Origin of the sequence: Peribacillus sp. NPDC096540 (assembly GCF_050278525.1) — a bacterium.
In the GTDB taxonomy this organism is placed as follows: domain Bacteria; phylum Bacillota; class Bacilli; order Bacillales; family DSM-1321; genus Peribacillus.
Map to the genome: position 1 here is coordinate 57,672 of NZ_JBNNTG010000022.1, position 41,680 is coordinate 99,351.

The window sequence follows — 41,680 nt, forward strand, 5'->3', positions numbered from 1 at the left end:
ATATTAGCCATTATGACGACCATGAAAGCCGTTGCCGCTGCACCTCCAGTTACCGGACTTTCAATCCAGGTCCATACCTCTCTTCCTTGGGCCACAGCTTGATCGGAAAGAGTAAAATACATCCAGCCTGAAATCAAGATGATGATGGGTGCTGCTAAGTCAGCAAAACGTTCAATCGACTTGATTCCCATTGCCGTGTTAACTAATTGTAAAACGGCAAAAATGAGAAAACAGATAAACCAATTATCAAAGTTAAAAAGGGTTGCAAAGATTGCATTCATTGCAGTTGCACCGAAGTAGGTGTTAAGACCAAACCAGCATGAGGCAACAAACCCCCTTACAACCGATGGAATATGGGTACCAATTGTACCAAATGGCGCCCTCATATAGACTGGGAAAGAGATGCCATGCTCAACACCGATATCTCCTGTCATTGTCATCAAAAAGCCAAGAACTACACAAGCAATGACCGTTGCCAGCACGACCCAGCCAAGCGCTAAGCTTTGTACACCGTTGCCGCCAATTGCAAAGGCGGCCAAAACTACAGCCATTCCTACCCAAATAAATCCAAAACCGGCTGCACTTATGTTCTTCTCACTATGAGGTATAGGCAGCAAATCGGGAGACTTTAAATAATCTTTCTTCTCACTCATATAAAATCCCCCAATATTAATTTGCTTATTTTTCCTTACAGACGTTTTAGACAGGAAGCTTTTGCTCTGAATCCGACTCCAGCGACGTGTTATATTTAGCCCGTTTCAAGAATTGCCCTTTTCCAGCCTCACCTACAAATTGTTTTTCTCTAATGACAAATTGACCGCGTGATAAAACAGAAACCGGTTCACCTGTAATCTCCATACCTTCAAACGCATTATAATCTACAGCCATATGATGAGTATCTGCTGAAATGGTCCGCTCCACCTTCGGATCAAAGATGACAATATCCGCATCCGACCCTACTGCAATCGTCCCTTTTTTAGGGAATAATCCAAATAATTTGGCTGCCCGTGTAGAAGTCATGTCGACAAATTGATTCAAGGTAATACGCTCTTTCTTGACGCCTTCAGAAAAAAGGATACTCATTCGGTCCTCAATCGTGGGACCGCCGTTCGGTATTTTCGTGAAGTCTTCACGCCCGAGATCTTTTTGACCTTTAAAATCAAAAGAGCATTGGTCGGAGCCTACCGTTTGCAACTGGCCTGTTTTTAAAGCATTCCATAGTACTTCCTGATTCCTCTTCTCCCTTAATGGTGGAGACCATACATATTTAGATCCTTCGAAATTAGGCTTTTCAAGGTAGGATTGGTCAAGGACCAAGTATTGCGGGCAAGTCTCACCCCAAATATCAACCCCTTTATTTCTTGCCTCGGTAATCTTTTCAACTGCATCTTCACATGTGACATGAACGACATAAAGCTGACCGTTTGCCATCTCCGTCAACTTGGCTGCTCGTCCCGTTGCTTCTCCTTCAAGTTCCGGAGGCCTTGTTAACGCATGATAAATCGGATCAGTATGTCCTTCAGCAAGCGCCTGCTTTGTTAAATAATCAATCACATCACCATTTTCCGCATGGACCATGACAAGTGCGCCAAGTTCTTTCGCTTGAAGCAGCGTCCGGTAAAGCGTCGCATCATCGGCTTGAAAAACATTCTTGTAAGCCATAAACACTTTAAAAGAAGAAATCCCTTCATTCTCGATGATACTTGGCAACTCAGACAGAACCTTATCATTAATTTCACTAATCATTAAATGAAAACTATAATCTATAGCTGCTTTTTCATTTGCCTTTTCGTGCCACGTTTCAATAGCTTTCTTTAATGGCACCCCTTTTTCAGTCAAACAAAAGTCGATGACCGTAGTCGTACCTCCATATGCAGCAGCTATCGTACCTGTTTCATAATCATCCTTTGTTGTAGTCCCACCGAACGGCATATCAAGATGGGTATGCGGGTCAATACCTCCTGGAAAAATATAAGCACCCTTTGCATCAATGATTTCCGCTCCCTCTGCTGAAAGGTCTTTCCCAATCATTGTAATGATTTCATTTTCAATTAAAATATCCGCCTGATACGTATCTGCAGCCGTTGCAATTATTCCATTTTTAATGATTTTCTTCATAGTCTTCTTCATATAATCTCCTCCATTATTTTACGAAATCAACACTTTCATTACCGATGTTCCCAAGGAGTTCCTGACGTTCATTCCAAGTCATTGGAGGTAAATCACTTGTCAGTTCAATCATGTCGATTGCCCCATCAACCGGGCATACAATCGAACAAAGATTACATCCGACACAATCTTCTTCACGGACTCGTAAGAAGGAGTTGCCTGACGTGTCTTTTAACATATCTATACATTGATGTGAAGTATCTTCACATGCAATATGACATTTATTGCAGTTAATACACACATCATTATTAATGCGCGCCACTACCTTATAATTAAGATCTAAATTCCCCCAATCGGAATAACGGGGTACGGACCTACCAATAATATCCATTACAGAGGATATCCCTTTTTCATCTAGGTAATTAGACAGACCATCAATCATGTCCTCGACAATTCGAAAACCGTGATGCATGGCAGCGGTACAAATTTGCACTCCCGTTGAACCCATCAATAAAAATTCAACCGTATCCTGCCAATTAGATATTCCACCGATTCCCGATATCGGAACATTAATCAATGGATTCCTTGCACATTCTGCCACCATATTTAAAGCAATCGGCTTCACAGCAGGACCACAATACCCTCCATGAGCACCCTTACCGCCTACATGGGGAATCGTATTCCATGAATGAATATCCACTCCCGCCAGGCTATTAATCGTATTTATCATGCTAATTGCATCCGCTCCACCGCGTACAGCGGCTTCCGCCGTAACCGTGACGTCGGTTATATTCGGAGTAAGTTTGACAATGACCGGTTTCGATGCAGCTTCCTTTGCCCAATATGTTTGCTTTTCCACAAGCTCAGGAACCTGTCCAGAAGCAGCGCCCATACCCCGCTCAGCCATACCGTGCGGGCAGCCAAAGTTCAACTCATAACCATCAACCCCCACGTCTTCTATGCGTTTGATAATTTCATGCCACTTTTCTTGCTGCGGTTCTACCATTACCGATGCAATGATTGCATGGTCAGGGAACCGTTTTTTCGTTTCATATATTTCTTTTAAGTTCACCTCAAGTGGTCGATCCGTAATCAATTCAATATTGTTGAAACCAGCTACTCGCTGGCCATTAAAACCCACAGCAGCAAAACGTGATGAGACATTCAGAATAGGCTCTCCCAACGTCTTCCAAACGGCTCCTCCCCAGCCAGCCTCAAATGCCCGCTGCACTTGATACCCCGAATTAGTAGGTGGCGCCGACGCCAGCCAAAAAGGATTGGGAGATTTAATACCTGCAAGATCTATTGATAAATCAGCCATGTTAAGCCTCCTAATTTTCATTTTTATTAAGCAATATCTACCGCTTCACTCATTAAAATTCGGTCAATTTCATAGGCTGTCTTCTTCCCTTGCTGGGCAGCGGAAACAACCATTGCCTCACCTTGGCCTTTTCCAAAAATTACGTCACCACAGGCAAATACTTTTTCATTCGACGTTTTATATGAGTCTCCATCTAATGTTACGACGCCTCCATCATGCTCAACGCCGAACTGTTCAATCAGTCCTACATATCTAGATTGGCCGATAGCACGAATAACGCCATCGACTGGTATAATAAATTCTGATCCAGAAATCGGCACTGGACGACGGCGACCATCTTCTCCTGCCTCGCTAAGCACCATTTTTACACACTCGATGCCCGTTACCTGACCATTGCTATCTGAAATAATCCTAGAAGGGTTCGTCAGCCAGTGAAACCCGACACCTTCCTGTTTAGCAAACTCATATTCAAAATCGTAAGCTGTCATTTCCTTCTGGGTACGACGATAGATAATTCCAACTTGTTCAGCACCAAGACGAACAGAACAGGTTGCTGCATCAATCGCTGTATTCCCAGCTCCAATGACCGCTATCTTCTTCCCAACGAATTTATCAGTAATGGCCTCTGTTTTCGTAGCCTTGACGAAGTCGATTGCATCATATACTTCAGCCAAGTCTTCTCCTTCAATTCCAAGTTTTGGAACATCAGACATACCGATTGCTAAAATAACGGCATCGTAGTCGGTAGTTAACTGGGTAGCAGAAACATCAACGCCAACCCTTGTATTCGTTTTAATTTCAACATCTAAACTCTTTACTTGCTCAACTTCCCAATAAGAAATGCTCTGTGGCAAACGGAAAGATACGATACCGTACGTATTTAATCCACCTGGATTTTTTTCAGCTTCGAAAATGGTTACACTGTAGCCAAGCAAGGCTAATTCCCTTGCTGCAGATAAGCCCGCAGGTCCGCTTCCGACAATGGCAACCTTTTTGCCATTCTTCTTCCCGGCCTTAAATAAGGCTTGTTTATTTTGGATGGCCCAATCTGTGGAATAACGCTGGAGATTGCCAATCATGATTGGCTTTGTAGAGTGGTTTAGGACACATGCCCCCTCACATAATTCTTCTGTCGGACATACCCGCGCGCAGCTGGCACCGACTGGATTGGCTGTCATGATCGTCTTGGCCGATCCTTTAAAATTCCCTGATGCTATTTTCTTAATAAAGCTTGGAATATCTATTCCTGTCGGACAGGCTTGGATACATGGGGCATCATAGCAGTATAAACATCGATTCGATTCTTCCAAAGCTTCACGTGGGGTTAACCCCCTCTCCGCTTCCTGAAAGTTCATCGCCAGACCATCTTTTAACGGACTCGTCATACTCATCTACTATTCTCCTTCCAAAAATTTATTTGTGAAAAATAAAAAGGGAGGAATTGCATGTATTCATCTAAAATTGCATTTCCTATCCTTGCAATAAGAGAAATTTATGGCAGTAACTCGCTGTCGTTCTTCATCGTTCTATTTAGGAAGACAGTCACGACGAAGTAAATTGCCAATAATCTCTTATACCGTTTATTACTTTCTATTATTTTCTTGATAACCACGCCTTCGTCTCTGCTTCCTTCGGCCATTAGCCCCCCCAACCGTTCTAAAAAACTCACAATCTGGTAGTAACCGGATAATTGAGTATTCTTTATTTTATAATGATAAAAAGCAAGTTACATTATACAAAGTGTAAAATATTATTAACTGTTTAATGTGCACTATGTAATAACCATGTGATATTTTCTAACAACAAATGATAAACATCGTCATTTTTCTACAAACCCTACTTAATATTCATCATACTGACTGAAATTTTTTTATAAAACGCCTTAAAACTAACTTATCAACACTTTGTCCACAAATTAAAAAAAAACCTAGAAAACTTCGAATGAAATTTTCTAGGTTTTTTTTTAATTTTATTCACAAGTTATCCACATAAAGTTAATATGTGGATAACCTAAAGTATCGAGATATTTCGCCGTTTTCCAGTAAATATTGTATTATTTATGAAAAACTATACACAGGTTTAATAGTAAATTTTCAGTCATTAACAACTTGCCAACAACTTATACACATATTATCAACAGAATAATTACTTAGAATTAATAACGTATTGATGGTATTTTTCATAATCTGTTTTCTTGCACTCAAGTTTTATTTTGGACCCATTCTCATCATATTCTGTTTCCGTTATATGACCATGCTCATTGAAATAGGATATCAACTGTCCCTGGTCATACGGAATAAGCATCTCACAGTGAATATAGTCTACAAAAATATGTCCTCGGATTAAATCAATCAATTCCTGTATGCCGACTTTGTTTTTCACTGACATATAAACAGAATCACGATTCACCTGCGGGATATCTATTTCAGTCAGATCTGCTTTATTATAAGCAAAAATAGTTGGAATTTCTTTAATGCCTATATCATTCAAAGTTTGATCTGTAATCTCTATTTGCTGCTCATAATTGGGATTGGAAAAATCAACAACATGAATCAATAAGTCAGCTTCCACCACTTCTTCTAAGGTTGAACGGAACGCTTTCACCAGATGATGCGGTAGTTTTGAAACAAAACCAACCGTGTCCGTCAGTAAAAATTCCTTATTATCCGGCAACGGAATGTTTCGCACGGAAGTCTCAAGAGTAGCAAACAGCATATCCTTTTCCAAAACCTGTTTTTCGGTTGTTGGGTGAAACATATCAATCAAAGCATTCATGATCGAGGATTTCCCTGCATTCGTATAACCGACTAAAGAAACGACAGGGATGGCATTCTTTTTCCGCTGCTTCCTCTGCGTTTGACGGTGTGCTACAAGCTCTTCCAGTTCTTTATTCAAAACACTTATATTTTCCTCTATTCTCCTACGGTCAAGTTCTAACTGCTTTTCCCCAGCACCTTTGTTTGTACCAACTCCACCACTCTGACGGCCTAATGACTCCCTTAATCCAACAAGACGCGGGAGCATATATTGAAGTTTTGCCACTTCTACCTGAAGCTGGGCTTCCTTTGTTTTCGCTCGGTGTGCAAAAATGTCTAGGATCAAAATTGTCCGATCAATTACCTTACAATCCATGTCCCTCTCCAGATTCCGAAGTTGCGAAGGCGACAACTGATCATTAAAAATGACGACATTTGCTTCCTTATACTCCACAAGATTTTTTACTTCCTCAATCTTTCCAGTTCCGATAAAATGTGATGAGTTCACACGATGTAAATTCTGTGTGATCGTCCCGGCAACCTCTACCTCACAAGCCTCCGTTAAATTTGCTAATTCCTCCATTGAATAATCAAAATCCTTTTGGCTATTGAGGTTTACCCCAACTAAAATTGCCCTTTGCTGTAATTCCATCCTTTCAAATCCCTTCCTGTAACTGCCATACTCAATTTAACAATCACACAGGACCATCCTATGCTTCATTAAAAGTCAGCCACATTGTAGCACACTACACAGAACATGCATAACGATTGCTTAGCCTTGCATTCTAAAATGTTCTTATTAGGATTCCTTTTACTTAAAAGAAAATTCAACATATTAAAAAACAGATCTAATTCAGACCTGTTTTTTTTGATATTCTACTGGTTTCTTTTATTTTCTTAAAATTGAATTCAAGCGTTTATAAATCGTCCCGCTCTACTTTACCCTCTTTTACCTCGCCATTTTCCTAAAGCGACTTGAGCCATAGTTGAAATTCAGATACAGCTATATATCCGCCTTTTTTATACGATTGTATATGGATATCAAGTTTCACATGAAACATTGTTGAAACAGTACAAGAAAAGGCTTCTTGGCACCTATAAAAGACACCAGGAAGCCCATATCTATTATTCTTTTATTCTCAGCAATCTAAGACTGTTCAAAGTGACCAATAACGTTGCTCCCATGTCTGCAAAAATTGCCATCCACAGTGTCAACCAGCCTGGTGCTATCAATAATAAAGCCAGAATCTTAATCACTAACGAAAACGTGATGTTCTGCTTAATGATTTTTAACGTTTTACGACTTAAGCGTATTGTGTAAGGCAGCTTTGATAAGTCATCACCCATTAAGGCAATATCTGCGGTTTCAAGGGCAGTGTCCGTACCCGCTCCCCCCATAGCAATCCCAACCGTGGAAGCTGCTAGGGCTGGTGCATCATTGACACCATCGCCAATCATAGCCACGCGATTATATTTCTGTTTCCATTGTTTGATAAAGGCCAGTTTATCTTGCGGCAATAGCTCCGCTTGAATCTCATGAACGCCAGCTGCTGTTCCAATCGCTTTTGCTGTCCCTATATTATCCCCGGTCAGCATTATCGTTTTTTCAATCCCGAGAGCATGCAGTTTCCGGATTGCTTCCTTACTGCTTTCCCTTATTTCGTCCGCAACTGCAATAAGTGCAAGGAGTTTTATTTGATTGCCAAGCACCATCACGGTTTTCCCTTCATTTTGATAGTCATTTATTTGGATACGAACATCTTCAGAAAAAGCTAAACCTCCCTCTTCTTCAAAAAGATGTGGTTTCCCAATGTAATAGACTTCTCGATTTATTGTTCCTTTTATACCTTTACCCGTGATTGCGGTGAAATCCTCAACCACAATAGAATGATAGTCCATGTTTTGGCTATCTGCTTTTTGGAGAATGGCCGTGGCAAGAGGATGATGTGAACGGCTTTCTAAAGCTGCTGCAATCCTTAGAACATCCTGTTCACTCACCTCGTCAACCATGACTGTGAAATCAGTCACTTCAGGTATGCCCTTTGTCAAAGTACCTGTTTTATCAAACGCAATCGCCTTTAAGGCTCCAGCTTCCTCCAAATGGACTCCGCCTTTTATCAGTACGCCATTTTTCGCAGCATTTCCTATTGCTGTTACAATTGCAATTGGTGTAGAGATAACTAAAGCACAAGGACAGCCAACAACCAGCACGGCCAATCCCCGGTAAATCCATTCACTCCATTCCGCGTTTATGACAAGCGGTGGAATAACGGCAATGGCCAACGCTATCAGCATAATGGCGGGTGTATAGAATTTTGCAAATCTATCAACAAATGCCTGGGAAGGGGCTTTTTCGGCCTGAGCTTCTTCAACAAGATGTATGATTTTTGCAATCGTCGTATCCTCTACTCGTTTTGTGACCTCCACTTCCAGCAGTCCTTCACCATTTAAGGTTCCAGCAAATACTTCACCCTCAACCGTTTTAAATATTGGCTCTGATTCCCCTGTAATGGCTGCCTGATTCAGTGTCGAAGCCCCTTTCGTGATCCTGCCGTCCATAGCAAGCTTCTGACCGGGTTTGACAATCATGGTGTCGCCCACCTCAATCTCATCAACAGCAACCATCATTTCGTGATGTCCCCTACGAATCAAGGCCTCTTTAGGAGCTATATTCATTAATGATTCTATAGAATTCCGGGCTTTATCCATCGAATATTTTTCCAGAGCTTCACTGATTGCAAACAGAATAACGACTGTTGCTCCCTCGCCCCATTCACCAAGCACAGCTGCTCCAATAATCGCAACCGTCATTAGGGTGTGCATATCAAAGCGAAGTCTTACAAGATTTTTCAGTCCATTGATAAATAGTGAATATCCGCCAACTAAAATTGCAGCCGCATAGCCAATCACTGGCATATTACTTCCATCGCTATATTGTTTATCCAATATCCAACTGATTAAAAGAAGGAAAGCAGAAATTACTACTTTAATATTTTCTTTTTGCTTCCAAAATGGTTCCTTTTCTATAACCTGTTCTTGTTCATCCCGGATTTTAAGATTATCAAAGGCTCCGGCTTTTTCAATTTCTTCTATTGTCGTATTTCCTTGAATCGAAATCTTCGAAGCCCCGAAATTGATTTTGGCAACTTTCACTCCCTCAAGGTCACGGACATTGTTTTCAAACTTAGCCGCACAATTCGTGCAGGATAGACCTTGAATCCGATACGTTTTTAATTGAGATTCAGACATCGACTCTCACCTCCTGCTGATGTTCTAATGCAATTAGAATTAATTGTTTTATATGATGATCATCTAATGAATAAAATGCTAACTTACCTTCTTTTCGAAATTTTACGATTGCATGTTTATATAGGGTACGAAGATGATGTGAGGTTGTTGCCATTGAGGCACCAATGATATTTGCCAAATCACACACACACAACTCCTCATCCGTACATAGCGCATAAGCAATTTTCGCTCTGTTTTCATCACCGATAACTTTAAACAGCTTCGATATACTAGAAATATTCACCTGACTCATTTCATCTTGAATGCGGTTCACTTTTACTTCATCATGCAGGTGAACATCACACATATCCTTCATTTCCGCCATCTTCTCACCCCCTTCATTCAAATATACGTTTGATTATAATATACCACATAATTTCCTGGATATTCAAATCTGTATTTGAATGTAAAAGAAACTTACTCCCTCCCCAAAGCAGACTTGATAAAAGCTGTATATATGACTATATATGAAAACCACTGGCTTTTGTCTCTGAACCGTATCAATTTTTCGTTTATTATCTTCTTATAACAAAAAAAATTGAAGGGACATGAGCTTCCCACATGTCCCTTCAATCTAATGATCTTCGTACTTTCTTATCCCAATGCCTTAATAGAATAAAATAATTAATTTAGTATTTTTTTGAAAAACTATGATATACTTAGTCAAACCTTATAAGCGTTTTACTTTACTTGTACCGTTTACCCTGCTCAATCTTTGAGCAGGTTTTTTTGACTTTCTTTTTACAAAACAAAAAGACAGACCCTATAACTAGGATCTGTCTTAATTTGTTTTGAAATTATGCTTTTTGAACGTTAGAAGCTTGAGGTCCACGTTGACCTTGTTCTACTTCAAAAGTAACTTCTTGACCTTCGTCTAAAGATTTGAAACCTTCGCTTTGGATAGCTGAGAAATGTACGAATACGTCGTCTCCGTTTTCGCGTTCGATGAATCCAAAACCTTTTTCTGCGTTAAACCATTTTACTTTACCTTGTTCCATTGTTGTTGCCTCCTAGTGCATTTAAGCACATTGTATTACTATCCTTGCTCTAAGTCATCATCGAAAACGAAAAGTAGTACTTTTAGTATCCTTAGTACCGAACAAAAATAATTAAGACTAAGCATAACATTAAATGGTAGCGATTGCAAATAATTTAAGTGAACTTTTTTCAAGCAATTTTTAATACTCTTTAAATTCGACAGAAAAGATTAATCAAGAACTTCAATCTACTTCTTTATAATAAAGTGGTCAGACCACATAAGCGCTTTTTTACTTTTTAGGAACTGTTACTCCTATCGGCCGATAATGTATGATTTTAACAAGTTGCTCAGCCATATAATCAGGTGTATTTTTAAATTCATCCTGTACCCATTGTATTATCATACCCAATATAGAATATGCATGATAACTAGCAAGCAAGTCTTTATTAATGGCCCCGTCATCATTTCTTACTAATAAGTCCTCTAGAGATAATTGTTTTATGACAGTCCCCAATCTGTGCTGAAAACCAGTCAAGGCCGTTGGCTTCAATATCATCTGGTAAAATGTCCTATGATTTTCTACATGATGAAAAATACGTATAGTAGAAGACTGCAAACTTTCTATATCCAAAACCTCGATAGTCTTGTAAGGTGCCTGATATGATTCAATTAAGTCATTCATCACGTCATCAATCACATCATTAAACAAGTCTTCTTTGTACTGAAAATGCTTATAAAAAGTGCCACGATTAAGATCCGCTCGTTGTACGATTTCTAAAATTGTTATTTCTTTAAATTCTTTTTCAGCCATTAAAGATATAAGGGATTCTTTTAATGCAGCTATAGATTTTTTTACCCGTCTATCCATTTCATAACCTCCAACGCATTTTAATGTACATACTTTCTTCTTTTGTTTATTAATAAACAAATTATGGTTTTTTTGCTGATTGTACCTCTTTATATAGGGGATTATAATATAGATAATGAAAGTTAACAAACAAGTGTTCATTAATTATCCAGTAATAAAACACTAAGAATCTGGGGGAACAAATATGAAATTACAAGGGAAAGTAGCCGTAGTTACAGGCGCTGCATCTGGTATGGGGAAAGAAATCGCGGTTCTTTACGCAAAAGAAGGAGCAAAAGTAATCGTCTCAGATATTAATCTGGAAGCGGCACAAGCAGTCGTTTCTGTTATCGAAGCAAACGGTGGAACAGCTGCTTCCATCTTAGCTAACGTTGCAAAAGAAGAGGACGTACAAGCCATGATCGACCTTGCTGTTGAAAAATATGGGACTCTGGACATTTTAGTAAATAATGCAGGCATTATGGATAACTTCATTCCTGCTGCTGAAATTACAGATGAACACTGGGAACGGCAATTTGCAATTAACACAACGAGTGTAATGCGCTCAACAAGAAAAGCCCTTCCAATCTTTCTTGAAAAAGAAGCAGGAGTAATAGTGAACATTGCCTCTGCTGGCGGATTATTCGGTTCAAGAGCAGGCGCTGCCTACACAGCTGCTAAACATGCTGTAATTGGTTTTACTAAAAACGTTGGCTTTCAATATGCAACAAAAGGTATTCGTTGTAATGCCGTTGCACCAGGAGCCGTAGCCACAAATATCAGTACAACCATTAATCAGCCAAATGAATTTGGTATTGAGAGGGCAATGGTTGGGATTAACGTCAACCCTCGTACGGGCGAAGCTACAGAGATTGCTAAAGTAGCTTTATTCCTGGCTTCTGATGACTCGAGCTTCGTGAATGGTACAGTTGTTACAGCTGATGCCGGCTGGACTGCCTATTAATTTATAAAAAAACTCACTGACGCCTGTCTCAGTGAGTTTTTTTTACTGATCATCATACCTTTTTTTATTTTTCGGTAATAAACTTTTCGACCATTTCCTCTAATATGGCTGATTCGTTTGCCAAGTCTTTGTTCTGTGCCTTTAATCCGGCCATAATGTTACTTTGTTGAATAGCAGCAGCAGAAATTTGTTCAGTTGTTGCTACTCCCTCTTCTGAGATAGCAGCAATTTCCTGAATAGATGCTAAACTTTCATCTGAGGATACATTAATTCTTTGCGAATGGTGCGCTAATTGTTCTGTGCCTTTCAATAGTTTTTCTACAGATTCAAAAATCTTATTGAAAATCTCACCATTGTTCTCCACTAAGGAAACTCCATTTAATATATCTTGGAAGCTCTCATCATTATTTTGGATAACCTTTGCGGTTTGTTCATTAATTCGCATGATAGATTCAGAAATAACATCAATGGATTCATCTGTTTGTACAGCCAGTTTTTGCACTTCTTGGGCAACTACGGCAAAACCTCTGCCTGCATCTCCTGCTCGTGCAGCTTCAATGGAAGCATTCAAGGATAGCAGGTTCGTTTGAGATGCAATGATTCGTATTAAACCAATCACTTCATTTATCTTAACTACATCCTCTTCCAAGCTAACCAAATTGGCTTTACTCGCTTGGCCATTCTCCATGATTTTGTCCATTTGACTCGTTACATCCTGTACTTGTTTACTCCCCTGTTCGGCAAGTTTGTTCGTATGTAGTGTAAATTCATTCATTTTATTCGTTTGGTCGCTCATTAAACGAATTGTATCCGTTAAATCACTGATCATATTAGAAATTCGGTCAATATGATGGGCCCGTTCTTCTGAAGCTTTTGCTTCTTCTGTTGTCCCTGTTACAATCTGATCATAGGATTCTACCATCTCTTCAAAAGATTGATGAATGGACACTGTGGTTTGAGTCATCGTTTGAGCATGTTCACGGACATTTTGAATAATATGGGACAAATTCACTCGCATATCTTCAAACCCGTGTGATAGATCCCCAATTTCATCTTGTCGAACACTAGTGATAGGTTTACTTAAATTTCCTACTGCCATATCACTCGTGAAACCAACTAGTTCATTAACAGGACGGGAAATTTGTCTCCCTATAACATAAGCGCTTATTGCACCCAATAATACTGCACTTATAAAAAATAGAATATTAAAGACAATCATTTTGCTTTTCATCTCAGGAATAAACGACGCATCCATATCAATACCTACAATAGCATCCGTTCCTTTGATAGGTGTAAAGTAAGACTTGTGTGTGCCCCATTTATCTTTATAGATTTCACTTAAGACTTCTTCTTTTCCATTTATCGATTTTGCCTGTTCTGGTGTAAATGGGGATTCCACCATGAAATCCTTGCTGCCATTCAATGCCACAATGACATCTGAATCATTCTCCCGCTTCAGGACATAAACATATTCAATGCCTTTTCTCTTTTCCACAAAGGCATCTAATTTTCCCAAGATAGTTTCTCCCTGATCTGAAGCATTTTCTATCAAATCCGGATCAATGCTTGCAGCCAAACTGCGGGCATTTTCAGATAGCCGCTCGTCAAATTGCGGAAGGACATTTTCATTAATCATATTATTAGTAATATATGAAAAACAAAAATCCATAGCACCTGCAAATAGTACGAACGGGATTATGTAGAATACGAATAATTTAGCTAGTAAAGATCGTTTTGGATTTAACTGTGAAATTTTCAACCTTACATCCTCCTTAGATTAAAGCCAGCTCTTTTATAGTTAGAAAAGGAAATAAATCTAAATGAAGTAATTGTAGATTTTTGTTCAAATCCTCACTTCTATAAAAGATGATTGCCATACTTCGATCATGTTGAAAAGGAAGCTGCCTATATTCCAAAATATGTTCAAACTCATTTTGAAGTCCTATATGATTAATCCGTTCAACATCTTCTAAATTTATTTCCAATGGAACCTCGGCAAAGAAAAAGCTATAAATATTATCGTCCATCTCATCCAATATTCGATTCCAATCAGGTTTCGTTCCTAAAAAATAGTGTTCATACATATTCATCCCATAGGCATGATACCCTAGATCTGTTGTGCCCGCTCCCGCAAAACGCAAGGGATTAATTTCAATGGGAATAACTCTGTCTCCTTTTTTACGAATTTCAAAGTGTACAGGGTAATTCCTTAGGGGTAGAACAGTTTGGACTTTCCTCATAAACTGTAGAGCATCATGATAGATTTCATTTATAGCTATCTTCGACGTATAATAGATTCGATCGGATGTATCATAATCATCCTTAAATAAACGTTTAAACACGTTCAATATAATTGGTTCACCATCCTGATTAAAATAACCATCAATGGCATATTCCTCTCCCTGAATCCACCCTTCTACCAAAACAGTCTGAGAACCTACTACTGTTGAATCATACAATCCATCGGAATGCTGTAAATCTTCCTTCAAATGGCTCACGGCTATATCCCAATCCTGTTCATTCTTAACTTTGTGTACCCCTACGCTTGAATAGCCAATATTGGGTTTGATAACAACAGGAAACGGAATTTGTTTTTTATCCATATCACTTATTATGGATAGATCAATTTCTTGGAAATAGAAATCAGGATATAATGATTTCGTTAGATTACGAACCTGACTTTTATCTTTTAATAACTTAGACCATATGTATTCATTGCTATTTGGTTGAAAATGACCTAATAATGTAATGCCATTCTCAGAGTTTGTAAGAATCCTCTTGCCCATTTCCATAGACTTAAAAAATTCCGTATTTTTTTGAATGTTTAGCTTTTCTGATGATAGTGTGTTTCCCCATCGCCCATGTTCCAACACTGGAATCTGCTGATTCTCTAATACCTTTAGAAGAATTGGTGAAACAGTGGGCTCATTCAAAATAATCATGTTTTCCACCTAACTTATACTGTTTTATGTATCCCAATATTTAATCGGTTAAAAGCGGTAAGTATTTAGCTTATATAGGTAATTATTATTATTAACATCATGAAAAACCGAATCATTAGTGAACCTTTTTACCTATCCCCCTAACTTAAAACTTATTTGAGTACTAAGGAAAAGCTCAGGTCATTAGCCCTGAGCTCCTATTTCCCTATTGTTCATGCATCTAGATTCTAAAAAATGATTTTTCAATTGATGTCGACTTGAAAAAGAAATAACCTAACATTCCGCCAAACGTATTTAATAGAAGATCATCCACGTCAAAGGTACCGATGGAAAAGACAACCTGAGAGACTTCGAAACATAAACTTACTAAAATGGAAATACAGCACACACTCTTTAGAGACATATACTCCTTTCCAATTACGAGGGGGAGAAATATACCAAGGGGGATGAATAATGCTATGTTTCCAAGCAAATTGATTACATTGTGACTTGTCCTGTTTTGAACATTATTCACTATTTCATTAAATGGTATGTAATTACCGAACAATAATAATCTATCTTTCATACTTGCTGGGTTTTGTAAATTACTTTGAAGCTGATCAAGAAGAAAAGTTATATCAATATGGCCAAACTTAAATAAAATGACCTTGGTCAGCAAAAATACATAGATTGCAAACAATGCTGGGATAATGATATCCTGTTTAATTATCACTTTCTTCATTTATCTTGCCTGTCACTTGCATACTCATCAGAAAAAGCCGTCACGATGACTCCACCCATATTATCTCCAGATATTTCATACTCATTGCCCTGCACCTCAACCGTTTTTTTTGAGGATACAGGATAATAAGAGACTTCATATACCACACCAGCTATAGTTTCCCCAATCTTCTTTTTCTCTTTTATATAAGTAAGGTATTCTTCCAAAGTAAAATCCTTCTTCTGCATGATCATACTATGAGGCAGACCAACATAGCGGAAATGCCATGGCTCATATTCAATACCTGTGATATCTTTTTTATCTGCTGGATAACGTAGAATAAATCCATATTTCCAGGCATTCTTTTGTAACCACTTTCCTTCTGGGGCTTCATTCATACTCGATAGAGTGGAACCTATATCAAGGGATAATCCTAAGTTATGCTCACTATAACCAGCAGGTAATGCATATGCAGAACCCTTTTCTTGATAAAGCTGACTTTGCTCCCCTTCATCCCGATAGCCGCTGCTAATCAGGAAATGACGGACATTATCTTTTTCAGCCGCCTGAACCATTTTTAAGAATTTCTGTGCCACATCCTTTGACAGACGAATCCTTTCGTCCAACAAACTATATCCGTCTACCAGTTCTTCATGTTGAAATAGATTAACCACATCGGATTTAATTCCTTCCTTAAGCACGGGGTGTTCCTTATTGACCAGTAATAAATTTCCTTGATATACCTGATCCTTAGCCATGTCTAAGGTGACACTCTCCTGTAGAGCCCTTAGTCCTTGTTCTTCATCAATAATTTGAAAATCACCTTCCGATTTGTATTGGCTTACTTCACGTGCCAAAAGCAAAAATAAAACAAACAAAAAAACCCACTTCTTCATAAAACAGTCCTCCTTACCTTTTCTTTATAGGTTAGGGAAAATAGTTTAAAAAAAAGTGGGGAAATTATAAAGTTTTTCTTAAATCATTGCGGTAATCGCACTTCAAAAAGCGTCTGTATCAAATCGCTTTTAACGGATATCGTTCCGTTATGCTGCTCAACAATATTTTTGGCGATGAATAAACCTAGCCCTGTGCTTCCATCCTTATGTGATCGCGCCCTATCACTTGTGTAGAACATATCAAAAACATAAGGTAGCTCTTCTTCAGGTATACAAGTTCCATAGTTGATAACCTGCACCACAGCCTCCCCTTGATCAGTGAAACCAAGGATATCTACGAACTGTCCATCATTTCCGTAACGTACGGCATTGGTCAATAGATTTTCGAATACTCGTGCCAATAGATCCCCATCACCTAATATATTTAAATGCGATGTAAGATTCAATCTGGCACTCAAATGGTTTTTTTCGAAGTGGGGATATAATTCTTCACTTAATTGAATGAGCAATTCACTTAAATTGATGGACTTTTTCTCTAATGAAAGCATGCCATAGTTCATTCTGGTTATTTCAAAAAGTTCATCAATAAGTTTCTCTAATCGTTGGGATTTCGTATAAGCAATCGTCGTATAATGCCTGATTCGTTCTGCAGGTAAATCTTCTTCTTGAAGGATAAAGTCTAAATATCCCAAGACGGAAGTTAGAGGGGTACGCAAATCATGTGCCAAGTTGAGGACCAATTGATCCTTACTGCTTTCTGCAAAACCCCCTCTTTCTACGGCTTCTTGCAATTTCTCACTTGCCCGGTTAATATCTTCTGCTATATCCTGGAACTCATCTTTTGATAAGACATCTACTCTGCTTTTAAAGTCACCATTTGCGAGATCATTGATTCCATTGGAAATCTTATAAAAGTATGTCGCATAAGGTTTTGTAAGGAAAAAGAAGAATAGTATCGAGAGTGGGATAAAAATGATTAAAAAGAAGTTAAGATCTCCAAAGTTATTCATGATGACACGCAAACGGAACAATGGATCTTCAACCTTTACATTCGTATGATAGTAAAGTTGAAGGCCTTTATATACAAGGAAGGTAATGGTTCCAGCTATCAACATGCTCAATGCAAGCAATATTATCATTTTAGCCCTGAAGCTTCGTAACATGTCAGCCATTGAATTTATATCCCACTCCCCACACAGTCGTAATGAACTTGTTTTTATTTTTATCCTCGCCTAGCTTTTTCCTTAGCGTACGAATATGTACCATGACAGTATTGTTGCCAATTTCATAATACGCTTCGCCCCATACATTCTGAAAAATGCTTTCCGCACTAAATACTTTTTTGGAATGACTGGCTAAGAGAACCAAAATATCAAATTCCTTCGGTGTTAGCTCGATGGGTTCATCATATAGTATCACTTTGCGCTGATCAGGATAAATGGTCAAACCGCCGACTTCCAAGCTAGATTCATATTCGTTTACGGCTTGATTCAACTGCATAGCCCGTCGTAATTGCGCATTCACACGTGCGACCAATTCCATTGGGTTGAATGGCTTGGTCATATAATCGTCCGCCCCCATCACTAATCCAGAGATTTTATCCAGGTCGGAACTTTTTGCACTCAGAAAAATGATAGGCATTTGATAATGCTCTCTGATCTGTCGGGTAACTTCATAGCCATTCAGCTCCGGCATCATGATATCCAAGATGGCCAAATCTATCTTCTGATTTCGAATAACACGAATAGCCTCTTTACCATCCGATACCTTTATATAGTTATATCCCTCTTTCTCCAAATGCAAAGCAACCAAGTCAGCAATTTCCGCCTCATCATCAGCTATCAATATGGTAATCCGCTTCATCTGTATCTTACTCCTTTAAAAAATGTTGCCCATTACTGCAATTGTACTCCATTCCCATCCGATTTTACTTCTTATGGGACTAATATTGGTGGAAAATATATAATAAAATGGAACGCTGATGAATATTTCGGATCCAACTTCACTTCTTGAACCCTTATTCGTCCTCCTCAAATTGCTCAAATATATGATTTCATTAAACTTATTAAACTAGATTATAAGTTCTTGTTTATCTTTCTGATTTATAGAAAAAGAGAGGATATTCGCACATATTTTGAACGAACTATCCTCTCTTATAAGATACTGTAATTAACGTATAATATCCGCGTTTTGTCGGCAGGACCCCCACATTGGGATAAACAATTTATAATTCACTTTTCTTCCACAAATTTGGCAAACAAATTTTGTGGAAGAAACCTTTTCGATATGTGGTACTTGAATTAATTGCATTCCTTTAAACAAATGTTCCTTACAAACATAAATCATTACAATCTCCACCTTTCCATTGTGAAAACATGTAATTCTATGAAAATGTAATGTTACACAGATTCAATGATCATTGAAATCCCTTGCCCTCCACCGATACACAAGGTCGCTAAGCCATACTTCTTTCCTTGATTTCTCAATTCAATCGCTAAAGAATTCAATATTCTCGCACCACTCGCTCCAACCGGGTGACCTAATGCGATTGCTCCACCATTTACATTCACTTTCTCTCTATTTAGGCCGAGTTCTTTTTCAACGGCAAGATACTGAGCAGCGAACGCTTCATTAGCTTCAATCAAATCGATATCATTAATATTTAAACCAGCTTTTTTTAATGCTATTTTGCTTGCTGATACAGGGCCGATTCCCATGATACTTGGGTCGACTCCAGCGATTCCCCACGAAACAATTCTGGCCATAGGAGCTATGCTTGGGTTCTTTGTCAAGTATGATTCGCTGGCCAAAATCACAGCTGCAGCTCCATCATTGATACCACTTGCATTTCCAGCAGTAACCGTTCCGTCCTTCTTAAAGGCTGGCTTTAAATCTGCTAGCCTTTCTTTAGTAGCATCATGACGAATATATTCATCCTCGGCGATAGTAATCCGTCTTCCTTTATTCTCAATAATAACAGGCGTAATTTCCTGTTTAAACCGACCTTCCTGCTGTGCCCTAGCTGCTTTATTTTGCGATTCTAATGCAAATTGATCTTGCGCTTCACGCCCGATTTTATATTGATTAGCCAAGTTTTCAGCCGTCATTCCCATTCCACAACCAACGTATTCATCAGTTAACGTCGCCCAAAGCATGTCATCCATTTCTGGAGATTTTAAACCCGTTCCAAAACGAACATTCCTTAAAACATGGGGAGACTGACTCATATTTTCTGTACCTAGAGCTAGAACGACCTGTGCTTCATCCAATGAAATCGTTTGAGCTGCAGAAACGATGGCTTGCAAGCCAGAACCACACAAGCGGTTAAGCGTCAAAGAAGGGCTCTCAATCGGTATCCCCGCCTTCAAAGCTACATGTCTAGCTAGGTAAGATGCATTTTTTGACGTATGAATGACATTACCAGCAAACACATGCTCAATTTCTTCAGCTTCCACCTTACTCTTTTCGATAGCTCCCCTACTAGCAATCTCTCCAAGCTCCACAGCCGAAACATCCTTTAAACTTCCCCCAAAACTGCCAAAAGGAGTTCTCGCTCCCCCTAAAAGATACACAGTATCCATTTGTCATTCCCCCTAAATAATTTTTCTACATGTTTTATATGGTGTCGATGTTAAATAGAAAGTTTGTTTTCTTAATGTTCCTTATCTACAACTCTGCTATATTAATCGCTTTACTGAAATACTGGAGGATGATGATAAAAACAGCGATTGTTCATAAAGATTTAGGATCTATTCCGTTCAATACAAGGGCATTTTTATCTCCTTAACCATAAGGAGGTATTTACCATTCGAAAAATGGGAGCGTTTTATTTTTTGATTATTCTGACTATATTTATATTGATTATACTAATAAGTTATAGTAAAGTAAAATTTAATATTTTAATTTGTAAGTAAGTATTACTAATATCAAAAAGTCCAATGATTATTCAAACAGACATAAAGCATTGAAAAATGAAAAGAGTATAAAAAAACAGTATATCTAATACATTTCGTATTTTTACTAGTTTTTATTCTCAATCTAAAACAAAGCAGCTGGACAAATGAAAGGATGTGAATGAATAATATTAAGTATTCAAATAATAGGATCATCTCGCTAGCTTTTGTAGATACTAGGCGGGTGTGTCCAACCTTACAAATCGTTTTTTCCTTCCTTCACAGAGCAAATTCATCGAGACTATCTCAGCGATGACTTCCAGGCTTCAGCTCTTTCATCACAACTAATCTTGCAGCTCAAAAAAAAACGGATTACCCTATCTCAGCCCATCTAGAAATCTCAAAAGAACTAATTAATGAAATACAGTTCAACTAACCTTCTGCATCCTCGGCAATCAAAGAAAGGGATGCCCGTAACGAACCAAACCTCATTCTTTTATGGCGGCACAACTTTAAGGTTAGGCTTTTATAATGAACTATCCATAGAAAGTGGAACAATATATTTTGTAATCATTATGAAATAATTACCTTTGGCTTATCCATTGAATACTAATAACACAATTCATTTCTTTTAATAGGAATGCCAAAAGATTACTCAAATTAATATCCTATAGCATCTAGTGTAATTTCGGAGAGGATACGAATCATCTGGAAGTTCTTCTAGAAAGAATTCTTATTACTAATCTATAAGGAGAAAAGCCATGAACTTTGAACAATTATTATATATTGTTGAAGTCGCAAAACACAATTCTCTATCTATAGCAGCACAGAATCTTCATGTGACTCAATCCGGTATCAGCCAGTCCATTACTAGTTTAGAAAAGGAATTAGGGATAAAAGTTTTACATCGGTCACGGGGACACGGTGCTGTACCAACCGATGAAGGTAAAATCATTCTGAAACAAGCCTACGAAGTACTAAGAAAGGTTGAAGAGATAAAAAACAAGGCCAACTCCTTCAATTCCATGGAAATAGGAGAACTCAAATTATCGACTATACCAGGATTAACTACGGTTCTGGTAAAAGCTTTAGCTGTTTTTAGAAATGATTATCCACATGTAAATGTGGAAATAAACGAAAAAAGCGTCTCTTCTGTGATTGAAGATGTTCGACAACATAGGACCGATATCGGACTAATTGCATATTCAACAGATTGGAACATAAATATGGAAGGAATAGCTTTTGAATCACTATTTGAAGGTAAGCAAAAAGTCTATGTATCTAAACATTCTCCCTTAGCGTTCACTGGTTCCATATCTCCACATGAGATACTTGATGAAACGCTCGTCACATATTACGGTGAATTTATGCAATATTTTGTTCAAGATTTCTTTAACAAATACAAGCCCTTGAAAGTCCTATTTACATCAAATAATTTGGACGGAATTTTCCAAGCCATCATCGAAAGTTTGGCTATTACATTTGCTCCTGATTTTATAATGAAAAACCATCCTCCTGTCATAAATGGTGATATCATTCCGATTGATTTAGTGAATCATAGAGGTGTAAATATTTCTTTCGGGTTGATTCTATCAGAAGATAAACATTTATCCATTTTTCCCACCAAGTATATTCATTATCTAAAATCTGAAATTATGAAGATTTAAGAAAGAAACAAGAGTCCACTTTGCACATAACCTGTCAAGTAGACAATGAAAAAAGAGAATATTAAGTTTCGGCCTTTTCTCGATATCCAATCAGGGAAAGGCCTTTAAGTTTCTCTTGAAAGCGTTCATGATGATGTTGACATTTATAAACTGACTACATTAGCAACATATCAACCTTATAAGTAACACGAGATATGTCATAAAAAGAGCTTTAAAACTTTTAATTAGTCATTGGTTAGGGGAATTTTTTGATTTGTCTTCACCGTCATTCCCTATGACACCGTTGAGTAATCATATGATTGATCAGATGACTTTGATACATTACCTTCTGAAAAGGATTTTGAGAAGCTGACTGTTCAGTTTTCTTGCATTTTCGCTTGCCCATTGAACAGAACGACTCGAACAATACTCATGTATACGATCTGCCAGTTCGTCTTTATCTGCAGCTAGACCTTTTCTGAAGTTGGAAATTCTCTCAATAATGATAAAGACACTCTTGAAAAATATATCCCCCAAAATTTTTCCGGGAAAACCATGCCCTGTTGATTCCAATTCATCTAACTCTTCACGATTCTTTTCAGTAAGAACAAAATTGAACAAGAAGTTGCAGAAAACTGGCCTGATGTACTACATAAAACATTGACAAAGAATTGAAACAAAGGTGGGGCATTGTACCCCCACCCAAATTTTTGATAAAGGACCATTTTACTTAGCTCCTAGTCCTCCATCAACAACCAATATTTGTCCTGTGCAATAATCAGAAGCTGCAGAAGCAAAGTAAAGGACAGCTCCTACTAAATCATTGTCTCTACCTAATCTCCTTACTGGAACTTGTGAGGAAATTAGTTGTCCAGCTTTTTGTACAAGCGTTCCCGGTATTTCTGGATCATTCATTCCCGTTTGGAAAACTCCAGGAGCAATGGAATTTACATTCAATCCATGACGTCCCCACTTAACAGCAAGATCCTTCGTTAAAGTCATAACAGCACCCTTACTTGTTGTATATCCTATAGAATCTACAGCTTCTGGGTCTGTGCCTTTAAATCCAATGCTAGAAGAAATGTTAATGATTTTTCCATATTCGTGTTCAATCATGTGTCTTCCTACAGCTTGACACATCAAGAATGTTCCAGTCACATTGGTATCAATCATTGATTGCCATTGATGTAAAGGCATTTCGGTAGCAGGCGTTTCAAAAACCGTTCCACTGCTATTGATTAAAATTTCAATCTTTCCAAAATGAGAAATAGCTTTATCTACACCTTGACGAACCGATTCTGGATCTGTTACATCTAATGCAAGAGCAAGAGCTTGTCTTCCTAGACCTTCGATTTCTTGTACAACTTTCTCGCAAACCTCTAAACGACGTGAACATACTATTACATTTGCTCCAGCTTCTGCCAGCGTCAGTGCCATGACACGTCCTAACCCACTACCGCCTCCCGTAACGATTGCTGTTTTTCCTGTTAAATCAAACAATTTTTCAGTCGACATTCAAGATCTCCTCCTAAATTTCCTCACATGGAAACGCTTTTAATAGCAACTACATTTATTTTTAATATTCAGAAATTAAAATATCACTCATTCTAGGGACTTATAAAATACAATTAAAGATTTTTATTTGAAACTAATTCATACTTTTCAAAAGATGAACATCGAATTCTTTCGCTATTATAAACAAGGAAAAAATCCCCTCTACTCACTTACCTCCCTAAAAGTAAGGTCTGAAAAAAAGAGAAGCATATTCGTCACATAGGACAATGGACTTCTCTTCACTGCGAATCTCACTGTAAATATTCTGTCACATTTACAGGTTCAATTTCTTCAACCGCACAAGTGAATACTCTCAACTCTCTGCTTCAAATTTCCCTTGGTTTTTTTACGAATCTATCTTTTAAAATTTTGTTACATCTATAGGCTGAATTCCTTCAGCTGCACAATGATCATGGTATTTCTGCAAGAATGACTCCCAATTATCTCTAGCAATAATTTCTCCATCCTCATTCAAATAGTCTAATGTTGCCTCAACAACATTTAACGTAATAACCTCTTCATCCCCTACAGATTCAGGTGTATGTTTGGATCCAGCAGGTTCATAAACGACATCCCCCGCTTTAGAAACCCAATCATTCTCCATATACCTCCAAGCGCCTTTAACAGTATACACAATAACTGTTCCAGGATGGAAATGGGTAGGAAGCTGTGTACCCGCAGGAACTCTTAATAGGGTAATTGTTTGTCCTGTTACTGGATTAGCCTTCAATAACTTAAAATGAGCCACTCCAAAATAAGGAATCCAAGGTAAATCATCTGGACAGATATTACTTGCATCATATACTTCTACAGCTTTTGCATTCCTCATTAAAATCCCCTCTTCTACTTTAAGTTTTTAAATTCGTATATTGATAGCGCTTACACAGGTGAGATCATTAGCTATTACGAATTTAATTAATTTTTAGTATACTTATAATTATTTATTTAATAAAATTATGATTTTTAATATTCAGTTTAGTTAGATTAATATACACTAGCAATTTCCCTTCCTATTAGGATTATGATTTTTAAATCTAAACTAGCTTCCTCCTCCCTTTTATCGTAGTGTTTACTCGTTTTGTTGGACGTACGCCGATCCAAAACAATACTCCGATAATAATCATCCCAAAAGCAGAGGCTTGAAAGGCATAATGATAGCCTAATGCCTCAGTCGCTGCATATTGGATAAAATAACCGAATACGATAGGAGCAATCATACTTCCTACATTTGAAAGAGCAATGTACGCCCCTTGTGCCTTTCCGATGTTTTGGGGAGAAAATAAATCCATCAATATGGAGGGTGCGAGTGAAAGAATGACCATCCCAAAACCTGGAGCAAGGGTGAAGCACAGAATAGAGATCGCACTCGAACTCACAACACTTCCAAGATATAAGCACATAGCAGAGAGCACCATCATAAAACTAGCAAGATTGACACGTGCTTTCCGAATATCTCCTGTTTTGCGATAAAGCCTATCTGATAACATGGCAAATCCAATTTGGCTAAAGGCAGCAAATAGAAATGGTAAAGCTACGGCTAGTTTTAAAGTTTGATCATGAAACTGATGCACGGTGGAAAAATATGCTGGATACCACACCGATTGAACGGACACTAACCAATAGGCACAACCTCCAGCCAAAACGGTCAACATATAATTTTTAGAAAAAAGATGCGGAAGAAAATGACGCCAAGAAACCTTCGAGAGGGTGGATGAATGCTGTTCCACTTGATCAAATGAAGCAAATCCGATTTCTTGTGGATTCGCTTTACCGTAAAGCAACCAAAAACCTAACCAAATCAGTCCGACAATACCCATCGCTACAAAAGCAGATCTCCATCCATATTGGTCGATCAAGGAAATTAATAATGGGGAAGCAATCGCAGGTCCCATCATCGTTCCAAACAGAACCGTAGCATAGCTTATACCATGCCTGTGTTTCGGAAACCATTTTCCTAGCATAGTCGTGACTACAGGAGAAGCTGGACCTTCACCTGCTCCCAAAATGATCCTTGTTAATATAAGAAGAGAAAAACTGGAAACAAAAGGGGTGGCAAATTGAACCGTCACCCAGATCAATGACATCCAAATAAACATTTTTTTCGGATTTTTAGAATCCGCCATACCACCGAGTAAAATGGATGTTATGGTAAAAAACCAATAAAAAGAACTTCCCACAAGTCCCCATTGAGAAGCACTTAAATCTAGCTCCTTCATTAGAGGGACCGATACCAAACCAATGAGAATTTTATCAATTTGGTTGATCATAGCAATAAGAACGGCAAATAATAAGATAATCCAAGAATACTTTGGAGTACTTGGCATATAATTCCCCCTAATTTTCATCATTCAAATAAGCTCTTTTCCTCGTCCATATACCTTCCCATCCCAAAAGTAAGCGGTTTCATCAAAAAGATTAAGAATCAGGAAACCCTTTGTTAAAACCAATGGCTTTTAAATCCTTTTTTTGAGCTTGAAATAACGCAGTTTGAAGCAATAAAATCTCACTATAAAAAAGTCTCAATAAATGAAAAGGTTTCCATAAGTACCATTGAAGAACCCCTCCTTTTCTGGCGTTAGGAATATTATCAATATTCTGAATATTATTATATCCATTACAACCCTCATGAATAAAATTAAATAATTTAAACTGCAAGTAACTTTCACTTATATTCAGCAGATGAACAACGATGAATAGTGAAAAACTACTACAAAATTCACCCAATCCTCTATCATACTCCATCGCCCTATCAGAAAATAGCCGTATCTCTTTTTACATTAGTCACACTTAAGTACAAGTTAAAATATCTAATTTTATATAACTGTCATGAAAAGGTAGAATTAAAGAGAAAGAATATTTAAATATTCAAAGTATATTTTGAGTTTGCTCATAAGGGTGTTGAATCAAAATAGGAGGTTGAATCTATGGACTTACAATTATCAGGAAAAAAAGCACTCATCATAGGAGGAAGCCGAGGAATTGGTAAAGCTATTGCCCGCCAGTTGGCTCTAGAAGGTGTAGATTGTACGATTTGTTCAAGAAATGAATCCTCACTACAGAAAGCTGCAGAAGAATTAGCCCAAGAAACAAAACGAAATATCTATCCAATCGTGGCAGATACCTCAAATCCTAACTCTATCCTCAATTTAGTTGAAAACGCAGCAGCAGCGATGGGGAGTATTGATATTCTAATCAACAGTGGCGCCCGTGTTGGCGGTACAGAGCCAGAGAATTTTCACGAAATTAAAGAGGAACTTATTTTGAAAGATTTTGAAGAAAAATATATGGGCTATTTTCGTTCTATGCGAGCTGTTGCTCCTTATATGATCAAAAATAAGTGGGGTCGTATAATCAATATAAGTGGTCTCGCTGCTAGAATAGGTGGCAATTATTTTAGTTCTGGTCCACGAAATGCATCCGTTGTTCATTTAACGAAATCAGCATCATTAGAATTAGGAAAACACGGCATTAACGTCAATGCTATTTATCCAGGGATTGTAGATACGGAAACGAATAGAAAACAATTCAATACGGAGAAAGCTGTAAGCCAAGCAGCAGCTATGAGTCCTCTTAATCGCTTGATTACACCGGAGGAAATTGCTTATGTCGTTACCTTCCTAGCTTCACCGTTATCAACATCGATTACTGGCGATGTCATTTCCGTAACTGGCGGCATTGGTAATACCGTTCATTACTAAAAACACGCAGTCAACATCTTCTTTTTAACGTTTTTCCCTCAATTCAATCAGTAGCACAGACCAAGGACATAGTTTGTGCTACTCTTTTTTATATTAATCAATTTCATAATGCATTATTTTAAAATGTCACAGACGAACAGAAAAAATTCTTTCAAATAGGAATTCACACGTTCAACGGCAGTTCGGTATTTTAGTGTTTCGTATTTCGAGTCATAACTATCATATCGATAGGAATTTTCGCGTACACAGTTGGAACAAAGTTCTTATCAAAACCAATTGGATCGGATTCGTTCTTCTTGTTATAAGCAATGACATATTGAGCACCCATCCGATATATCTGTTTGTATATCGCCATATAATCGTAGCCTGCATCCATTGTTCCATATCGAATAGAAAGGGATGGAAAACGTTCCTAAGAAGACAAATAGAAAGACACCTTTATGGATTCATAAAGGTGTCTCTTTCGTTACCCTATAAGAGCACTATTAAGTATACGATCAATTCCTATTAGTTATAACATCCGTAGTACGTAAAAACTCGTTGATTCGGGAGATAGTCCATTCAATGTTCTTTGAAAAAACATCCATGTTTGCAAAATAACCATGAATCATGCCTGCTTCACATGCATATGCAACTTTGACACCCGATGTTTTCAAACGCTCAGCATATGCCCTTCCTTCATCCCGAAGCACATCATTTTCCGCCGTAACCACAAAGGCTGGTGGGAGATTACTTACATCTTCCGCTATTAAGGGAGAAGAGTACCCATTATGCTTGTCCTCTTCATTTCGTAAATAATGATCACGGAACCAAAACAAAAGCTCGCGGTCCAAACCAAATCCTTTTGCGAATGCTTGATGAGATTCCGTATTGAACTCAAGGTTTGTCGCAGGATAAATCAGAACCTGTGCAAAAATGTCGGGACCTTTTCTATCTCTCGCCATCATCGTCACGACAGTCGCGAGATTCCCCCCCACGCTATCTCCTCCTACTATTAATCTCGACACATCTCCGTTAAAAAAAGAGCCTTTTTCATAAACCCATTCCAATGCAGCATAAGCGTCTTCGATCGGGGTCGGAAACTTATGCTCTGGAGCAAGACGATAGTTAACAGATACCACAATACTGCCCGTTCTATGTGCCAGCAATCGGCAAATTGGATCTGTCGATTCGAGGTCTCCCAGAACCCATCCTCCACCATGGTAGTAAATAAACAAAGGGAAGGGACCTTGCCCTTCCGGTATATATACCCTGCATTTGATTTCAGCATCTTTGCTTACTGGAATCATCCAATCTTCTACCTTTGAAAGCACATCTGATTCGATAGGAGGCTGAGGTGCTTTGGAAAGCATCTCTCTTACAGTCTTATGATCCATCGTATGAATAGGAGGCATCTGATTAAATGCTTGTAAATACTTTTCTGCTTGCGGATCTAAATTTGCCAAGAAACATCATCCTCACTTTACTTTCTATAAAATTAACTCTGCTTTTCTACTAAATTCTCTTTCCGTACACGATTATCAGCTGTTTATTATTTATTGACAGCCATTCCTTCTCTATAAACCTCGAAATCAGGGGCAATTTTTCGACCATTGGACATGTTCAGCCACAATCTTAATAAATGACGTTTGCACTCATCTTCTTCATAATCTTCAAATGTAGTTCGTGAATGAAAAATCGTATAGTTATTAACAAATTGCATATCACCTGGTTCCATCATCATATCAATATGCATGTTTGTATCATGCGTAAGGGAATCTATATAGTTAAATACTTCAATTTCCTCTTTCGTCAAAGAGATACCTGTTTTCGATTGTGCGGATTCAACGTATTGACGTAGATATCTGCAGCTCAATTTACCATCGTAATAACTAAAGATAGGTGATGTGAATATTGGAGACTGACCTGGTGCTTCTTCCCCACGAAGATCATGATTGAATGGACGGTAGAGGGTTTCAAGATACTCTGGGTGCTTCTCTAAAATTTCATTATAAACAGCGATTGCACTTGCGATACTACTTAAACCACCCGATTTCGCTTTGCGAAGACATAATAATCCGACTACATCAGCGAGGTCTGTATGATAGTCAAGATGTACATTCGTTTGGTAACCACGTACTTTTTTATTATCCTTAAAGTCAAGACCTTGGTTTTTTATATGCCCTAAGAGGGTTCCATTTGCATCTTGCGTGATTGGTTTACCCATGTGAAGTCCAAGACCCCAATAAATGATGCTCGCTTCCTCATCCGTATACTTATCCATCGGTAATCCACGAATTAATAGAAACCCTTTCCCATTCTCCAGTTTGTCTACAAAATAAGCGACTTCATCAGTAAGATTAGGAATCAGGAAATCTTCCTTTGTAAAATTAGGCGCTTTCAACCCCTTTTGTTGCACATGAATGACAGCCTTTTCAAGCTCTGCGATCGTTTTCTCGGACAAATGATCAATCCATGAATCATCCTTAGCTAAATCCATTCCTTTCCACGCTGATGGCCCTTGAATTTTTTCATTTATAATAGACGTCATGCATAATCCTCCTTCAATATAGTTCGTTTTTTACATAACTCTTTGCGCTAAATTTCCCCTGTTCTGTTTCTATGAATCTATTTTTTAACATTTAGTCCCCTCTACCAAATCAATTCCTTCCGTTGCACCATGATTATGGTATTTACCTAAATTTGATTCCCCTTTCTCATTCCATTCATCTTTCAAGTATTGAAATCCGTATCTACTTCATTACCGAGTAAATAAACTAAATATTCAATTTATTAACATTAAAATCTTTCATCACCCCCCTCTTACACTCTAACCCTTTCAAAATAATGAATTCAATTTGCTATCTAAGATTGAATATAATCAGATTTGGTTGTTGTGTGGCTTTGCTTGGCGGGACGTACACCAACCCAAAACAATAGACCGATAACGAGCATTCCAATGGAAGAGGCTAGAAACGCATAACCATACCCCATGGCTGCAGTCGCTGAATGTTGAATAAGATAACCGAATACAAGTGGAGCAATAATGCTGGTTACGCTTGCTAGAGCAATGAATGTCCCTTGCGCCTTGCCGATATTTTGAGGAGAAAAGAACTCCATCAATATAGCAGGTGCGAGTGAAAGAATCACATAGGCAAATCCGGGAGCAAGAGTGAAGAAAAGGATAGCCATTGCTGTTGAATCCGCGGCATTCCCTAAATACATACATAGAGCAGATAGCACCATCATGAAACCAGCAAGATTGATACGTGCTTTTCGAATATCTCCTGTTTTGCGATACAGCCAATCAGAGAACAACGCAAAACCAATTTGGCAAAAGGCAGCGAAAAGAAAAGGTAAAGACACGGCTAGTTGTAACGCTTGACCGTTAAACTGTTGAATGTTCGTAAAGTAGGCTGGAAACCATACCGATTGAACAGCCAATAACCAATAGGCACATCCTCCACACAAAACAACTAAAATGAAATTTTTCGAAATAAGATGTGGAAGAAACTCGCGCCAAGAAACCTTTGAAAGGCTCGATGACTGTTCATTCTCTTGATGAAAGGAAGGATGCCCGATTTCTTGTGGACTTTCTTTCCCAAAAATCAGCCATAGCACTAACACGATTAGTCCAATAACACCCATCGCAATAAATGCAGATCTCCATCCATACTGATCGATTAAGGAGATTAATAATGGCGAAGCAATCGCAGATCCGCCTGTTGTTCCTAATAATACAGCGCCAAACCCTATACCATGCCTATGTTTCGGGAACCATTTTCCCATGACTACCGTAGATAGAGCCGGAGCTGGACCTTCACCTGCTCCCAAGATGATCCTCGTTAACACGAGCAGAGACAAGCTAGAAACAAAAGGAGTAGCCAATTGAATCAGCAACCAAATCAAAGACATCAACGATAACATTTTTTTCGTATTTTTAGAATCCGCCATGCCACCTAGAATAAGAGAGGAAAAGGTAAAAGCCCAAAAGAAGGAACTTCCCACCATTCCCCATTGAGTTGGGCTTAACTCTAGCTCTTTCATGACAGGAACGGAAACCAAACCAATGATAATTTTATCGACTTGGTTGATCATACCGGAAAGAACTAGAAACAGTAAGATAATCCAAGAATATTTTGGCGTACTTGTCATATACCTCCCCCTAAATTTCACATAGTGAGTACCTTTTCCTTAAAATCGGAAAAGGAACCCTCCTTCACATATGTCAATTGGTGTTTCAATAAACGGTTTATCAAGTAATCTTCCAGATGGAAGTCCCATTACTTCAAGTTTTCTATAATACCGCCAGATGTTCGTTTACGTGCAGGTATACCGCCTCGACCTGGTTTCCCTGTATTCTCATCAATAAACATTGCAAAGTCTGGGGAAATTTCTCGGCCATTTGGCATCGTGAGCCATAATCGTAATAAATGACGTTTGCGTTCCAGTTCTGCATAATCTTCGTATTGAGTACGTGAGTGAAGAACTACATAATTATTGACGAACTGCATATCACCTGGTTCTAGCATCATATTAAAATGCAGTTTTTCATCATGAAGAAGGGAATCCAGTATGTCTAAGGCTTCAATTTCTACTTTCGACAACTGGACGCCTGTTTTCTCTTGGGCTGATTCGATGAATAAGCGAACATATCTACAGCTCAATTTCCCATCATAATAACTAAAGATAGGTGATGTGAATACAGGAGATTCACCTGGTCCTTCCTCCCCGCGACGGTCGAAGATAAATGGACGAGAGAGAATGCCAAGATACTCTGGGTATTTCTCTAAAAATTCATTATAAACAGCCATTGAACTTACGATGCTACTGTATCCGCCCGTTTTCCCCTTTCGAAGACTTAATAATCCGACAACATCCGATCCATCTGCATGAAAAGGAAGATGCAATTTCGTTTGATATCCACGTACATTTGAATTTTCTAAACTAAGACCTTGATCAATGACGTGCCCTAAGAGATCACCATTTGCGTTTTGCGACACCGGAGTACCTATATGAAGTCCAAGACCCCAGTAAATGATGCTTGCTTCCCCGTCTGTATATCTTTCCATTGGCAATCCACGAATTAATAGGAACCCTCTCCCCTTCTCCAATTCGTCTACAAAGTAATCGATTACATTCGAAAGTTCAGGAATCGGAAAGTCCTCCTTATTGAAATCAGGGGCTTTTAGGCCCTTTTGTTGCACATGAGATAAAGCATTCTCAAGAGATGCAATCTCTTTTTCGGACAAATAATAAATCCATGAATCATCTTTCGCTAAATCAGTCCCTTTCCAAGCTACTGACCCTTGAATTTTATCCTTTAAAATAATCGACATATAGAATCCTCCTTAAATCATATAAATAGTGTCTTATTATACTTCCGTCAGTTGTCTTAACTTTCTTCGTAAAGTTTTCCCTGTAGAGTTCTTAGGTAGCTCCTTGAGAAATTCAACTTGTCTAGGAAGCTTGTACTTTACCAGCTTATCCTGACAAAAATGGATAATGTCCTCTATCGTGATCTGCTCATCCCTGACTACGACATACGCTTTTACGATTTCTCCGTATCCTTCATCTGGAACTCCGACTACAGATGCCTCTACTATAAAAGGATGCTGATACAGCACTTCCTCTACTTCACGAGGATACACATTGTATCCACCAACGATAATGATGTCTTTCTTACGATCCACAATGTAGATGTATCCTTCTTCATCCATTCGTGCCAAATCACCCGTGTAAAACCATCCATCTATGAGGGCTGCTATTGTAGCTTCCGGCATCTTCAAGTATCCCTTCATTACATTTGGTCCTTGAACAACTAATTCGCCAACTTCTCCTCTCGGCAATTCCTTTCTCTCCTCATTGACTACCTTGCTTTTGACACCTGGAATATTTAAACCAATAGAGCCTGTCTTGCGTGTTCCCTTTAAAGGATTAATAGCAACGAGAGGAGACGTTTCAGAAAGTCCATACCCCTCTAAGATCATAACGTTAAACTTATTTTGGAAATTTTGAAGTAACTCGATTGGAATAGAAGCCCCTCCAGAAATACACAAGCGAATGGATGAAAAATCTTCCGCAGTGGCTTCAGATAATTGATAGATAAAGTTGTACATGGTAGGAACGCCAACAAACACCGTTCCCTGCTTTTCTCGAATAGTACGAACAACATCGAGAGGGCTAAATCTAGGTATGATAATGACAGTTGCCCCACAAGCAATAGGAGCATTCAGAGAAACGGTCATACAGAAAACATGAAACATCGGCAGAACAGCTACTACACGATCCTCATCATGCAGTTCCACTAATGTTGAAATAGATTCTGCATTGGAAGCCAAGTTTCGATGAGATAACATCGCACCCTTTGGTTTACCAGTTGTTCCTGAGGTGTATAGAATAACGGCAAGATCGTCTTGATCGATGAAAGGGCTTTCAAAATCTAGATTACTAGTTTCCATTAGACGCTCCCATGCCCATTCCTGATTCTTGCCATCTACATAAATGACACATGTTATATCTCTTGATTTTTCTTTTAATTCTGATAATTTAGATTCTACGGATGCGTGTGCAATAACCGCCTTGGCTTGACTATTGTCTAAAATGTAGCTGATTTCTCCTTTGGTAAACATCGGATTGATTGGAACAGCAAATGCACCCAGGCGTAAAATACCATAGTACGCAATGATAAATTCAGGGCTATTATCTAATATAAGAGCAACACCATCCCCTTTCCTTACTCCTTGCGCAAACAAACCGGCAGCTAATTGATCTATCTGCTGATTTAATTCCTGATAAGTAACACTTTTATCTTTATAGATATAAGCGTACTTATCAGGGAAATTACTTGCGCTCCTTCTCAAATTATCATCTAGATTATAAATCATTAAAAGAGACCCCCTTGTTAAAAATGGTGGTAATTATTGCTGCTCTTCTTACTGCGATTATACTGTTAAGTAATAATAAAATAAAATTAAAGATTTTAATTTGAAAGTAAGTATTACTAATATTCGGAAAGAGTAAATAGCGATTAGCAGTGAACAATTAATTTACTTTCTAATTGGCTATACAAATGGATTACTATATAAAAAAATCCGCAAAACGCTTTTGTATTACTTGCAATCGGCTTAATCTAGGAAGTGATTGGGATTCACGGTAAGTATCTTGTAAGTCATTAATTGCCCTTACTAAATCGATATGTTCAATGTTTTTTCGTCTTTTTTTGATGGCAGCTCACCCACACATTCAAACGGTATATCCCTTTTCTGCTTTTTCTTCACATAATAAGCACTATTGATGAGTATTCTTATTAGCCATGTTATGGATTCTTTCTTTGTATTCTGGTATTCAGTTTTTATAATAAAGTTTGATACTTTTCACATTGAAATCTTCAAGTTTCCATCTATCAATCGAAAAAAATGTATTATTTTTCAAATATTACCCCACTGGGCTTATAGTGTAATTAAAATAGTGTTCCTTACCTATTTTCCTCCCTCACTCCCCTCATTCAGTCAGATGGTAAAACATTTTCTTTCTAGCATAAAAGAAAAATCCTATTTGTATGCATTGGTAGAATCCTGCAACGATGAAGAGGTGCAATAGTATCTCGGGATTTTTTGTGACTCCACCAATATCCTTTGCCATAGCAACGATGTAAAGGAAAGCTAAGGTGGTTCCAACTATGGTTGGTACAAAGAATAGGGTTGTTATCTCCCTTGAAATAATTCGCTTTACTTCCTTTGTCCTCGACCTTCTTTTATCCATTTTTCAACGTCAGATGTTCTTTTCCTTTTAACCATAAAAACACCCCTTTAGACAAGCATATCTAAAGGGGTAAAACGGTTCATCTTTTTTCAAAACGGCACGACTTTCTTTCAAATCCACAACAGATGTTGCTTTAAAATAAAGTTTGATCAAATTAATACTAATAACCTTGATAAACGATCATAGAAAAGAGCGTGTTTTGAAAAAAAGATTGATCAAAACACGCTCTTAATATTTTCAATTGACTCATTTTTTATAAAAAAGTTTGATCATTTCCTATCTATGTTGCTCCACAATCGCGCCCGATTCTTGAAGAACGATATTAAAAATAACGTTCAATTACTCTGCCATTAATTTATATTGCTTTAAAATGTCCATTGTTATGTTTTTAGCGTCTGTACTTGTTCCAGCAATATTCGTGGCAAAACTATACGCCCGTTTGTCTGTTTCTATAAAACCGACATACCAGCCTATGCCTGACCCTTGCCCTGTTTTTCCGTAAAGGGTATAGTTATCCCCTTCCTTCTGGATCATCATACGCTTAACGGTTTTCATTACATCCTTATCAAAAGGAAGGTTCTCTTTATACAATGTTTCCATAAAATCTGCTTGTTCTATTGGAGAAATTTTGAGTGAACTACTTAACCAAAACTGATCAATTCCTCCACTAATATCTTGGTTGCCATAAGAAATGTTTTGAACCCATTCCTCCATTCGATTTTCTCCAATGTCACGAGCCATAGCTTGATAATACCAAACGACAGAGTATCTCATAGCAGACCCAAGCGTGTGATCTTGGTTCCAGACCTCGATTTCTCGCTCAACACCATCCCAATATTTAATGTCGTATTCATCTTCTACAGCTCCTACCTGTAACCCGATCAGGGAATTAGGCACTTTAAAAGTCGATTGCGGTGCAAATCGTTGATTCGCGCGTTCATTGTTATAGACGAATGTTTTTTCTTTTTTCATATCACGTAATATGAATGTTCCGACATGGTTCGTAAAGAATTCATCGACTTCGAGCTTCTTAAGATTCAGGTTACCCTTGGCAGCGTTCGCTTCACTTGGTGGTTGCACACTTGTAATTAATAGAACAACTGCACTAATAAGTACTAAAAAAAATGCCAAATTCTTTCGTTTTCTCATATTCGATTCCCCTCACTAAATTTAATCACAGCCCCAATATATCAATTTAATCATCTCATAAACATGGAAAAACGCTGAAATGTTCTTGATATTTACATATCATTATTTTGAATATAGTGTTTTATAGCATTCTTATATGATCTTACCTTACATTATAAAAACTATAATGACTAAGTTTGCGGAATAGTTTCTCGCCTTCCATTCTTCCTGTAGCTTTGAAACAAAGTTTGATCAAATTAATACAAGAATCCTTGATAAATGAATAAATAGAAAGAGCATGTTTTGAAAAAAGATTGATCAAAACATGCCCTTATAATATTTTTATTGGATTATTCATTTATAAAAAAGATTGATCATTTTTGTGTTCCTTAATCAACTAAAGCAGGCGTTAGTTGCATTAGAAAATTAGTATTTCATACTAATCTCAATAATTACTTTTACAGTTGATTTAAAATCAATTTCAATACATTCCTCTGTGACATATCATTAATAATATTGTTTCTCCATCCACGCATCCATATAGGCCTGATCCCAGCGTAGATGAGACAGACCGCAATGGCCGGATTCCTCCACTTGCGCTTTTGCTTACTTTAGTATTCTCCTTTAATTACAAAAAACGAGCCCCTAATTGTTCCAGCTAGTTTAGACTTCTGCCTAGCAAACTTAAACTTCCCTTCTAACTCCTTTGGTACCTCCATCCCCTCAGAAAGCTTAAAACCAACGGCCCGCTTCTTAGGGTCATCAACCGTATACATGACATTGACCTCAAGACCATCCTCATATAAGACGTAGGCAAATTTGATATTTTCCAATTGAAAACGCGACGTTTCTAAAGGTTTGGCCGCAAACTCAATATCACGTTCTTCTTTCAAAATTCGGTTCACATAATCAAGGCTCTCCTGACTTTCGCTAGCTGCTACAACCGTAAATTCATGCTTGTATTTGTTCATAAAATAACGGGCTTCATTAGCACGTAAACCAGCAAGCGCTTCTACTACAGGTGAAGACTCTAAACCAACCGTAGACACATTTTTAAAATCAACGATATAGGACATTTACATCTCTCCTTTTCTCTCTTTATTTCCTGACAACAGGAATCCACATTTCACCAAAAACTAAGCCATTCTTCAAATTGTTTCTTTTGACGATACAAATTTTGGTCAAAGAAACAGGCATATAGCCAAACTTCAAATTATTCATCTCATCTACCAAATATTATACCAAAAATGATTCAAGAGAAAATATTGTTACATTTCAATCTGCATGCCTCCGAATGACATTTCACGATATAAGTATGCACAAGTTTCTTCATCAACTAACGCACCCGTTAGTTTAAGTGCGTTTATTCACAAACTTATCCTTTTTACAGTTCATTTATTACAGGAATGCTGTCTTGTTTGTAAAAAAACGACAGCTCTTATTTGCAATCGCCCTCGTTAGCTCTATTTTGACTAACTACTTCACCAAATGTTCCCTATTAAGCGAATTATCATTCTTGGTATAAACATTAAGATGTTCCAAACCACTTCAAATATAAACTCAATTAGGGTATCTTTAAAAAAGCCGTCTCTATTTCTTTTTTTATGTTTCATCTTCTAACTCCCAATTAATTAATCGTTGTTTAACTATTCTGACTCGGAATAACAATTTCAATCCTTTAAATAAATTCTACTTTTATTTTCTATTTCCTTCTTCCGCTAACCTGCCCCTTTAGTTCATTAAGGGGTACCGCCACATGTCCATCAACCCAACAAACATAAACCACCCCAAAACGATAAAATTGATTAATTTACACAAAATCTTTGTTTTGGGGTAATTCTAAATTCTTAACTTGATGGGGATGTGGTAGGACCCCTATAGGCAAATGTATTTTTTCCCATTCCCCATAAAAAAAAAGACCTTAGAAAGGTCTCTTCAAACTTATCTAATTGGATTGCTTAACTTTTTCCTCCAAATTTTTATAGTAGTCAATTTTTTCATTAATCTTTATTAAACTATTTTCTACTTGTTTAATTTGGTTAAGAACATTCTCTTGATGAGTTTCTAATAGTTCTCGTCTTTCCGTCACGGTAGATTCACCTTGACGTCTTAGGTCTGCAAATTCTTTCATATCTCTTATTGGCATTTCTGTATTACGTAACATAATGAGAAAATCTATACATAAAATATCGTTCTCTGAGTATTTACGATATCCATTTTCATCTCTTTCAATCTCACATAAAAGACCAATATTTTCATAGTAGCGTAGCGTGTAAGGACTAAGACCAGTGATTGAGGATATATCCTGAATAGTTAATAATTTTTCCATATTTTTATTATAACACACTTGCTTTATAGTGCACTCTAAGGAGTATGTTTTATTCTAGATTCATTTTTTAATAGTTTTTAGGAGGAGTTTTTAATGAATATAGGAATTTTTGTTTTAGCACTTGCCACATTCGTTGCTGGTACAGTGGAGTTGGTGATCGCTGGGATAATAAACATGATTGCAGAAGATTTACATGTTTCTGTAGGAGCAGTCGGTCAGTTAGTTTCAGTTTTTTCATTGGTTTTTGCCTTTGGGGCTCCAGTACTTATTGCTTTAACTTCTAAAGTAGAAAAACGAAAATTACTGCTCATAGCAATGTTAACTTTTCTAGGTGGTAATATTTTATCTATATTTAGTCCGAATTTCACAACCTTATTAATAGCCAGAATTATTCTTGCAGCTAGCTGCTCTATCGTGGTTGTCACTTCCGTAACAATGGCTGCCAATACTGTTGCTACTGAATTAAGAGGAAGAGCTATTGGATTAATTTTCATGGGTTTAAGCGCATCATTAGTGTTAGGTGTGCCACTAGGAACTATTATCGGTCAAAATTTTGGTTGGAGGATGACATTTGTATTAGTTTCGGTCTTAAGTATTGTTTCTATGTTAGGAATCATTAAATTTTTACCTAAGGTTCCACCACAACCAGCCGTTCCTTTACTTAAGCAAATAGCCACATTAAAAAGTAAAAAAATCGCATCAATCCAGCTCATATCAGTTTTGGAACTAACTGGTCATTTCATAGTTTATACTTATTTCACGCTTTTTCTTAAAACATCAATGGACTTATCAACAAATATGATTAGTATGGTCTTACTGGTTTTTGGTATAGCTGGAATAACAGGTGGTTGGATTGGTGGCTGGGCATCCGATAAATTTGGAGGAGCAAGAACTATACTCACATTTCTTATACTTTTTGCAGTTTCCTTGTTCCTATTACCTTATTCAACAGGATCAATGATAAGTTTATTGATCGTTGTCGTACTATACGGTGCGATGGTTTGGGCTCTTAGTCCAGCAGTACAAAATTATCTAGCCGAGTCTGCTCCAGATTCCTCAGATATCCAATTAGGTTTAAATACTTCATTTTTACATCTTGGAGTAGCTTTAGGTTCTGGTTTGGGTGGTTTACTTGTAGACCACTTTTCTGTAACTATCAACACGTGGGTAGCTGGTATTATGGTAGTTTTAGCCCTTATCTCTGCTATTTATTCGCTAACGATAAACCGTAGAGAAAATACTTCAATTCAATACTTTGAATAAAGAAAGGACTGTCCTAAAGGGCATTTTTCATTGCCTTTTGGGACAGTCCCTTGTTTGTTAATCTTTATTTCAATACTTCCGGATGGAAACCATCTTTTTGGAAGTAATTTTGATGTGACCCAATATTTAATTTTGATTTTTCCGCATCTTGCTGGATTTCTCTAAATTCATCCTCAAACGTATTGTTTGGTTTATGGATAAAGGGCACTGCTGCAAGCCCTTCTTTTAGTAAGGATTCCTGTAGCATTACATCATCAATAAAGACATAGGTTAATAAACGATCATAATTATCTGCGAGTAGTCAGTTGAAAGTATCCGCCACTGAAATATATTAAAAATTATAAAATAAAAAAAGTGATTAATTAATAAATTCCTTAATTATCACAACAAATTTGATTTATTTACTTCAAAAAGTGGTCCTACCACATCGCCATCAAGTTAAGAATTTAGAATTACCCCAAAACAAAGATTTTGTGTAAATTAATCAATTTTATCGTTTTGGGGTGGTTTATGTTTGTTGGGTTGATGGACATGGGGTACCGCCAGTATTTCGGAAAAAACCCACGCTAAGCAAATTCAGACAAGAAAAGAGCCAACTTTTACCCCGTTAAGAGTAAATCAGCTCTTTAATATTTAAAGGACGTAAGGACTGTAAACTCGTTGAATGCAATCCCTCAAACTTATATTCTCCTAAGAAATTGATGTGTTCCCAACCTAAATGCCATATATACGGCATTAAATCCTCTCGAAATTCCCCCTTACGTTTTAGTTCTTCTACGGCTTTTTCCATATAGACCGTATTCCATACGCTTATAATTGACTTTCCTCTGAAAGTGGCCCAAACTAAAATAGTTCAACTGTGAACTATACATAATTGAACTATATAAAAAGAGAGGAAGTCAATACAATGATACCAAAAAATCCCAACCTCAAAAAGGAAGAAGAAGTTGTACAGTCATTTGTAGCAATAAATAAAGAAATTATAAAATTTACAAATCAAAATGCCTCTAGTTTAGGATTAACAGTACAACAAATGGGAATCTTAAACACAATTTATGTAATTCCTAATATTACTCTTAAAAGTATTTCAGAACGGCTTTCAGTCCCTAAAAGTACAGTAAGTGTAAATGTGGATGAATTGGTTAATCTAGGATTAATCGAACGAAAGCCATCATCAGAAGATCGTAGAGAAATAAAATTAAAAGTAACAACAATAGGTCAAGAAACATCAAAAAAATCTATTGAAAATTCTACTTCCTATAAAGCTATGTCGTTAGCATTAAAACAACTCCAAGAAACAGAAATTCAAACATTATTACGTATTCATAAGAAATTATTAAATTCTCTACAGCAATTTAATACATTTATATGAACCCTATTTTCACTTTTAAATAGTCAATCATTTAAGAAATTGATTATTTTAAAAATCTACATCCCTTATTTCCTTTAAATATTAAAGAGCCGATTTACTCCTAATGTAGCTTTGAAACAAAGTTTGATCAAATTAATACAAGAACCTTGATAAATGAATAAATAGAAAGGGCATGTTTTGAAAAAAGATTGATCAAAACATGCCCTTATAATATTTTTATTGGATTAATCATTTATAAAAAAGATTGATCAT

36 protein-coding genes and 3 pseudogenes (1 of these 39 running past the window's edge) are annotated in these 41,680 nt (G+C 37.5%); 5 read left to right on the forward strand and 34 right to left on the reverse strand.

Annotated features, from left to right (window positions below):
• The 10 genes from ACQKMR_RS18215 to ACQKMR_RS18260 form a co-directional block, all read right to left on the reverse strand.
• Positions 1 to 653, reverse strand: the 5' portion of a protein-coding gene (locus ACQKMR_RS18215) for an NCS1 family transporter (protein WP_427698564.1). 832 nt of this gene lie to the left of the window's left edge; only the first 653 of its 1,485 coding nucleotides appear in the window; the start codon lies at positions 651 to 653; its stop codon lies off the left edge, out of view.
• Positions 654 to 699: 46 nt separating this feature from the next.
• Positions 700 to 2,118 carry a dihydropyrimidinase gene (gene hydA / locus ACQKMR_RS18220; protein ID WP_427698598.1) on the reverse strand — a complete coding sequence of 473 codons (1,419 nt, stop codon included), beginning with the start codon at positions 2,116 to 2,118 and terminating at the stop codon, positions 700 to 702.
• A gap of 25 nt (positions 2,119 to 2,143) precedes the next feature.
• Positions 2,144 to 3,430 carry an NAD-dependent dihydropyrimidine dehydrogenase subunit PreA gene (gene preA / locus ACQKMR_RS18225; protein WP_427698565.1) on the reverse strand — a complete coding sequence of 429 codons (1,287 nt, stop codon included), beginning with the start codon at positions 3,428 to 3,430 and terminating at the stop codon, positions 2,144 to 2,146.
• Between the two features lie 26 nt (positions 3,431 to 3,456).
• Positions 3,457 to 4,815, reverse strand: coding sequence for an NAD(P)-dependent oxidoreductase (locus tag ACQKMR_RS18230; protein WP_427698599.1), 1,359 nt, complete (start codon positions 4,813 to 4,815; stop codon positions 3,457 to 3,459).
• 107 nt (positions 4,816 to 4,922) lie between these two features.
• A complete protein-coding gene (locus ACQKMR_RS18235; RefSeq protein ID WP_427698566.1) occupies positions 4,923 to 5,069 on the reverse strand; it encodes a hypothetical protein in 147 nt (48 codons plus the stop codon).
• Between the two features lie 506 nt (positions 5,070 to 5,575).
• A complete protein-coding gene (gene hflX / locus ACQKMR_RS18240; protein ID WP_427698567.1) occupies positions 5,576 to 6,838 on the reverse strand; it encodes a GTPase HflX in 1,263 nt (420 codons plus the stop codon).
• Positions 6,839 to 7,311: 473 nt separating this feature from the next.
• Positions 7,312 to 9,435, reverse strand: a complete 2,124-nt coding sequence (locus ACQKMR_RS18245; RefSeq protein ID WP_427698568.1) for a heavy metal translocating P-type ATPase — start codon at positions 9,433 to 9,435, stop codon at positions 7,312 to 7,314.
• The gene (locus ACQKMR_RS18250) at positions 9,428 to 9,790 is read right to left on the reverse strand and encodes an ArsR/SmtB family transcription factor (RefSeq protein ID WP_427698600.1); all 363 of its coding nucleotides are present in this window, start codon (positions 9,788 to 9,790) and stop codon (positions 9,428 to 9,430) included. The genes ACQKMR_RS18245 and ACQKMR_RS18250 overlap by 8 nt, the downstream gene beginning before the upstream one ends.
• 481 nt (positions 9,791 to 10,271) lie before the next feature.
• Positions 10,272 to 10,472: a cold-shock protein gene (locus tag ACQKMR_RS18255; RefSeq protein WP_034304915.1), complete on the reverse strand. Its 201-nt coding sequence runs from the start codon at positions 10,470 to 10,472 to the stop codon at positions 10,272 to 10,274.
• Between the two features lie 270 nt (positions 10,473 to 10,742).
• Positions 10,743 to 11,321, reverse strand: coding sequence for a TetR/AcrR family transcriptional regulator (locus ACQKMR_RS18260; protein ID WP_427698569.1), 579 nt, complete (start codon positions 11,319 to 11,321; stop codon positions 10,743 to 10,745).
• A 184-nt stretch (positions 11,322 to 11,505) separates the two neighbouring features.
• Between ACQKMR_RS18260 and ACQKMR_RS18265 the strand changes: the two genes are divergently transcribed.
• Complete coding sequence (locus ACQKMR_RS18265; protein WP_427698570.1) at positions 11,506 to 12,264, forward strand: SDR family oxidoreductase; 759 nt, start codon at positions 11,506 to 11,508, stop codon at positions 12,262 to 12,264.
• 64 nt (positions 12,265 to 12,328) lie between these two features.
• On the opposite strand, the gene ACQKMR_RS18270 is transcribed toward ACQKMR_RS18265, so the two are convergent.
• From ACQKMR_RS18270 to ACQKMR_RS18300, 7 genes are all read right to left on the reverse strand, one after another.
• The gene (locus ACQKMR_RS18270; RefSeq protein WP_427698571.1) at positions 12,329 to 14,023 is read right to left on the reverse strand and encodes a methyl-accepting chemotaxis protein; all 1,695 of its coding nucleotides are present in this window, start codon (positions 14,021 to 14,023) and stop codon (positions 12,329 to 12,331) included.
• 13 nt (positions 14,024 to 14,036) lie between these two features.
• Entirely contained in the window at positions 14,037 to 15,206 is a 1,170-nt protein-coding gene (locus tag ACQKMR_RS18275) for an ATP-grasp domain-containing protein (protein ID WP_427698572.1), read from the reverse strand.
• Positions 15,207 to 15,426: 220 nt separating this feature from the next.
• Positions 15,427 to 15,927 carry a VanZ family protein gene (locus ACQKMR_RS18280; protein ID WP_427698573.1) on the reverse strand — a complete coding sequence of 167 codons (501 nt, stop codon included), beginning with the start codon at positions 15,925 to 15,927 and terminating at the stop codon, positions 15,427 to 15,429.
• The gene (locus ACQKMR_RS18285; protein ID WP_427698574.1) at positions 15,924 to 16,802 is read right to left on the reverse strand and encodes a M15 family metallopeptidase; all 879 of its coding nucleotides are present in this window, start codon (positions 16,800 to 16,802) and stop codon (positions 15,924 to 15,926) included. Before ACQKMR_RS18285 ends, ACQKMR_RS18280 begins: the two co-directional genes overlap by 4 nt.
• 83 nt (positions 16,803 to 16,885) lie before the next feature.
• Complete coding sequence (locus tag ACQKMR_RS18290) at positions 16,886 to 17,974, reverse strand: ATP-binding protein (protein WP_427698575.1); 1,089 nt, start codon at positions 17,972 to 17,974, stop codon at positions 16,886 to 16,888.
• Positions 17,967 to 18,665: a response regulator transcription factor gene (locus ACQKMR_RS18295; RefSeq protein WP_427698576.1), complete on the reverse strand. Its 699-nt coding sequence runs from the start codon at positions 18,663 to 18,665 to the stop codon at positions 17,967 to 17,969. Before ACQKMR_RS18295 ends, ACQKMR_RS18290 begins: the two co-directional genes overlap by 8 nt.
• A 536-nt stretch (positions 18,666 to 19,201) precedes the next feature.
• Positions 19,202 to 20,383: an acetyl-CoA C-acetyltransferase gene (locus ACQKMR_RS18300; RefSeq protein WP_427698577.1), complete on the reverse strand. Its 1,182-nt coding sequence runs from the start codon at positions 20,381 to 20,383 to the stop codon at positions 19,202 to 19,204.
• A gap of 1,073 nt (positions 20,384 to 21,456) precedes the next feature.
• Here ACQKMR_RS18300 and ACQKMR_RS18305 point away from each other — a divergent pair.
• Entirely contained in the window at positions 21,457 to 22,362 is a 906-nt protein-coding gene (locus ACQKMR_RS18305) for a LysR family transcriptional regulator (RefSeq protein ID WP_427698578.1), read from the forward strand.
• A 321-nt stretch (positions 22,363 to 22,683) separates the two neighbouring features.
• On the opposite strand, the gene ACQKMR_RS18310 is transcribed toward ACQKMR_RS18305, so the two are convergent.
• From ACQKMR_RS18310 to ACQKMR_RS18330, 5 genes are all read right to left on the reverse strand, one after another.
• Positions 22,684 to 22,914, reverse strand: coding sequence for a hypothetical protein (locus ACQKMR_RS18310; RefSeq protein WP_427698579.1), 231 nt, complete (start codon positions 22,912 to 22,914; stop codon positions 22,684 to 22,686).
• Between the two features lie 153 nt (positions 22,915 to 23,067).
• The gene (locus tag ACQKMR_RS18315; protein WP_427698580.1) at positions 23,068 to 23,856 is read right to left on the reverse strand and encodes an SDR family NAD(P)-dependent oxidoreductase; all 789 of its coding nucleotides are present in this window, start codon (positions 23,854 to 23,856) and stop codon (positions 23,068 to 23,070) included.
• Positions 23,857 to 24,256: 400 nt separating this feature from the next.
• Positions 24,257 to 24,724 (reverse strand): 2,4'-dihydroxyacetophenone dioxygenase family protein, encoded by a 468-nt coding sequence (locus ACQKMR_RS18320; protein ID WP_427698581.1) that lies wholly within the window; start codon positions 24,722 to 24,724, stop codon positions 24,257 to 24,259.
• Positions 24,725 to 24,929: 205 nt separating this feature from the next.
• Complete coding sequence (locus ACQKMR_RS18325; protein WP_427698582.1) at positions 24,930 to 26,219, reverse strand: MFS transporter; 1,290 nt, start codon at positions 26,217 to 26,219, stop codon at positions 24,930 to 24,932.
• 91 nt (positions 26,220 to 26,310) lie between these two features.
• The gene (locus ACQKMR_RS18330) at positions 26,311 to 26,637 is read right to left on the reverse strand and encodes a hypothetical protein (protein WP_427698583.1); all 327 of its coding nucleotides are present in this window, start codon (positions 26,635 to 26,637) and stop codon (positions 26,311 to 26,313) included.
• Positions 26,638 to 26,819: 182 nt separating this feature from the next.
• On the opposite strand from ACQKMR_RS18330, the gene ACQKMR_RS18335 reads away from it, so the two are divergent.
• Complete coding sequence (locus tag ACQKMR_RS18335; protein ID WP_427698584.1) at positions 26,820 to 27,593, forward strand: SDR family NAD(P)-dependent oxidoreductase; 774 nt, start codon at positions 26,820 to 26,822, stop codon at positions 27,591 to 27,593.
• Positions 27,594 to 27,733: 140 nt separating this feature from the next.
• On the opposite strand, the pseudogene ACQKMR_RS18340 reads toward ACQKMR_RS18335, so the two are convergent.
• The 10 genes and pseudogenes from ACQKMR_RS18340 to ACQKMR_RS18385 all read right to left on the reverse strand — a co-directional run.
• Positions 27,734 to 27,987 (reverse strand): annotated as a pseudogene (locus ACQKMR_RS18340) (transposase); the annotation flags it as partial.
• Positions 27,988 to 28,090: 103 nt separating this feature from the next.
• Positions 28,091 to 29,038: an alpha/beta hydrolase gene (locus tag ACQKMR_RS18345; RefSeq protein ID WP_427698585.1), complete on the reverse strand. Its 948-nt coding sequence runs from the start codon at positions 29,036 to 29,038 to the stop codon at positions 28,091 to 28,093.
• 86 nt (positions 29,039 to 29,124) lie between these two features.
• Positions 29,125 to 30,123 (reverse strand): TauD/TfdA family dioxygenase, encoded by a 999-nt coding sequence (locus tag ACQKMR_RS18350; protein WP_427698586.1) that lies wholly within the window; start codon positions 30,121 to 30,123, stop codon positions 29,125 to 29,127.
• Between the two features lie 314 nt (positions 30,124 to 30,437).
• On the reverse strand, positions 30,438 to 31,727 hold the full coding sequence (locus ACQKMR_RS18355) for an MFS transporter (protein WP_427698587.1): 1,290 nt from the start codon (positions 31,725 to 31,727) through the stop codon (positions 30,438 to 30,440).
• 128 nt (positions 31,728 to 31,855) lie between these two features.
• Positions 31,856 to 32,911 carry a TauD/TfdA family dioxygenase gene (locus ACQKMR_RS18360; RefSeq protein ID WP_427698588.1) on the reverse strand — a complete coding sequence of 352 codons (1,056 nt, stop codon included), beginning with the start codon at positions 32,909 to 32,911 and terminating at the stop codon, positions 31,856 to 31,858.
• A gap of 36 nt (positions 32,912 to 32,947) precedes the next feature.
• Positions 32,948 to 34,459 carry a long-chain-fatty-acid--CoA ligase gene (locus tag ACQKMR_RS18365; protein WP_427698589.1) on the reverse strand — a complete coding sequence of 504 codons (1,512 nt, stop codon included), beginning with the start codon at positions 34,457 to 34,459 and terminating at the stop codon, positions 32,948 to 32,950.
• A gap of 616 nt (positions 34,460 to 35,075) precedes the next feature.
• Entirely contained in the window at positions 35,076 to 35,336 is a 261-nt protein-coding gene (locus tag ACQKMR_RS18370) for a hypothetical protein (protein ID WP_427698590.1), read from the reverse strand.
• Between the two features lie 339 nt (positions 35,337 to 35,675).
• Positions 35,676 to 36,485, reverse strand: coding sequence for a class D beta-lactamase (gene blaOXA, locus ACQKMR_RS18375; protein ID WP_427698591.1), 810 nt, complete (start codon positions 36,483 to 36,485; stop codon positions 35,676 to 35,678).
• Positions 36,486 to 37,075: 590 nt separating this feature from the next.
• Positions 37,076 to 37,540 carry a phage tail protein gene (locus ACQKMR_RS18380; protein WP_427698592.1) on the reverse strand — a complete coding sequence of 155 codons (465 nt, stop codon included), beginning with the start codon at positions 37,538 to 37,540 and terminating at the stop codon, positions 37,076 to 37,078.
• 869 nt (positions 37,541 to 38,409) lie between these two features.
• On the reverse strand, positions 38,410 to 38,793 hold the full coding sequence (locus ACQKMR_RS18385) for a MerR family transcriptional regulator (protein WP_427698593.1): 384 nt from the start codon (positions 38,791 to 38,793) through the stop codon (positions 38,410 to 38,412).
• A 93-nt stretch (positions 38,794 to 38,886) separates the two neighbouring features.
• Between ACQKMR_RS18385 and ACQKMR_RS18390 the strand changes: the two genes are divergently transcribed.
• Entirely contained in the window at positions 38,887 to 40,056 is a 1,170-nt protein-coding gene (locus ACQKMR_RS18390) for an MFS transporter (RefSeq protein ID WP_427698594.1), read from the forward strand.
• A 64-nt stretch (positions 40,057 to 40,120) separates the two neighbouring features.
• Here ACQKMR_RS18390 and ACQKMR_RS18395 read toward each other — a convergent pair.
• Together ACQKMR_RS18395 and ACQKMR_RS18400 are read right to left on the reverse strand one after the other, a co-directional pair.
• Positions 40,121 to 40,336: pseudogene (locus ACQKMR_RS18395) on the reverse strand (thermonuclease family protein); the annotation flags it as partial.
• A 327-nt stretch (positions 40,337 to 40,663) separates the two neighbouring features.
• Positions 40,664 to 40,870, reverse strand: a pseudogene (locus ACQKMR_RS18400) (Tn3 family transposase); the annotation flags it as partial.
• Between the two features lie 93 nt (positions 40,871 to 40,963).
• Here ACQKMR_RS18400 and ACQKMR_RS18405 point away from each other — a divergent pair.
• On the forward strand, positions 40,964 to 41,428 hold the full coding sequence (locus tag ACQKMR_RS18405; RefSeq protein ID WP_427698595.1) for a MarR family winged helix-turn-helix transcriptional regulator: 465 nt from the start codon (positions 40,964 to 40,966) through the stop codon (positions 41,426 to 41,428).
• The last annotated feature ends 252 nt before the right edge of the window (positions 41,429 to 41,680 follow it).

Excerpts from the sequence above, each read along its gene's own strand:
- hydA (WP_427698598.1), bottom strand. The coding sequence starts at position 2,118 with ATGAAGAAAATCATTAAAAATGGAATAATTGCAACGGCTGCAGATACG.
- preA (WP_427698565.1), bottom strand. The coding sequence starts at position 3,430 with ATGGCTGATTTATCAATAGATCTTGCAGGTATTAAATCTCCCAATCCT.
- ACQKMR_RS18230 (WP_427698599.1), bottom strand. The coding sequence starts at position 4,815 with ATGACGAGTCCGTTAAAAGATGGTCTGGCGATGAACTTTCAGGAAGCG.
- ACQKMR_RS18235 (WP_427698566.1), bottom strand. The coding sequence starts at position 5,069 with ATGGCCGAAGGAAGCAGAGACGAAGGCGTGGTTATCAAGAAAATAATA.
- hflX (WP_427698567.1), bottom strand. The coding sequence starts at position 6,838 with ATGGAATTACAGCAAAGGGCAATTTTAGTTGGGGTAAACCTCAATAGC.
- ACQKMR_RS18245 (WP_427698568.1), bottom strand. The coding sequence starts at position 9,435 with ATGTCTGAATCTCAATTAAAAACGTATCGGATTCAAGGTCTATCCTGC.
- ACQKMR_RS18250 (WP_427698600.1), bottom strand. The coding sequence starts at position 9,790 with ATGAAGGATATGTGTGATGTTCACCTGCATGATGAAGTAAAAGTGAAC.
- ACQKMR_RS18255 (WP_034304915.1), bottom strand. The coding sequence starts at position 10,472 with ATGGAACAAGGTAAAGTAAAATGGTTTAACGCAGAAAAAGGTTTTGGA.
- ACQKMR_RS18260 (WP_427698569.1), bottom strand. The coding sequence starts at position 11,321 with ATGGATAGACGGGTAAAAAAATCTATAGCTGCATTAAAAGAATCCCTT.
- ACQKMR_RS18265 (WP_427698570.1), top strand. The coding sequence starts at position 11,506 with ATGAAATTACAAGGGAAAGTAGCCGTAGTTACAGGCGCTGCATCTGGT.
- ACQKMR_RS18275 (WP_427698572.1), bottom strand. The coding sequence starts at position 15,206 with ATGATTATTTTGAATGAGCCCACTGTTTCACCAATTCTTCTAAAGGTA.
- ACQKMR_RS18280 (WP_427698573.1), bottom strand. The coding sequence starts at position 15,927 with ATGAAGAAAGTGATAATTAAACAGGATATCATTATCCCAGCATTGTTT.
- ACQKMR_RS18285 (WP_427698574.1), bottom strand. The coding sequence starts at position 16,802 with ATGAAGAAGTGGGTTTTTTTGTTTGTTTTATTTTTGCTTTTGGCACGT.
- ACQKMR_RS18290 (WP_427698575.1), bottom strand. The coding sequence starts at position 17,974 with ATGGCTGACATGTTACGAAGCTTCAGGGCTAAAATGATAATATTGCTT.
- ACQKMR_RS18295 (WP_427698576.1), bottom strand. The coding sequence starts at position 18,665 with ATGAAGCGGATTACCATATTGATAGCTGATGATGAGGCGGAAATTGCT.
- ACQKMR_RS18300 (WP_427698577.1), bottom strand. The coding sequence starts at position 20,383 with ATGGATACTGTGTATCTTTTAGGGGGAGCGAGAACTCCTTTTGGCAGT.
- ACQKMR_RS18305 (WP_427698578.1), top strand. The coding sequence starts at position 21,457 with ATGAACTTTGAACAATTATTATATATTGTTGAAGTCGCAAAACACAAT.
- ACQKMR_RS18315 (WP_427698580.1), bottom strand. The coding sequence starts at position 23,856 with ATGTCGACTGAAAAATTGTTTGATTTAACAGGAAAAACAGCAATCGTT.
- ACQKMR_RS18320 (WP_427698581.1), bottom strand. The coding sequence starts at position 24,724 with ATGAGGAATGCAAAAGCTGTAGAAGTATATGATGCAAGTAATATCTGT.
- ACQKMR_RS18325 (WP_427698582.1), bottom strand. The coding sequence starts at position 26,219 with ATGCCAAGTACTCCAAAGTATTCTTGGATTATCTTATTATTTGCCGTT.
- ACQKMR_RS18330 (WP_427698583.1), bottom strand. The coding sequence starts at position 26,637 with ATGGAGTATGATAGAGGATTGGGTGAATTTTGTAGTAGTTTTTCACTA.
- ACQKMR_RS18335 (WP_427698584.1), top strand. The coding sequence starts at position 26,820 with ATGGACTTACAATTATCAGGAAAAAAAGCACTCATCATAGGAGGAAGC.
- ACQKMR_RS18350 (WP_427698586.1), bottom strand. The coding sequence starts at position 30,123 with ATGACGTCTATTATAAATGAAAAAATTCAAGGGCCATCAGCGTGGAAA.
- ACQKMR_RS18355 (WP_427698587.1), bottom strand. The coding sequence starts at position 31,727 with ATGACAAGTACGCCAAAATATTCTTGGATTATCTTACTGTTTCTAGTT.
- ACQKMR_RS18360 (WP_427698588.1), bottom strand. The coding sequence starts at position 32,911 with ATGTCGATTATTTTAAAGGATAAAATTCAAGGGTCAGTAGCTTGGAAA.
- ACQKMR_RS18365 (WP_427698589.1), bottom strand. The coding sequence starts at position 34,459 with ATGATTTATAATCTAGATGATAATTTGAGAAGGAGCGCAAGTAATTTC.
- ACQKMR_RS18370 (WP_427698590.1), bottom strand. The coding sequence starts at position 35,336 with ATGGATAAAAGAAGGTCGAGGACAAAGGAAGTAAAGCGAATTATTTCA.
- blaOXA (WP_427698591.1), bottom strand. The coding sequence starts at position 36,485 with ATGAGAAAACGAAAGAATTTGGCATTTTTTTTAGTACTTATTAGTGCA.
- ACQKMR_RS18380 (WP_427698592.1), bottom strand. The coding sequence starts at position 37,540 with ATGTCCTATATCGTTGATTTTAAAAATGTGTCTACGGTTGGTTTAGAG.
- ACQKMR_RS18385 (WP_427698593.1), bottom strand. The coding sequence starts at position 38,793 with ATGGAAAAATTATTAACTATTCAGGATATATCCTCAATCACTGGTCTT.
- ACQKMR_RS18390 (WP_427698594.1), top strand. The coding sequence starts at position 38,887 with ATGAATATAGGAATTTTTGTTTTAGCACTTGCCACATTCGTTGCTGGT.
- ACQKMR_RS18405 (WP_427698595.1), top strand. The coding sequence starts at position 40,964 with ATGATACCAAAAAATCCCAACCTCAAAAAGGAAGAAGAAGTTGTACAG.